The following is a 53,132-nucleotide window of genomic DNA, read 5'->3' on the forward strand; positions in this document are numbered from 1 at the left end:
GGTATCTGGAAACGACGACGCAAGCATCGGACCCGACGCGCGGCGGCGCGTGCGTCGGTTTTGCGCCTGTTCCCGTGGCTCATTCTTTCGCCACACTGACAACCGGACGTTCGCTCTGGACGCGCACATTAACGAAACGCTCCAATTGGATCAGCGCGCTTGCTTGCTGCGACTATTTGTCGGTAGACGTTGTCGAATATCAGGTCAAGTGTTTAACCATGAATACCCGCTTCAGGCCGTTTTCCTCGGCGCGGTGCGTCTCGGTGTAGCCGATGCGAGAATAGAGCGCGATATTTTCCGTCATGGTCTCGTGTGTGTAGAGCCTGAGGACGCCATAGCCTGCCGCACTGGCTGCGCGCTCAGCGTATTCGAGCAGGCTGCGGCCCATCCCTGTTCCCCTGGCCGCAGGTGCTACGGCCACGTTAGCCAATAACATCGCATCCTGTTCTGGGATGAGCACGAGAAGTCCGTGTATGACGCTTCCCAACTCGACAACCTATACCCGGCCCTCCGCAATCAAAGCTTCATAGTCATCCGACATCGGCCCTGGTTGCCGTCCGATACGTTGAATGTAAGGCGAGTAGGCATCCCGGACGATCTGTTCGATCGCGTGACGGTCGGCAAGCGTGGCACGCCGGGGATCGCGATGCATTGTGCGTTTCTCCAATTCTCGATTGAAGGCCGGTTGTGAAGGGTGACTTTTGTGCGAGGCCAGGTACTGGATGCGCTCTTTGTTTGCGGAATAGAAATCGTGACGACCTTAATCGCCAATTTCCAGCAAAACTTATGGCGGAAGGCAGCCGGAGTCGAACCGACCTGAGAACGACTGACGTCCTCAACTGGGTTTGAAGCCCTTAGGTACTGTTCGTAAACACAGGCTTTGGGTATGAAGCCTACAGTAGCATAAGGGTTTGAGGCCGGTCGTATACTGTATATACGAACAGTGGTTTGCGAGTTTACGGCAGAAAAACCCACACCCTATTCCGTCGAGCATGACTTACTGAAATGCTGGCAATCACCCGCGCGGCGTCAACAGATAAATGGCCGTCATGTGAAGGCGACCGTCGTCTCACGACCCTGAACTGCCCTTCGAACCAAAACCATCTCAACGACCGCTTTCAAACTCGAACAGCCACAGGAAAATCCGCGGCGAACGGCAGAGGATCGGCCAAACCGGTCCGCAAGAACTTGGGCAACAAAGGCCGCTTTGAACAGTCTTCCGAACAGACTCAGCTTCGTTCCCGGCCTCGGCCAATGCTGACGCTAAGAAGGCTGACCGGCGCTGCGCATCTTCTGCTGATGAAAGTGTTCAAGGAGTACATTTAAGGTCGAGTACGTCATGGGGATGGATAGCGTCTTCCTCACTTCGGTCAGCGATTGCACGCTCTCCAATAGAATGTCGAGTTGGGCCACGCTCGCGGAGCCGGCATTGAGCGGATGGGCGTTGATGTGTTGGCCTGCCGCCTCAAGCAGGCGTGTCTCTTTCTGAAACAAGCGTAGATGCGTGTTGAATTCCTGCACTTGCTTTTTTTTCGTATACCCAGGATCGCAGGTGAATTGGGCCGACAACAAAGCGTTATAGACGTTCCTAAGCATCCACCGATCCTGGAGCGCGCCGTGGTCCAACAGGGTCACGGTGAGGCGCGTGATGTGCCGGTCTCGAAACTCGAGACTCGTCCCGTCGCGGAAATGTATCGCGCCCACACTCCGCAAAATACGCTCATGCCTGAGAGCCTGAGCTTGAGAAGCAAACAAGCCACCCGCAAAATCAAGTAGCGCATCGCCCTGCATGCCAGTCATGGCGCCCCGCGTTAGCGCCTTCGCTTTGCACTCGACAAGGATGATATTTTCCTCATCCTCGAAAACGAGATCGCACTCGCCGGCACCTTGTTCACCCAGATCATAGATCGCGCTCTCGAAGCTCGGTTGAAAGTCGTGCTTGGCGAATATGTATTTCGTTAGCCTCTCTGCCGCATCGCCTCTCAGACGCGCGATTTCCTGATCGGTCTTGTTGGTTCTCCAGGCCGCGAATGTGGCTTCGAACAGGGCCGGCCCCAGTACCGAGGCCGCCGGCAAAACGACGCTGTTTCCCTTGAGCAGAATGAGCGGCTTGAAAATTACGTCAGGACCCGCGGCCCCGAAGGGGGAGCGATAGTGCTTGTTGGCCTCTCCCTCTTTATGCGCAAAGAACGGCAACATGGATTTAAGGATCCCCGGGTCGAAGCCGCTTTCAACCAACTTGGAGATCGGTACGACCTGAGTGCCAGGTGCGGCATGCGCTTTAAGAACCTGGGCCAGCTGTATCGCATTCGCAACGTTCCAGCCGAGCCGCTGCTTCATATCGGCATCGAAGCTTTCACCGAAAAAAATGGTGAGAAACTGAGGCGTGAAACTGAGGTGCCACTGACGAAGAGAGAAGCAGTGGTCGTAGTGAGCGACCTCTCGCAGTCCATCCTCCAAGGATTCGGCATTCAATCCTAAAAAAGCAAAATGTGAGTAGGGTTCGAGATCGAGCATCGCCACGAGATCGCGCGCTAGGCAGACGGCCTTGTCCCAGAACGACCTGGCATTGCGTTCGTTGGATCCCAGGGCCGGCAGCTTGACGGCAATGTTATAGAGCAGACCGATTGGCAATCCCGGGGAGCGATAGCCAAGGCCGCCGGCATATTTCCTGCCGAATAGAATTTGCTCGTAGGCGTAGTCTTGGGTCTCCAGGGCCACCCGCATGATATTCGAGAGCGCGTTGAAAGAGCCTACGCGCTGGAGGCATTTCCAAATTTGGCCGACGATATTTTCGATACCCTCAGGGCTGATCTGGTATCGGCCTGAGCGGATTGAAAAGGCGTAGCCGAACCGTTTGATCCGAGTCGCTGCGCCCGCAACCGCGTTCGTGCGAGCGTTCGAAAAAGGAAATCGCTTGAGGACCGTGAAGGCGCGGCCTATGAGCATGGCTTCGAGCCAAGCCGACTCATGGTCGAGTGCTTTCACGAAGGCAGTGACTTGCGGGGAAGGAGATGCGCCTGGTTGAACGGGCCCAAATGGAATCCTCGTTCCGTCGGGCTTAGCAATTCCGGGCACGCAAGCCGCAATGTTGTTGAGCGCCTCGGCGATCGGTTCGCTCACGTTATCTAGCACATTGGCCAAAAAGAAATGATTGGCTAGAGAGCGCACGGTGCCAACCGTTTGGCCAGTATTCTCCAAGACGATCAATAAATCGAAGAGTCGGTCCGTTGCGTGTTGTAGGCTCTGGTAGGCTTCCAAAGCCTTATTCGCAGCAGCTTCATCTTTCATCGGCACAGCTGTGGCGGAATCCAGATAAATCGCTCTTAGCTTTTGCACCTGATCGTCCAGGTCCTGCATCCGGGTCTCCTTAAGGCGAAATGTTTGATGAAGAGCAATGCCGTGAATTAAAACGCGCATCGCACACTGGCTATAGCAGGGCATATTCAACCAGCTACTCAACCAATTGGCTCTCCAGCGGCGTAATATATAGCAGTCATCCTGTCACGATCAGAAAATTTGATTGATTCGGCCGAAGAGGTGAGCTGTGCACTCACTCTGGGATGACCGCTATTTGAGGGGAACGGTCGTCCGAACGTCTACAGCGAGCTTTCGCATAATGACCGTAGATGGCCGCACGCAGCCCTCTCGAGCTAGCACAACATGCAAACCCTCACTGCAATTTCTTCGCGAGCTGCCCGCGTAGAGTATGTGCTATTTTTTCCAGCACGTCGGGCAGAAGCATTTGCGACTCTAACGATCCGGTCACTGAATAGCCTGAGCCTGCGACCCCGCCAATCACAATCACAACCGCGCATTGTGCCTCCGTCATAAGACGGACCTGCTGGCATGCCGCATCGAACTGGCCTGCCGATTCGCCGCCAGGAATCACACTCGTCGAAGCGCTCTCATCCATCACCGCCTCCTTCTATGTTCGGATTAAATGGCCTATCAACAGCTTCGCCTTGCAGATGCGCATCGCAGACATCATGCAGCCATCGGACAAGTGCAGAACGGTAGTCGAGACGCCACCCGTCGGTGAACAGCTTGGCGAGGGAATCGCAGTCACAGAGCGCCGAGACGTTCTGAAACGTCGGCGCGATCGACGCCGAAATCTGACCCAGTTCCGCGCGTGCCGCCCACGCGCCATCGGCACCGTTGGCGCCGGTCCAAATTCGAGCCGATTCGACTAAATGGTCCGTACGCAGCCACTCGCCCGTGCGAGCATGCGCAACGAGCTGAGCGACGACGAGATAGCACAGAAGCTCGGCGCGCGCGTCGCTATCAAGGGCCACTGAATCAAGCATCTCACGCTCCGGCAAACAGATCCGCTCCGCCGTCGTTCTGCGGCGCGCGGGGCGGCTTTGGCGCCGCGACGGCGACCATCTCGTCCGCCGGGTACAGGTTTAGGAAGGAGCGGGCTTCGTCGGTGCTTCGCGCGCCGAGCCAGTCGCCATACTCCTCCGGTCGCAGGATCACCACGGACCGTTTTTCATCACCGGGCCGGTGGAATCGCTTCATCAGCGGATGTTCATTAGCATTGACCGTCAGCATGGTGAACGACAGCAAGACGCCCTCGGCATCCTCCCAAGCGCGCCAGAGACCAGCGATCGCGAACGGCCGGCCGCCATCCACCCCGATCCGCCAGCGAACCGGCTTGCCGGTTTCGTAGTTCGGCTCGTAGAAGGACGCGCACGGAATCAGGCAGAGCTGGAGCTTCTTCCATGCGCCACTGTAGCTGCGCTTCTCGCCCACCGACTCGGCGCGCGCATTCATTGTGTCGAACACTTTGACGCCGGGCGGGATCCGCTTGCGCGGCACCATTGCGAACGTCGCCGGATCGGTACTGCGCTCGCCGTCGGTCAACCGCAGGATCGGCGCCACATAGTCCTTGTACGTCTCGCCGCGATATTCGAAATTCGGTCGCGGGAAATCGGTGAACGCCTCGAACAGATCCGTCTCGGGCGGCCGGTAGTTTGTGCACATGGCGTCTCCAGTGTGGGAGCAGCCATGATAGCGCCAAGCTGCGGCCCGTCTTGGCTATACTGTACATCCATACAGTATTCGGAGCATGCGGTGACACTTCCGCCTTTCCCCCCTCCGACACTCGCCGAACTACGCGAGTGGTATCGACTGCACAAGGAAAATGAAGTTGTCTGGCGGTTGATCCTTGAGGTTCAGCACGGCCGGGAGACGCTCGCCTGCCTAAACAAAATGCTTGAGCAAACGGCACGCGCCGCGCGACGCGCAGAGTTCGGGCGACTGACCGGGGAAGACGCGCCATTGCGCAAAGCTTGCGCGCTTGCAGCCGCGGAAATGTTCCGCATCGGACCAATCGGAGGAAAAGGTGTTGTCGGGCGCGCCGCGGCACCGCTAACAGGAGGTGCGGAAGGATTTGACTATGATCCCGACGATCCGGCCGATCGCGCGGCCTTCCGAGTCGCTCGAGCGCACCAGAAACGCCGCTAGCAATCGATGGCCGAGATGTAAAAACCTCGGCCGGTCGGAGTTATGCGAAGCGACGAGCCTTCATAACCGCAATAACCTGATCCGCAGTCATTTTTCCCATATGTATACCTGGTCGCATCGGAAGAAAGACTTCCAGCATGCGCTTATAACCTTGGACTGATTCGCTGTGAGAGTTGAGCTCCCGACCTCCGAAGTGCTGAAATCGTCGTAGGTCCTTGATCATGAACACCGCGACCGAGTAATGGTCTTCATTGTTGGCGTCGAACCCTGCGAATTCGATAGTGTCGCCGAACACACCGCCCTCGGTGATCACACGCTGCTTTTCGTCTTCGCCCAATTGTTTGAACGCAGACTCGAGAAAGCTCCACATGTCCAATATGTCGACTACTTCTTTGACCACGGCCGGGTTTTCATGTGGCAGGTTTATGTCGTTCAAAAAATTATAATTCCACTCGAATGCCCACAATTGATCACTATTTAGCGCAGACCTCACAAAATCGTGGTCGATCTCGCCCTCAATGCCGAGCTTCTCGTAGACGTCGCACAACATCATCAAAATCATTTTCTCGGCCGGAGACACTTTCATTTTCAATCCTCGCAGGTGTGGGATGTCCAGTTTATAGAAATCTTCACACGAATCGATACGCATGCGCCCCGGCCAAGGACAAGCGCGTCCACTGCTTGAGCCATTACTTTCCCGCCGTCGGCTTCCAGCCGCACTGTTTCGCGCCGGCGAGGTTGTGAGCGAGGATTGCCCTCGCGGTCTCGTCGGTGAGCACGTCGCCGTTACTCACATAGATCGGCTTCGTCCAGTCGCACGCAGTATCAACGAACCGGGTCTTGACCTGAACCAACGGTTCCGCGGCCAGCGGCTTCTCCTGGTCGGCTCCATTCATTGCGCAACTGGTCAGCAGCGGACCCAGCAGGCAAAGCAGCAACGTCGCTTTCAACATCGGTTCTCTCCTTTTGTGCGGCCGCGCCCTGTTGGGCAGCTGCCGCGTTCGCTTGGGCCTCGGCGTCGCGCACCTCGGCGGTTTGGGTTTGCGCCTGAGCGGCAGTCGTTTGGGCTTCGGCAACTTTCTGGTCGGCCGTGGCCACCTTCGCCTTCGAATTCCAATGTGTCAGCAGCGCGCCGGCGCCGGCGAGTGCCGCGAGAATCCACGGACCAAACTGGAGAAGCAGTGCGATCATTTCCCGTCCCTCATCATGTTGGCGAGCCGCAGCGCGCGGCCCGGTTGCGCGGCGGTGCCGATCCCTACCTGAGACGCCCACGCCGAGTTAAGCATCCCCTGCGCGGCGTCGGCGTACCGTCCTTGCCGCATCGCGGCGAGCGTGTTGACGAAACCGAGCAGCTTCGTGATGCCGAGGTTGAAGCACATGTTGCAGATCACGCGCTGGCGCGCGTAGTTGAAGTCGCGCCACCAAGCCAGATTGCGATCGAGATCCGCATAGACCGATTCGAGATCCCACTCGAGCAGTTGATCGACCTGCTCGTCGGATAGCGGATAGGCCCATGCGGCCGGCAGCGGCGACGCGCGCAGGTTGTGGCCAACACCAGTCGTCGGAATGCCCTTTGTGTCGAGGTACACGATGTAGCGCACGCCCTCGTCGCGCCGTAGTTCGCAAACGAGTTGAAGCTCGTTATTGGCCTCCATCACCACCCTCGCGCGGTACGCGGCGCACCGTCGTATAACGCAACGCCAGGAACGTCGCGCACAGGATCGTGTAGCTGATCGCCTGCTGCACGCTGTGCGGCAGGTACTGTTTCAGGTCGTCAGGCATACCGTTCCACGTCTCGCGCAGCACGGCGCCGAGCGGCGCAACAACGCCTACGGCCGTCGAGAAAATAACGGTGCCGCGCGTGTGCAATTTCTGCCAGCCGTCGGCCAGCGTGATCTTCAATGTCATTTCGTCCATCCCCGGGTTTCCGGACGCACGCCCGCGCGATCGTAGAGAAGCCGGTCCAGCTTCTCGTTGATCGCCTTGAGCTGCTCCTTGTTGTCGGACTTCTGCTCGCTCTGGTCTTTCTCGATGTGGTTGGTCCGATCCTCGAGGCTGCTGATTCGTCGATCGAAGCTCAGATACAGGCCAAAGCCCGAACCGAGACATCCGGCTAACAGCGCGACCAGTGTCAAAAGCGTCGGGATGTTCACCGACTTGTCGAACGACCATTGCCGCACTTCGTCTAGCGGCATTGCCCCCGCTTGCCGTTCTTGATTCACGCGCTCCCCCTTTGAAAACGGCGCGGCCATAAAAAAAGCCACCCGAAGGCGGCCAATAAAAAAAGCCAGCTCGAAGGCTGGCTTTCGTTCTCTCTTTAATTTGGTGCTACGTCCCCGCTGACGCGCCACTCGCGGCGCCGGCGTTATCCGCTGTCTCCTTGTAGAGAGCGGCTATCGTATCGGCGACGGACTGGATTTGCAGATTTTGCAAATAGGCGTCGGGGGTGCGGCAATCGGCGCCCAGATGACCCTGCGTGACAGTGTTGACTGTCGTGTACGCCCCGGTCACTGGATCCTGCGTAGTGACATACGCGTAGGAGATGCCGCCGGCCAACTGGCCCGTCGTCGCGGCAACCGCTTGCAAAATCGACCCTTGGAGAGCATCTCGAGCGGTGTACTGATCATTAAAATTCGAGCCGGCCGGATAGTCGCAGGTCTCGATCGGAAGAACAATCCATACCTGTTTGCCAGCAACGTGCATCCGCTGGATGAACACCTCCAGATCCTGCTCGAACTGAGTTGCAGCCGCGCGCTGGTCAGGGTCCGTCCAAGGCGTAACCATGTCATCGAGCTGGAAATTTGCTATCACTGCGCCGCTGAGGTCCGTCTTGAACTGGTCCTGCGTCGGGGGAAGACCGTTGTCTTCGCCCATTATCAACGCGTGAAGCGATGTACCGTCCATGACTTTCGGTGTCACGTCGGCAGTGACACCGCGCGCGGCCAGCGCGTCCTGAAGGGTTTGTACCGTCGTCTGAACGTCTGAGGACCCATCGGCATCGGATGCAGCCTTCGCGACCGCAGCCAATTGCGCATGCGCAGTAGCTGCCGTCAACGACACCAGCGGTTTTCCGTACATAGAAATCGTGTACGCCTTGGCAGCTGGCTGAGATGAAATACCGCCGTCTCCACCGCCGCCGCACGCCACAAGACTGAACGCCACCAATCCCACTGCCGAACACAACTTGAACATCGCCGCCCCCGAGGAAAATGCCTTGCTTTTGTCTGACAAATATTACATTGAATTACGACATCATGCGACGATCTCTGCCCCAGCGAAAACGAAACGGTTCGCATAGGTGGGCGCGGCGTTCTCGGGAGCGGCGGCAGATAACTGCTGCTCCGCATAAGCGAACGCGTCCTGCCCGTTGGCGGGTAAGCCGTCAACGACAATTTGCTGGGTATAAAGCGGAGCTTTACCAGCTGCGCGCATATCGGCATTCAGATAGGAAGCGATCTGAATCGATGTGCTCTTTCCGTCGTCGTCCAGCGTGACCAACGATGCGCGGTGATAGCTGGCGGTGGCGCCGGTCGACGGCGTCACATAGTCTTTCTGAAGAGGCATGTTCAATCCTGGTTAAATATTGCTTAGATCAATCGCCATGAATCGCCAATCAAATTGCGATCCAAAACAGATGTCGTTGTTAGGGTGAGCCGGACTGCCGTTCTGGTAATACCCGTACTTGAAATTGACGGTATTGCCCGCGGTCTGAAGCCCACTCATGTTGTACCAACTGTTGGGGCCGCCACCTTCCGTGCAGATGAAAGCCGTTCCGATCGCCGCGACGCCGATTTTGCTCACCGTCGGGTAGTTCCACGAGGATGTACGCGTGTCAACATGCGCCCATTGTCCCCACCCAGGCGATGTGTTGTTGATGTTCCCGGCTTGGTTGTCGATCACCCGAGCGATACGCTGGCGCGCATCGAACACCAGCACGCCATTCTGGTCAAACACTTGAAGCCCGTAGCCTGGCCCCGCAGGCGCGGCAGCAGACGACTGATCGAATACATACACGCTAACGATCGCGGCTGTATCGGTCCAGATTTTTACGGACCACGTGCCGTTGCTGTTGACGCATTGCAAGATGGTCGCGTATGCATTCGGGCTATACAAAGCGATCAGTGGCTTTACTGCGTTGATCGTGAAACTAGCCACATTCGCCGAGTAGGTGTACATGACACCGGCATTAGACTTAGCTCCGTTGATTGTGCCGCCCGCTGTCGTCACATCAAATTTCTGTCGCAACGCATAGTTCTGCGTGGTGCCGTCGATCTGGACTAGCCCGGTATCGGTAAATGCCTGAAATCCAACCGGCATCAGCTTGCTCCGTAAAACAAAGTACCCAGCTGGTAAGTGTCGTATTGGGTGTTGTGTTTAGGCGCATACGACCAGCTAAGAATGCCGGTGGACGGATCGATCGTGAAACGAGGCGTTATTACCCCTCCGGAAAGGTAGCCGTCGCCGCACGTGTTGTTTGGTTGGAATGACACAAAACCACCCTGCTTCAGGCGGTCGTCCTGCCGACTGTTATTGGTGCCGTCCATGATTACCGAGTCGATAATCCGCAAAACCCGGTACGTAGCATCGAAGATGAGGTTCCCGTTCTCATCCCAGCATTGAAGGCCACAAGACATTACCAACACCCCCAGCGAACGCGAAGCGTGTTGTTGTTGTCGTAGGCCCGGCCGCCGCTGTTGTCGCTCACGGCATAGCCACTGCCCGCGTTCGCGCCATTGAAGGTCAGGCCGGAGTTTTTATTTAGCACCCACAGCGGCTGGCCGTTCGCGCCGAGCGCGGTCGATTGAATGATGTCACCGATATTGGCGTTTTGAATCCACGCCACACCGATCAACGCTTGGCTGATGAAGACCTGCCCGCCCTGCACGACGAATGGCGCTGTAACGGCGCTGCCGTTCGGGTCAAGAATTGCGACGCGGCTCGCGGACAGAAGAACCTGCGACTCCACGACACCACTGGTGTTGTCGACACCAACGCCAATGCCGGCGATGTAGGTGCGGCCGTTTGCGGTGATCTGCGTCTTGATCTGGTACGACGCGGCCACGCGCCCATTCAAGTCCGCGTACGAACTCGCCACGGTCTGCACCGCAGCCGTGTTTGCGTTTGCCTGCGCCTGAATCGTGGTGATCTGCGTCGCCTGCGCGCTGTCGGCGTCAATGCGCGCCTGCGTCTCGGTTTGCACTGCCGCGAGCAGGGTCGTTTTCGTCGAGGTGATCTGAGCGGTGGTCGTCTCAAGGTTCTGCGCCAGCGCGAGATCGGCCTCCGCGCGCGCCGACTGCTCAGACCAGACACCTGCGTAGACCTGCGTTGAGCCGGCGTAGTCGCCAGTGCTGCCCGCCATTTCTGGAATGAGCACTTGGGCGCTTACCTGGTCAAGACGCGTCGACAACGCTGTGTCGCCGTCGACGCGCGCCTGCTGCTCATTCGAGATGGCCGCGGCGTTCTCTTGAACGTCCTGCTGTAAGTCCGGAATCAGTTCGATGGTCGCAAGCAGATCGGAACCGAGCGACGTCTGCGTAATGTGCCCCGCAAAGTAAGCCTCGTATTCCGTTTCGTCGCTGCTGCTCTGGCCGTTCACGCCCGCGCCGGCCGGATACCACGGCCCGATGTTGCCCGACGTGTCGACCAGACGCGCCCAGAAAAAGAACGATTGGCCTGCCGCGAGTCCCTGATATGAAGTGCCTGCCTGCGGAAACGCGAAATCGGAGAACTTGATCGCATCAGCGAGCACGTTCGTGCGGCTGTACCAGATCTCGGTGCGTTGCGTGTCGCCGGCCGAGCCATCCGCCGGGAACGACCAATTCAGGTTGATGCCGAACACGATCGATTCCGTTGTCAGCGAAACGACTTGAGGCGGCGGGCTGGTCTTGCCCGTCAGCGCGGTGTCGACGCTATACGCCGGGATGGACGTCACACCCATCGGATTGACCGCGCGCACGCGAGCGGTATAGGTGCCCTGATAGATACCGAAAACCTCGGCCTGCAAGCCGCCGGTCGAGTTGACGGTCACCCACTCGCCATTGTCCTTCCGCCACTCGGGCAAGTACGAGACAGCGCTGGCCGCCGCGTCCCACGCAATGACCATAACGGTTTTCGAGATGCCCTGATCGATGACCGAGTACGTCGAAAGCGTGACGTTCGCCGGCGGCGGCTGAACCGAGGGCGGCACGACCGTGATCGGCCGCACCTGAATCGCTGCGCCATTGTCGATCGCGGCGTACTTACCCGGTTCATACTGCGTTGCGTTGACGGTGTAGGTGATCTGACCGTTGTCGTCGCCTTCCTGCACGCTGATCACGCGAAACAACTGCGACGCGAGGTCTGCGCTCTCGAGCATCCACACCGCATTAGGCACCGGCTGGGTGCTAAAAATGTCCGACACGGTGATCGCATCGCCGTCGACCGATTGCACGGTGCGCTTTTCCGCAATGCCGGTCGGCAGGATGACCGTGAGTGAGTCACCCGCTGCGACAGCCGGTGCCTTGTCGAGCGTTATGGTTCGAACGTTGACAGCACGAATCCGGCCGCCTATACGTCGGCCAGCCTTGGCAGGGTCTGCGACCGCGATCACCTGACCGGGCGCGCAGAGCGTTCCGTCTAGCCCCACCTGAAACGACACCGTGTTCGTCTCGTAGCGGCTGGTCAGCAGCGTCCACAAACCAACGCGGTGCGCCTGCCCTTGAGACGTGACACCGAAGGCGGTGATCTGCGCCTTGACGATGCCGTAGCGGGCGATGCCGTCGTCATCTGGCACGTACTCCACCGCCTGTTGATAGCCGTTCGCCGGGTCGTTCCAGCTGATGAGCGCAGTGGTGTAGCGCGTCTTGCGCTCCGAACCGACATATTGAAACTTGCCGGCGATGACGTTCGCGGCCGTGTAGACGTAGACCGGATCCGACGGCATGTCGGCGCTCGCCACCATGGCGCCCGGACCCCAATAGGCGATGCCGCGAAACGTGGTGGCAAGATCCTGAAGTACCTTGTACGCGTCGGCCTGCGACTGGATGACGGCGTTGCACGTAAAGCGCGGCTCCTGACCGCCCTTACCGTCGGAGACCATCACGTCGCAATACTGCGCGATCTGGTACAGCCCCCACTTGTCCACCATCGAGTCGTCGACGCGATTACCGAGACCGTACCGCTTGTTCAGGACGAGGTCACGGAAAATCCACGGCGGGCTATTCGACCAGGCCAGCTTGAACGTACCGTCCCACACGCCGGAATAGGTTCGGGCGATAGGGTCGTAATTCGTCGGCACCTGGATCAGCAGACCGTTGATGTCGTACGCGCGCGTCGGCACCGAACTGAACGACTGCGCATCGAACGAGAGGCCAACCAGTGCGCTCATCGGATAGCGGAGCTTCCGGTCGATGATTTCCGTGATCGCCTCGATATTGACGGTGTCGGCGATCAACGAACTGTGAGCGTTTGCCGTGATCCGGCGCACGCGCACCAACCAGCCGGTGGCAGCCGCCGGCAATTCGACACGCACGCTGCGCTCATACAGCGTCGTCGTCTTGCCGTCGAACGCACCGGACACGACTTGCGCGTAGGAGCCGCCATCTGTCGCGAGGTCGATTGCATACTCGACGCGATAGCCGGTCACGTTGCCCGTTGTGGAATCCGACTTCTGTAGCGCCGGCACGCCGAACCGCACGCGCACCGCGGTGAGTTGCGTGTTCTCGACCTGGTGCACCCAAGGCGCATCCGACGTGAGCGGCACGCTAACCGCAACCTCATTCTCGACGGCTGGAAACCCAGACATATACGTCTGATCCTGCGTGCCCAGCCGGGTGTCGACACTGTAGTTCGTGAAGTTGACCGAGCCGTCCGAATTCTGGATCGGCGTGTCGTCCAGAAAGACGGATTGCAGGCCGTTCACCAAACCTTCAATCGGCCCTTCCGACACCAGATCAAGCACGCGCGCATAAGCGATCGAATGCAGGCTATCCGGTGACTCGGTCGGCGTGCTGCCGGAGCCCCCACCTTTTGAACCCTGGATGCGCATGCCTATGCCTGGTCTTGGGCGTAAATGCCGTCGCTGATGACTTTAGAGCCGACACGCATGCGACCGTAGACGAGCGGCACCGGCTCGCCCTGCGCGGCGCCGTTCACCGGCCCATTGAAGTAATAAGACGTGCCGTTATCCGGTCCGGTGCCAGCAAGACCCGCAGTCTGAGGACTCAACATCTGCATGACACCGCCCAGCGCGAGCGACGCGCCGAGCCCGATCAGCGAGCCGCCGCCGAATTCGCTGGTGACGACGCCGACGACGACCAGAGCCGCGCCAAGAATCGTCTGGAACAGACCGGCAGCCTTGCTGCCGACCAGCACCGGCGCGATGCGGATCTCATCGTCGCCGACCGGGTAGTCGAGCTGCTCTTCATTGAGACTTCGGCGTCCCATGAACACCGCGAACCTCAGGCCGTTGTCTTTCGCGTCCATCATGAATTTTTCGAATCCGCTGATCTGCGAGCACAGCGCGCGCATGGCCTCAGCCGTCGAGGAAACCGCGAAGCGATGCACGCGACCGAACCGCGCGCCAGCCACCCCATATAGCCGGATCGTTCGAACCTTTTCGGTCACGCCTGTTCCCTTTTGTATCGAAGCACGGTGCGCATGCTATGCGCCCACATACCGCCCCAGACCGTGCGGCCGGAAAGCTGCCCATGCATGTGATGCAGCAGCACGTTGTCGCCCAGATAGACGCCGGCGTGATTCGGCACTCCGTTTTTGCTGCGGATCTGCATCAGCAGAACGTCGCCCACCTCGAGCGCGGCACTCTGCCCCATATCGGCAAATCCGGCCTGTTCGAAGTTATCGAGATAGAGATTCGAAATGCCGTCGTCCCACCAGTTGTCAGGACGCTCGAAATCCGGCAGCGCGACGCCGCGTTCGAGTTGGTAATAGCTGCGGATCAGGTCATAGCAGTCGTGCACGCCGTGGACGAACTGCCGACCGATCAGCGGCGCAATGTAGCCAGCCGGCCCGAACTCGAACCAGTCGTCCAGTGCAATCGCACCGTCTCCCTGCACGCCAAGAGACACGATCACCCACTTATCGACGCCGCTTTGCTCGCACATCGCGCGATCGGCGCCGCTCGGCCGCGCCGGCGCGCCGGGATGGGAATGCACCACCGCGACGATCGAGCCAAGCTCCTCGGCATGCGCATAGTCTTCGGGCGCCATCACAAAATCGTCGCCTGCACGCGTGGCAGTGTTCCGGCACGGCACGTACAGTTCACGGCCCGCGCGAAGCACGACTAGCCCGCAGCACTCGCGCGGGTACTCCGCGAGCGCGTGATTCGCGATCGCGGTTCTGATCTGCTCGTTCATTCAGGAAAGGGTGTCGCTGAGGAAGCCGCCCCAAGGGAGCGGGTTGTTGACGCCAAAGCGGCATTCGCAGCCGCTTATTTTGTAGCTGCACCGATCAAGCGCGGGATCGCCCACAGGCTGGTCCGTCTTATCGAAATACGCGATGCCAACATAGCCGCATTCCGGGCCGCGGTATTTGAAACCGCAAACTCCCGCGATCTGTCGCGCTGGAACCTGCTGACCGCCGAAGTCCATCGGCGAAGAAAGCGTGAACTCGACCTGAATGCCGGGCTGCTCATTGCTCTTCTGCTCGATGTACCAGATCTCGGTCGCCATGCTTTCGTTCGGGTCGGCCGTCGGATTGCCGTCCGGAAAGTTGACCGCATCGAGATACTGCGCGAGCGTGCGCCGGCGCGTCACTTTTGCACCGACCATGTCGTCTAGATAGACACACAGCGCTGTGACAGTGCCGTTGATGTCGCCGACCGTGAGCGTCGGAGACGGCTGCTGAGCGTCGGACGTGTGTTCAAAGCCTGTTGCCTGGATTGGCCACGGCCTGTACTCGTTGCCCTGCCAGAAAATCGATGTGGACTGCAGATGCGCATGAAAGCGCAGCATGTCGCCGCCGATCGCCGTGCAGTCGACCTCAAACAACTCGATCTTGTTGCCGGGTTCTAGCTGCTGTACGTCGCCTGTGATCGTCATAAGGCTGCTTTAAAACTTGATACAGGCGAGCAATGCGACGTTAGCCGGACGCAATTCGCCAGTGATACTGTTCGCATCGGTCCGTGAGTACGCTTGGCGGATATTCGTGGTGCCTTGGTTGTTCCACAGACCAGCCATGTTTTGGATAACGCTACCACCGGACGCGGGGCCGCCGTTTTGCGCGATTAAATCTCCATAAGCTGGAGTGCCACCGTTACCCCAAAAGTTATTACCGTCCCAGCCGATAGGGATCAAGTGAGAGTGCGGTGGCAGGTTTTGCGCCTGCGCGCTACCCAGCGCGCGCCCTGAATCCACGCCCTTAGAGTCGTCCCATGACCGAACGAACGTGCCGCGCAGATCAGGTAGGCCAAACGACGTTGACCCATCCCCCGCGCCATAGGATGTCCCAATTGCAGCAAATAGAGCGGCGTACGTGGTACGGGACACGAGCGCCCCATTGGCTTTCAGGAAACCCGCCGGAGCTGCACTCATGGCGAAATACATCACCGCGCCGGTGATCGCCGCGTTACCACTGTCCAGCGGTGTATTTCCGTTGAATGTCGGACGCGCTGCAAAAGCAGCCGCTCCCGTTACCGAAAGGCCACCGCTCAAAAAGGCTGTTCCCCACGTAGTCAGTGTTCCGTTGACCACTTCATTATCGGAATTGGTGCGGCCTCTCGTAACCACAGTCCACGCGTGAACGCCGTCCGTGTCCATCAAAGCGGCTTCGCCGGGGTTTAGCTTCGACAACGCAACGGTGTCCCCCGCTCCAACAGCGGCCGGAAGAGAAACGGCCGTCGTGCCGATGTTCCGCACAAGTACGACGCTGTCGGCCGAACCGGAGTTGGCTGGCGGCATATTCACCGCGCCCGCCGCCGCTAACGCAATATTCACCCGCTTCCCGATATGCGCGGCGGTCAACGCCGACGGCGCCGTGATGCCCGCCGCGCTCGTCAAAGTCGCCTGCGCGTTCAACACGTCGACGTTTGCATTCGTCTTCGTGTTTGCCACGCGCACGGTATCGCCGTCGACCGCAGCGGGAGGTGTGCCGAGGACGACTTTCTGAAGTGAGGTCATAGTGCTCAGGAAGCGGAGGTTGTGTCGAACGTCTGATCGAACGTTGCCGTGATCGTGTAGATGTCACCGTCTTTCGTCGGCTCCGTGTATTTCTGGCAGGTGAACAGCGCCTGCGGCCGCAGCAACGGCGTCCAGAAAAACGACTCTGCGCCGGCGCGCGCGTCGAGGAACGCCATGATTGCGGAAATCTTCGATGCGTCGCCGATGAACGTCAGGTTGTACGACGATGACCGGTTATTGAGGCCATCAGCGGCGCGCTGCCCGTATCCGTCACTGAACCGTGCTTCATTCACCAACAGCGTGGTGTCGCCCGACAAACCATTGACCGTCGGCACCCAAATGAAAGTCTGAGTTGCCATGGTTATACCGAGCTCCACTTTTGCTTCCAGGCATACCCGCCCTGACCCTTCATCTTGGCGGCGATACGAGCATCGACGAGATTCTTAAGCTGCCCCTGCAACCACTTCGCATCGTCAGCGTTCAGGCCACTACCGCTATCGCTAGTCTGTACTGAAAGGCTAATGCTCGAGCCACCGGACATTGATGAAGAGTTGGCTGCGACATTGGCGCCCACCAATCCGCCACTTGCGAATCGGGACATGCTTTGAACCGATGCGCCGCTATTCAGTGCGTTCAGCCCCACAACGCCGAGGCGCTTCATAGCCGCCGCATTCAGCACTCCCTCGCCATTCGAAAGCCACGCTGGAATAGAATCGGACGTAGACGTGCCCGGCCCACTAACAGCGCCGCCGCCAGCAAGATGGAAGCCGTAGCTATTTACGCCGGTCGTGGTCCCCGCTGCACTGGCACTGCCGCCGAAGTAATCGCCGAGCGCACTCGACGCGTAGCTAAAAAGACCTGAGATTGCCGCGCGCGCTTCCATGCGGGCAATATCCGAAATGACGCTTGTTGCAAGGCTGGTGAAGCTGATTTTCCCAGTCGTGACGAAAGTTGCGAACGCATCTTCCATGCCCCGAAAAGCGTCTTGAAACGTCGACGCTACCGACGCGGCCACATTCGATGCGCTGTCGGCATAGTCTGCAATCGCGCGCTTGGCGCCGGTCGTCCAGTCGGCGTTTGCGGCACGGATGTCTGCCGACGACTTCTGCGCGATCGCCACAGACTTGTCGTAATAATCCTGCGTCGCCGCAAACTCAGAGGCATACTGATCAGGGCCTATCTTTTTCTCAGTCTGCTGCTTGGCCAAGTCCGCAACCTTGCGGTCATAGTCCTGCCGGATCGCAATTTGCTTGTCGAAATCGGCCCTGTCGTTGCCACCCAAACTTAAACCCGCTAGCTGCGTGTCGGCTGCCGACTGCTGCGTTGCCAACTGCTGTTGCAGTGCATCCGTGTACACCTTTAGATCAGAAGCGCGCTTGGCGGCCAGCTTGGCGGAGTCATCGGTATATTGCGAATCGTTCGCGGTGATTTTTTCCTGCGTCGCTTTGACCTCAGCGGCGTATTTCTCCATCGCCGACTTCTGCTTCTTGCCGGTTGCAATCGTCACTTCCTGCTGCTCTATCGCAAGCTGATCCGAGAGCGCTTTCGCGCGCAGATCATGAGCCTGTGACAGTGCAGACTCCTGCGTGATCAAACCTTGATCTTGCAGGCTCTTAATGTGGTCAAGCGAGGTCTTGAGACCGTCCTCAATGGCCTTCTGCTGAGCGTCGAGTGCGGTCAACTGCGCATTCAGGGCATTCTGCGCCGCCGCCGAAGCAGCGCTAGCCGCTGCCTTCGAACCGTTACGGCTGTCATATTGCTTGTCGATCTCCGCCAGATTGTCGGCGTGCCGCTTTTCGGCGGCCAAAAAGTCGGCCGACGTTTTATCGACATCCTTCGTCGCCTTTGCGTAGTCGGCATTTTCCTTTTGGATCGCCAATGTGCGCTGCTGTAGCGGCGTCGCATATTGCGGGTTGTTGATGTACGAATTGACCGCAACCGCCGCGTCGCCGCCTGCTGCGCGCTTCGCCTGATCCGAGGCCGCCGTCTTCTGGGCGGTCTGCACTTTCTGAATAGCCGCAACCTGCGCATTCGCAGCGTCGAGTTGCGCCTGCGCTGATCCGGTATTGCCGAACGGCATAGATTTGGCTTGCGCAAGGTTTCGCTGAGCATCTGCTTGATCCTTCAGCGCGGTGGTCAACTTCTCAGCGTTGGTCGCGGCCATACCAATCTGGTTGAGCTGGTTAAGCTCCCACGTCGCGTCATCCTTCAGGAAATTCCAGAGCCGCTGCACGTAGCCCAAATTCTCATCAGCGCTCGCCTTGAAGCGCTGATGAGCCTCGTCCATCCCCATGAGTATGGATTTGTAGGCCGACGCGCTATCACCTGTGCGAACATAGTTTTCGATGACGTCAACCTGCGCCGCCGAAAACGTATGGTACTGAGCCTGCAAATCCTCGAGAGCCTTCTGCGGATCTTCAGAGAACTTGATCATGGCTTCGGCTGCCTTTTCAGCCGAAACACCAGTATCAGAAGCGAATTCTTCCGTTACTTTTGTGGCAAGACTCAACTGATCAGCAGCAATCTTTCCGCTCGCGACCAGCGCCGTCATGGATGCCTGCACAGCAACAATCGACTCGGAGTCGCCTGCGATACTGGACGACATTTGCGCCAGTTGATCGGTGGTCAAGCCGAGATAGCCATTCGTAACCTGGGCCGCGTGCCCGAGGTCATTGAGGGAAATTGCGCCCTTCGCTACCTCATAGACAAAACCCACTGCCGCAGCCGCGGCAAGGCTCAAACCGATGCCAGCCGGAGAGAGTAATTTGCCCATCAGGTCAATTTTTTCACCGAACACCTGAACCGATCCAGCCAGATTTTTCCAGTTGCCCTGCGATGCTTCATGGGCCATCACGAGCAGTTCGCGGCGCGCGCCCGCGGTCTTGATGCCCATGCCTTCGACAGCTTCGCCGTTGGCGGACGAAGCGCTCTCGACCGCCTTCAGTTGTGCGATGGACGCTGCAGCCGCTTGCGACACTCCTAGCTGGGCGGCCTTCATCTCGAGAAGATCGGAACGGGTCTTCCCGGCCGTGTCGGACGCACGCGTCAGCGAAGAAATAAAAGAGTTAATGGCGCTCGCACTCGCTTTGCTGCCATTGGCAGCCGCTTCAGCGATTGCCCGCTGGGCGACCACGACACGCTGCGCAGCCTGGTCCTGCGTCTGCATAAACGCAGAAGCGGATTTCCGAGCGGAGTCAAGCTCCGACCGGTATCCACTGGCGTCGGCTGTGACGCGGGTTACGCTTTCATTTGCCACGAGTGCTCGCTTTTATCTCAGAATCAATAGCATCGGCGACCGCTTGGGCTGCCGCCGTCTTCTTCGCCTCGTATGCCGGCCGCTTGAATGGTTTCGCCGCCATTCCGGATCTGCCGTATTCGACATATCGCAGGTAATACGCCGCCTTTAGCCAAGTCACGATGTACGAGGCAAGCTTTCCGGTAACCGATTTCTCGGCATCGTATGCAACCACTAAGGCTTTCTCACCAGCGCCGGTGTCACGCGGAATTCGCAGCTTTTCTTCGGCGAGAAAAATATTCGCACCCGCCAATGCGGCCTTTCTCAATGTAGATTCGCTGACTGCCGCGTCAAGCGCATCAATCTGCTCTGTGAGTGCACCAGGATTGGTAACTTGGAACGCTTTAACCATCGGTCGACCTACCGAAAAGTGCGGCACGAATCATCTTCGACTGTGCTTTTGCGTCCCCCAGCAAGATTGGCTCAGCGACCACTTCCAGCTCCGCAGTTTTTAGCCACGGCACAACATCCGCAGGCCCAAACGGTTTGCGCGCCTTTTTGGTATCGCGATGCACGTTGTACGTCGCTGCCGTGATCAGCCCGCATCGTAGATCGTCCATTTCGGCGGTAAGACCGTCGATGCCCGAAAAAGCCATCCATTCGACGAATTCGGCGCTGTCAATCTCGTTCTGACAGCGCCTCACCGACATTTTTAACTCGCGGGCGAGTCGGAACCAGAAGAGCCGCTCGGGGCGGCTTCGGAGTTTTTTTCCGCAGTCTCCACCGCTTTGGCGCCGAACCCATTCAAGCGCTCCGCTACATTGGCAACGCGAGTCACAACGGCAGCAGACTTGGTACGCAGCGCCTCCATGTCCGCGACCGTGAACAGAGGCGCTCCGTCTTCGCCAACAGCGGTGGCGACGAGCAAACTATTATGGAAATAGCTGATCGACTTGTCACTGGCAGACATCTGTCCTTGAAATGCGTCGCGCGCGGCGCCACTCATTACCGTGATCCGCACGGAGCCGCCCCACTCCGGCACATCCACATCTTCGGCCGTCAGGTCATTCGCCGAGAGAATCTGTTCGCGTGTCAGCATATGGTTACGCTCCGCCGCCGACCGGCACGTCCGTGACCGGACCGGTAATCGTCATTGCGATCGTGGTTGAAAGGATCGCATCGACGCCGCCCGAGAGCGGGAACGTCTTCACGAAAGCCGAGAAGGTGGACGACGTCCCATCGGGCAGCGTCAATTTGTAGGTCTTCTTCGAACTGGCTTTTTGCGATGCCTTCATCGCAAGTTGACCGGGGTCGGCCATATTGACGTTCACGTCGATCGAAAACGATCCTTCGTCGATCAAGCCCAAAAGCTTTTCCTTCGCGGTCGAGTCGAGATCGGTCGCGTCGAGTTCGGTCGCAGAACCGTCGAACCCGGTGAACGATTTGACGTTGGATACTTTCGTCCACACCGGAACCTCGTCCGTGCCGGTGTCGTTGATCGAGAAGGCGCTGCCTTGAGCGCTAATTGCGGAGCTGGTCATGGTTGTCCTCAGACGTTGAACCAGATTGAGACATCCAGGCGACTGCCGTAGAGCTTGGTGTCGGACTCATAGTCGGGCACTGGCGCGCCGATTGGTGTGCCGAGCACAGGCGCAGCAGTCATCGCCTGACGGATTTCCTGCATGATCGTTGCCGCCTCGGCGCGTGTGGTCGACCACACCGCGATCTGCATGCGGCAATTTTGGAGAGTGTCGGGCCCGTCAAGAGTGGTTTCATCGACACCGCCGACACCCTGATAGACGATGTACGGCTTGACCGCTCCGGCCGGCGCGACGTCCGGATAGACGCGGCCGTCGGCGAGAGCGGCGAGCGCTGCGTCGACGATCGATTCAGCACTAGCCATCGTTGCTGCCCTCGACGCACGCCAGATCCGTGTATTCACGCCCGGCATAGTCCGGCAACGGCTTCTGGACGTTGAAAATCGCTTCGTCGACCGGTTGCCCGCCGATGAACATCAGCAACACCACGCGCATGCTGTTGTCGAGGTCTGTGCGGAACCGGATGCGGATGCTCGCCGTGGCCTCGCCAACATCGCTATCAGCGAGCAGTGTTTCCTTGCCAGTGAGCATCTTGACGTTCGCCCATACCGTCGCGAGTGGCGCCCAGCGGGTCGGATCGTTGAGCGTGCCCGCGCCGACGCGCTGGTCGATGCGCACGCGGCGGTTGAGATCACCCGCGCGCATCAGACACCCGGCACGATTCGGTGCGGCCGCAGCAGCGTCCGCGCGTTGAACGGCAATTCGACGACGTGTCCGAGAGCGGAGTCCTCGCGATTCGAATACAGTTCGGCCGTTGTCTTGAGAATCGCCGCCTTAATCGCGCCGTTGACGACCATCGGATAGTCGCCAGCAATCCCCGCGGTCACAGCGATATTTAACGAATCCTGATCCTCGAACACCTGGCGATTCAGATAATCGACTGCCGACTGCGTTGCGCCGTCGAGAAGCGCCTGCACGATCTCATCCTCGACGCCGGCGTCCTGCCGGAGAAACCCGAGCGCCAGAGTGACATCAACGAGCGCCATGGATTACTTGGTCGCCTTGGTCGCCGCGACCGGCTTCTCCGAACCTTCCAACGCACCCATTTCCTTCGCTCCGGCCTCGAGCTCGGACGGGCATTCGTCGCCAGTGTCGAACTGCTTCGGGTAGATCTCGCCTTCCGGCACGCCGCGGAACGGCTTGATGAACTTCGGCATATCTGCCTCCAAAAAATGGGGCGCCACTTGGGCGCCCCTAAGCCACACGCTACGGAGATTCGTTGTCGCTTACGCGCTCACCGCGACCTTCATCGCGCGCATCGGTTCCGGGTTCAGCAAGCCACCGCCGACGCGCTTCGTCGTGTAGAACAGCACGTACGGCTTCGCCGTGTACGGATCACGCAGCACGCGCACACCGATGCGGTCGATGATCAGGTACGACTGCTGGAAGTCGCCGAACATGATCGGCGTCGAGTTGGCTGCCACATCCGGCATGTCGGGCATTTCGGTGACCGGGTAACCAGCGAGCGTTGCCGGCTGGCCTCCGACATACGAGGGCTGCCACAGATAATTGCCTTGGCCGTCCTTCAGCTTGCGCACGGAGCGCTGCGTATTACGGTTCATCGTGAACCGCGCGTTGCCGGTAAATGCGCTCGGCAAGTCGTAGATCAGGTCGATGATGCCGTCCGACGTGATGTCGGCCGCCGCACCGCTGTTCACGACTTCGATCGCGCCGAACGGATGCACCGCAGCGTTTGCGCCGCCGGCAATGTAGGTCAGGATGCCGGCGGGCTTCTTCGAACCATCGCCCGAGACGAACGCGAGGCCTTCCTGCTTGGCGAACTCGGTCTGCACTTCGCCTGCCAGCCAGGTTTCGAGGTCGATCTCGCTGTCGTCGAGAATGCCTTGGGTTGCCGCAGGATTGGCATAAATTTCGCCTTGGCCGAACGCGAGCGACGCGAACGACGCCGTGTTCGTCTGCGGTCGGTTGTCGGTTTCGCCGACCCAGCCACTCGACGTACCGCGCATGTTGAACAGCTTCGAGAAGCCTGCCTTCGATACCGACTGCACCTGGCAGATTTGGCGCATCGGCGAGACGAGAACGAGCTTGCTCGTGATGGTGCGGTCCCACTCGACCGGCGTAAGATAGCCGCCCTGCTCGTCAGCACCCTTGTTGAGCGATGCATTGATGTCGCCGCGCTTCACGTGGGCCTTGAACGCGTCGGTGTATTCCGGATCGCGCAATTGCTTGCTGCCCGCGCCCATCTGCGCGGCGGCCATCTTCACGTTGGTTTCGTCGATGGCCTTCTGAAGCGAGTCCAGATCACCGCTGATTTTCTCGACTTTGGCCGTGATGTCCGATGTCGGCAAACCAGCCTTGACCGCGTCGAGCTGCTTCGTGTGTTCGGTCTTGTACTCGGCGAATGCCTTCTGAAGGTTTTCGATGAGCGCCTTGACTTCCGGAGCACCGGAGTCCGCGCGCACCGCGACGATGCCACGCGGCACGAAACCGAGCGATGAGCCCAAAGTAGCCGCGATGGCGGCGATCAACAGATTTTTGCTCATGATTTAGCCTTGGATTGCGTTGATGAGGTTTTGCAGCGACGCTGTAACGTCTTCGCCAGCGCTCGGCATGGCAGGGTCTCCGACAGCGCTCGGCATGCCAGATAAAAGGGATTTGATTGCTTCACGGCGGGTGGAGCGGGAGTAGCCAGCCTTCGCCATCGACGCCTCGACAATGGCAAGTGTCTTCCGCGTGGCCGACGACGATGTTTGCGTCTTGCTGACTTCGGTGCTTTCGATCAGGCCGGTGGCAAAGCCTTCGTTCACAGCCTGATCGGCGCCGATCCACGTTTCCTTGTCCATCAGATTCGCGGCGTCGTCCTGGGTGATGCCCGCGCGCTTCGCGTAGAGATTCGCCATTGCGGAGTCAAATGGTTCGAGCGTCTGCGCTGCTTGCGCGAGATCGTGCCGGTTGCCAATCGCCACGGTCCACGCGTTGTGGATCATGAAGAACGAGCCTTCGCCCATCAGAATCTCGTCGCCGGCCATCGCGATCACCGACGCGGCCGACGCCGCAAGGCCGAGCACCTGCACAGTGACCTTGGCCTGATGCTGACGCAGCAGGTTGTAAATCGCAACGCCTTCGAAGAAATCGCCACCCGGCGAATTCACATTCACCGTGACCGCCTGATTCGCGCCAATGCTACGAAGCGCGGCTGAGATGCGGGTCGCCGTCACGCCGGTGCCTTCCCAGTTGTCTCCGATCGTGTCGTAGATCGAGATGGAAGGTGAACCGTCGTTCGCGGCGCGCACCTCAGGCTCCCAACGTTCCAGCGCATCCGGACGCATATCGAACTGCGCGGCGCCCAACCGGAAATCAGCGCGAATCTCAGGCAGTTGCAGGAGGCTCATCGCCGTTCCCCTTCGGTTTCTGTGTCATTGGGTTGCGCAGCGCGTCGGTCTGCGGATCATCGGACTTCGGCAGGTCGGACAGTTCGCGAACCTCGTTCTGCGACATCCAAGGCGCCTGACCGCCCGAGCCAAGCGCTTTCGAGAAGAACGACGCCTGATCGTTAAGCGTGCCGCGAAGCAGCGCGCCCTCGTTAAATTTGAATTGCTGCATGCCGAGCTGGTTGTCGGGAATGAAGCTGCGCGCGGCAGCTTGCTCCCACGACACAAACCAGTGCGCGAGACCATACTGGATGAAGAAAATCGCGAGCTGCTCAATGCCGCTGCCCCAGCTCGTGTCGTCCATCATCAGCAGCGGCCGCGGCACGCCGTACATGCGCGCAACCTCTTCAATCTGGTGGTTGCGGGTTTCGATCTGTTGCGCTGATACCGCAGTAATCGAGAACTGCTTTGCCGTGCCGCCTTCTTCGATGAGCATCCAGCTACCAGCGTTTTCCGCGCCCGAGTAGTTATCGGCGAGCGATTCCTTCATGCGTTTATAGGCATTGTCGGAAAGCTCTTTCGGGATCTCGATCGCACCGCCGGCCATCACGCCGGTGCGAAACGTGCGCGACGCCGCGCGCTCGGCCTGCTCGGCGAGTTCCAGCGCTTCGCGTGAAAGCTTGATCCGCGAAACTCCGTTCACGCCGTCGAGCGACAGGTCACGCAGGTGGAACACGTCGCGCGCGCCGAGCGTAATCTCGTCGCCGCCAGGTGTTCCGTATTGATATGAGATCTGCCACGTGCTGGTGAGTGTCGGTTTCACAGAGCCGCGATCCATAGGAATCAGCCGGATGGGTCGATTACCGGACCAGATCACGCGCGCAAAGGACTGGCCATCCAACAACGCGCGCAACTGCATGAGGCTCTTGAATTCGATTGGCGTTTGCCAATCGTTCGGCTTGTATTTGAGCAATCGGTGCGCAGGGTTATTGGTCTGCACCTGCTTTTTTTCGTCGCTGCTCTGGAGGTTCAGCGGCAACATGCCGATCGCTTCGGAAATCAGGGTGACGCAGCGCAGGACCGCCATGTTGCGCAGCGCTCGCATGCCACGCGGGTCGTTTCCGTCGATCTCTCCGCGGCGAATGTATTCGAGCAGGCGAGGATCGTCCAACCCGGTGAATGTGTCACCGCCAGAAGACAGTTCAGCCCGCGGACCGGGTGGTTGCGGCAGACGAGTTTGGGCCTCCGGCTGATGTCCTCGCCGGAAGAAATCGAACAAACTCATTCACACCTCAAAGGAATCGAATACCGCGCGACTCGTAGACAGACGGCCCTTGAGCCGGCGGATTCAGTGCCATCAGCGATACCGCGTCGAAAATTGCCATGAGCGGGTCGATCTTGCCCGTCCCACTGGCCTGTTTGGTGATGTTTACGGCGTTGCCAACCGGAACGACGCGCGCATTGCCAACGCACCAGGCCATCATGCGTTGACCGCCGTGAATCAGCGTGCCGTCTGGCTTGTCGCCACCATCTTCTGCGCGCCGACCACTTGAGGCAGCAACGCGCCGCTCGGTCGTCTTGATCGCGCCTGACAGTTTCCAACCCTGCGAGATACCGATTACCTTGTCTTCCGGCACCTTCGCTGCGCCGAGCGCGTCGAGCACGCCACCGATGCCAGCCGGGTCCGCGCCGACCTTGTCGAGCAGTCCAGCCTGGTGAATCGTGGCGACAATCTGCGCAACGTCCTCGACGTCGTCACCGATCTGATCGACAACAGTCAGATCACCCTCTTTCTCGAAGTCGCGAAGTGTGTCCGCAATCTCCTTGCGGCGCTCGAACACGGACGGATGCGCCCATGCATGTGTCCAGGCGAGCCAGTTGCGCGTGCCACGCTCGCGACCGACGACGGCCAGACCTAGCAAGTCGTCAAGGCCGCCGCCGTCAATTCCGACGTCGATAACCTCGCAGCGCTCGATCAATTGCTCGAGCGTCAGGCTCGGCACCAATGCGGCGGCTTCCCAAAATTCGGCACCAGCCCATCGATCGCTGCGCAGCGCGAGCCCGATTTCAACGTTAGCGTGCTTCGCGAGGAAGCCGCGAAACGACTCTTCGCCGCCCTCCCGCGCCTTGCGAAACTCGCGCTCGAGATACGCCTGGTCCACCGAATAGCCGAAATTCGGATTGACCATCGATAGATTTTCGACCTTCAGATGCTCTTTGCTCTTCACCATTTCTGGTGGGTGCTCGAAGATCACCGGCACGAAGCACGGATCGTGGATCTTGCCGTCGCGGACATCGCGCGCATACCGCAGCTTCTGCAAGAACACGCCCGCAGGCGGATCATTCGATTGCGTCGTCAGGTAAATCACGAAGCCTTCGGGCCGTGACGCCAGACCGCCAGTCGCTTCGCGCAACATGTCTTCAGCGTTAGGCTGCTTTCCGAACAGCCAAAGTTCATCAATCAGCGTGCCGACGCTCTTCTTGCCGCTCACGGTGTTCGCGTCGGCAGCGACGACCTTAAGCGCCGCGCCGGTTACCCGGTGCGTGATCGTCTTGATATGCGTCTGCACCTGGAAGAGCTCGTCGAGTTCTTCCTCGTGCTTCACCATGTCGCGACTCGGCGCGAAGCTGTTGTTCGCGACTTCGATCGTCGGCGCCAGAATTGCGTACTCGGCAGACTGGCGCCAGTTGAGGATCATCGCGGTCATCATGATCCCGGCAGCCAGCGTCGACTTGCTGTTTTTTTTCGGGATACACACGAACCACTCGGTGATCAACCGACGACCGCTGTCCGGGTCGTATGCGCCAAAGATCGACGCGACCAGATCGAACACCCAATCGGCGCACGACTCGCCGAACGTGGGGCTACCCGGCGCATCGACGATCTTCAGTTGCTTGAAAACTTTGAGAGCCTGCTCGGCTTGCTCCGGAAAGATGGGCGGCGGAATGATCGAGCGGCCGGCACGGAGTCGCTCGGGCCAATCCGGACATGCAGTCGACCATTCCATGCGCTATTTCCGGTTGTTGACGACGAGCTTCGGTGTCGGCAGCCCTGCAAACTTGCTCGCCGCCTTCTTCGCGGCTTCGCCCTTCGCATCCTTCTTGCCTGTTTCGCCGACCTTCGCATGCACGAACGGCAGCAGCGCCTTTGCCGCGTCGACACGCAGTTTTGGCTCGGTGCGACCGTCATTCATGGCGGCGATCAGGAAAGCCTTCGGGTCGCTAAAGCTCGTCATCGCATACGGATCGAAATCCGGCGGCGGAGATCGGTCGGCAGCAGGTTTTGCCGCCGGCGCGGGCTTCGATTCCCGTTGAATCCGGTTCGCTGCAAGATACAGAGCGACATCCGGGTCTTTAACAAGCCGCGATCCGGCCGCCGACGCCGTCGCGGCGCTGTAACCTGCGGCGATTGCCGCGTCTTTATTGGCTTTGCCGGCCAAAACAGCGTCGGCGAAAAGCCTTTTTTTCGCTGTTAAAGCCATTAACAAAATCCTCAAAAGGGAATTTTTTCTGCGCGTGCGGGAACGGTCGGTCTATGCAATTTTTACCTATAGACTTTCGATACCCCCACCGATTTGAACGAATTACATCGCCCTCTCGGCGCGTGCCTTCTCGCTGTCGTGATGCGGCTTGCAAAGGGTCTGCACGTTGGTTAAATCGAGCCTCAGCCGATCATTGCCTCGGTGCGGCACGATGTGGTCGCCGATGTTGCCGAGCGGCTCGGCAACGCCGCGAGCCGCACACGCAAGCACGACATCAGCAGGTGGCATGCCGAGCATGCCGAGATCGCGCAGGCAGTAAGCGCAGTGCGGATGCTCGGCGAGATGCCGACCCCGCAGCTTCTGCCAAGCATAGTCATAACCGCGAGCAGTGCTGCTGGTCTTGCCAGAACGCCAAGACGGCGCCTCCACAATTGCGACTCGGCTTGGCATCGTCTGCAAGCGAGTCGGCAACGTGCGAAGACGCGGCATGTCGTTGGTTAGGCGGCGACCGGATACAGCGCAGCAAGCGCCGCGTTCGTGCCGACCTGCACTTGCTCGACCGACAGCGATGCATCGATCGACTTCAGCGCGAGCGCGATCTGCACTGCGGTGTTCACGTTGTTGCCGGTCGTTGCCGGCGCTGTTGCGGCTGCGGGAGTGCTCATGTTCGATCCTGAGAATTGTTGCGCCAGTTCGGCGGAAATGGTGTATTGCCCTGCGATGCTTTCAGCCCTCAGCACGTCCGCCTTGAACACGGCTTCGATTGCCTCGGCGCGCGGCTCGATCCCACTGATATAGGCAGCGGCTTCGGTCTCAACGGCTGACGTCTCGCTCTTGAACCACGAGGCGATCTTCTGGATGATGGCTTTGAGGTTCATGGCTCAGAGGTAGAATCGTTGAGCCGGAAGGGTTGGCACAACAAAAAGGGGAATCGATATGCGTCATCTCGCGGCAGCATTCTTGCTGCTCGTCAGCATTACCGCGCACGCGGAACTTACCGGAACAGCCTACCTAAATAAGAGCCACGAAGACCCGGCGCTACAAGCGTATGTTGCGGGCTTGTCACAGGCCTTCGGCTGGGCGAACGTCTCGTTGCACAGAGCAAATAAGGAAATGTTGTTTTGCGTTCCGCCGGCTTTGGCACTCAACAACGAAAACGTCTATTCGATTCTTGATCGATATATCGCCGAAGACCCAACGAGTCGAGACTACCCGCTTGGCATGATTCTTCTTGAGGCGCTCAAGAAAGCGTTTCCGTGCAAATGAAAAAGCCCGCGAGGCTTTCACCTGGCGGGCTTATTTGATTCGTTTGGGCGCGACTCTGCCCTCAGGCGAGATTCTAGGACAGTCTCGAAAAGTTTACAAGCGGTTTATCAGGCCTTTCGCAAAGAGCGCTGGCCGCATCGTTGCCTTTGCCGACGCATAGTCAGCATCCTGCGTCGCAGGGCTGCGCGGGTTCTTGAACACCTGCGAGCCAGCAATGAAGTTGCGCATCGCCGTCATCACCGCAACTCGGTGTTGGACATTTAGCGTGAGTACAATCGGCTCGACCGCTTCGCCGGCGGTGGTCAGTAATTGATAGTCGACGACCTCCGATAGATCGTCATAGTCCATCCATTGATTGCTGATTCTGAAATCACGGCACGTCGAGTCCGCCCCGCTGTAGCCGGCAACAGGACGAAATCCCTCACTCCACTGGTACCAATTGACAAGCACCGCATCGATGTCGTCCATCGGGAGATCGTCGGCGTCAATGGCATCTATCGTCATATTGGTTTGCCTCTTTCCGTATTGTTCGCAACGGTTGCCGTGCGTATTGCCTACTGCGCAGATGGTTTGCATGGAGCCATGGATACATAGGTTCGTTCGTGCGGACAGCCTGAGCGGGTCGGCTGTTCTGTGGCGACCATCACGGCAAGCGGGTCTCCGTACGCGACGCGGGGACACGCGATCAAGTGCCCTGCTCCGGCTTGATCAATCCACCGGCGATCGCTTCGGCGACACGCAAACGGCAGACGGCCACCAAAGGCAGCTCGTCGCGGTACAGGTCGTGAAAATCGGGATTCATCTGCGCTTCGGCGATCCACATGCGCCGCGTGCCGCCGCCCTTGCTGCTGATCTCGTCGAGCGGATAAAGTGTGTAGCGCTGGCGGTATTGAATCGGCGCGGTAATAACCGGGTTCTGTGTCGGCTGGTAGAACTGGTGGCCAATCGTCTCGACGTCGATGCGGCAGTACTCCATGCCATTGGCCTTCACAACCTCCGCTCGGAATCCTTCGGCACGCGCTACCCAGCAATCAAGATTCGCTCCGCTCAGTTCGCTCACTCTCATGCAACTTCCCTCACATCCCATTCCCGATCGCCGCTTTCGATAAAAGCTCGCAGCGAATTCCGGTTATCTTCGAAATAGACGTGTGTGCGATAGATCCCGTCACCGATCCACGAGAGGTCACCGGGAATAAAGCCGCCACGGTGGTGCTCCGGAACCCACACGTCGGCCAAAATGCGCAGCGGGCCGGTGTCATGATCAAGGCGCGCGATCCGATAAACCATCGTCGAAATCTTCTTCGTTTTCCCGAACCGATGAAACAAGCCTCGACCGTTCTTGCGCTTGTAGAACCCAACACCGTCCGGGATTGGCACCAACAAATTCATTCAGCCTCCAGTAATTTCAGTCCCATCTTTCGCGCTCGCTGCGGCTCCCAGCGCGCCAGCGCATCGTCGAATGCCGCGCATTTTTCTTCCCACAACCCATCCGACCGATCCAGCCATTCGTGGCACTTCGCGCAACCCGGCACCGTGAACCAATGCTTCGCCTTCAATCCGGCCGCCTTGCCGTGCTTCGACTGGTTCGAATGACAGTCGACTACTGTCGGGTCTGCCCAATCTGTCCACGGACACGTCACATTCAAGTAGCAGGGCTCGCCTCGGCATGCCGCCAGATACTTGGAGCCCTCCGCGATCGTGACGCGCTTCCGCTTCGGCTTAATTGCACGCATGCGCACCAGCGTCTGCGTGTTACGGTCGAGCTGCTTCTTGAACACACCTGGATCGGGCCGCCTAAACCCGGTGCGCTTCATCGGCGCTGAACGCTTCACGCCGAAGCCCAATCGATACCGACGCAAGCGACTGCCGCGCGCGAGAGCACCGGAAAGTCACCAGTCAGACCGACCAAATGGGCGGCGTCGTAGACACGCAGACCCAGATCGCGGGCAAGGTTGTGCTCGATCGCTGCACCGGGCGACTGCGCCCAGCCTGGGAGCACCGCTACACCGTCGCAATCGACCAACTGCTTGATGTCAGCGCGCATGCAGTCGAGCCACTCGGCATTCGTATCAGCGTTGATCTCCGCTGGATTCACAATCTCGAACCCCAGCGCGCGCAGCCGCGCGGTCTCGGCATGGAACAGCGGAAAATTTAGTTCCGGATAGCCCGTCATCGGACCAGCGATGTAAAGCTTCATGCGGTCGCCCTCCCGGCGTTGACCATTGCATTGAAAGAGCGCACTACCAATGCATCGGCACGCGGCCACCAGTCATCCCACACTGGCGGAACGAAGTTCGGCAACGGTGGTGGCAACGGAGGTACAGCCAAAGGCCGATCATTTACGCCCAGGCTTGACCGGGAGACGACACGCTTTACATTCGAGCCGCCGGCGCGACTCGGTTCATAGCGTGCGATGAGCCACCCTCCATTCACCAACGCATTGACCGCCACCAAGGCGTTTTTGTAGGTGAAGCCCAGCCCTTCGGCGATCTGCGAGTGGTCGAGCACGCCGCACTGCTCGACCAATTTGCAAATTCGGATCTTCGTCGCATGCATCACGCGGCCTCCCTGAATGCGTGGCCGGAGTCAATCCGGCGATGCACTTCGGCGAGCGCGGCGATGATCGTGGACTTAGGGACGATCGCCATTTGCGAGTCATGCGTCTCGAGTGCCATCTTTACGTCGAGCAGCGCATCACCATCGAAACCCCAGCGCCCAATCTGTCGAGCGCGGTCACGCGTGCGCACGGCTCCGTCGAGTGCATCCTTGATGATCATGATTTCCAGAGCCGCGAAGCCCATCTCGGCGAGAACAAGTGCGATGTTCAACGCACAGACGACAGTCGACCAATGCTCTTCCGTGCCGCGTCCGCGAATCATCTCGTCGAGCGCAACGTGGTATGCAATGCCCAGGTCGGTTGTCTGGTTGATGTCCATCGGCGTTCGGCGCTCGATCACGTCGAGACCAGCAGTTCGGCTGACGACACGTGGTCGGTACGCTTTGCGGGGTTTCTGGCTGCGGCTCATCAGATTTCCTTGACGGTGATGTCGTACTTTTCCAGCATCTGCTTACGCTTCTGGATGTACGTCCGGTTTTTACGCGTGGCGATCGACTTGACGTCCTCGACCACCGGTTTGCCGGTTGCCGCGACCTCGTAAACGAAGTCGGCGACATACTTCGACGCGCGCTCCCATGTGCCGTCGTCGCGCTGGCGGCGCTCGGTCAGCACGAACGAAACTTGCAATCGAAGGTCACGGATTTCGCCGGCCGCCTGCAACTGGATCAGGTGAAACCAGCGCGAGCGCTCTTTCTGGCTGTCAAACTTGATGCCGTTGTGCTCGCACTTCGTGTTCCGGTATTTCGCTGGTTTCTTCGCGGTGGCCGTCGCCGCATGCGGCTCGATAGCAAACGGGTCGTAGCCGTCAGCGATCTCGTCAAACTCGCTGTTTGGCTGCGCGCCGAATTTGCGAACCAACGCGCGATGATTCGAGTCGCGACCGACGCTGATGTCTTCGCGGATGCGAGCAGTGCCGACGATCGTCGCACCTGTTCGGACTACCATCGGCCAGGGTGCACGCTTGGTCACGCTGCCTCCGCTTGCGCCTTCTCGCGCGGAATATCGTTGAAGTAGGCGTACAGAGCCTCGTAGCGCTCTTCGCTCTCGCGGCCGACCGTGCGCAACAGGTCTTCCATCCATTCGCCTGGGCCTGCTGCGCGGCAGACCTTTGCCTTGAACTGCTCGAAGAATTGGAACTTCGCACGGTCGATACCGAGTCGCGCGCCGCGAGCCACATAGCCGCTCTCCGTCTTCCACCAGTCGGCCGGAGCACCAGCCTGCCCACCAGCCGATTGCGTTGCCGCCTTCACAGGGAACAGCCCCGTCCACCCGCGCAGCACGGCTTCATCAACGGTGACTTCGGGGCTTTGGCCAGCGGCAGCGAGCAATTCAAGCTTCTTGATCGACACGCGTGCCGCCGGTCGCGTCCAAGGCGCGTCTTTGCTTTTTGCCTCGCGGTGTTCGCACCATGCATCCCAGACGGCGAACGGGATGGCCGCAGGCAGTTCGATGTTCAGAAGTTCGGCATGCAACGCAACTCGCGGCGCACGCCGCGCAGGTTGACGGTTCAATGACGGTTCCTTTGATGGTTCTTTACGGTTAGGCGGCACCTGGTGCGGGGGTGTGCCGCATTTGCTGCGGAGGTCAGACGCATCTGCTGCGGGGGTGGGTGCATCTCCTGCGCCGGTGCATTCGGTGCGGGGGTGCATTTCCTGCGGGGGTGAATATGCTGCGGGGGTCAACAGATAGCTGGTGTGGCGACCGTTCGTCCGGTTCGCAGTGACGATCTTCGCCGATTCGAGCCACTTGATTGCGTTCTGGACCGCGCGTTCAGATGCGCAGATACGCTTCCCGATCGTTGCGATGGACGGCCAGCAAACGCCCTGGTCGTTTGCATTGTCGGCGAGCGAAATCAACACAGCCTTTTGCGCCAGCGACATACCTTGAAGCGGCCAGCACGCCGACATGATCATCGTGCTCACGCGGCCACCTCAACCGGCAAGCCAACTATGTCGTTGCTCTGGCCTGTCGCAACGCACTTGCGAGAGCCGCGCACGATAAGACGCTCCGCCTTCAGAAGCGAATTCACACGGCCGCAGACGCTGCCGAGACGCATGTTCGTGCGGTCTGCAATGTCCTGCCGCGTCAACGCCGTTTCCGGCAGCGCGAACAGGTCCATGATGACTTGCTTCTGGGTGCGCTTGGTGTCTTCGTCGAGCGCGTCGTGAGCAGCCAATTGAGAGAGCTTGGAACGCATTAGGACACCTTCCGCAGTTGGTCGTATTGAACGGCTTCCCCGGTTGCCGTGAGCGCAGACTCAACGACGCGCAGCGAGCGCTGCTTTACTCGAATGTCCTCGACCAGGCTACTGCGCAGGCGCGGAAGCTCACCCGGATCGACTCCATCCAGTAGGTCAGCGGCATCTGACTCGGTGCGGTGGTTGGCGCGCATGATCGTTTGCACGAGCTCGTGTGCATTGATCTCAGCGTCGGCGTCGTGGTGGCGCGCGCGGGCCGCGCAATCGATCTGCGCCAACACCTCGTTGAGCAGATCGACCCGGCGCTCGAGCGGCAACGCGGCAAGAATCGAGTTTTCGAAATTTGCCGGCATCAGGTTATTGTCTTTCGACTCGTCGTCGAGCCAACGCCAGATGCGATCAGCGTGGTTCTTCTGCGTCGTGTAGATGTCCGCGCCCTTGTCAAACACGATCACGCCCGACAGGTGGCCGCCGATACGCTCATGCGCCGCGACGATTTCCGCAGCAGCCGTCTCGCGGCTCCAAGCTTGCGACTTGCGCCATGCTGCGACGTGGTCGCGGATGATGTGGATTCGGGACTTGTGCGAACTGTCTCGCATGATCTGTCACTCGTTAGTGGCTAAAGTGCCAATGTGCGATAAGGACTACTAAAGCTACGCACGTGACACAGGGAGAAAAAAATGAAAACGCTACGGGAATCTTTCACTGGCGCCGCACCCGATGGACATGCGGCAGTTACTTCCTTGCTTCTGTTGGTTGCGCTGCAACCACTTTCAGCGCCTCAAACTGCTTTACCAGTTCCGCCCGCGCCTTCTCGTACTCTTCGGGGTAGCGCGCGTCGCGCACGGCGATCGCGCAAAGTGCCTCGCGAATCTGTTTCTGTTCAGTTGCGGTAAGCGCCATGTCATGCGGCCTTGGAAAAACCGTTACTGGCGCTGACAGCGAAGACGTCAGGCCGTCGCAGTCGGATGCTTGCGGGGATGCCGCGAACTTTCCAGTTGTGGACGCGCTGGGTACCACCCCTCTGAAAACCGAGGAGCTTCGCGACGCGCGCTGGGCCGCCGAGGCGCTCAATCAGGGCCCGGTCGGAATCGAGGGAGAAGGTAGCGGTGTTCATGAGACATCATTAAACACCATGTTTAGTTTTATCGCAAGCAGTTTAAACACGTCGTTGAACAACAAAACGTTTACTTCGGCGACTATTGCGCGCATGCACGCGACAATGGAACGGTTGTACGAAGCCGCCCGCCTCCTTCATCAAATAGAGGGGCCGGCGCAACTCGCCAAATTTTTGAACATCTCTGAACAATTGGTTAATAACTGGCAACGCCGCGGCATCTCGAAAGGCGGAATGCTGGACGCACAAAAGAAAATCGGTTGCAGTGCCACTTGGCTCGAGACCGGCGTTCCACCAATGATGGCCGCCAGCTCACCGCACGCAAGACACGACGCCGGAGCGGCTGATTCGTTGAAGATCGACCGAAAGAAAGGCGTAATCAAAACGCAATCCGACACGGACCGCGATACACTGCCTGCCGGGGAAACATCCGTACATCGGCTTCGCCGCGCCTTGAGTGATAAGCAGGTGTCACCGACGGAGTTGGCGTCCGTAGCAGCCGTAGGCGTCGAGACAGCCGCGCACTGGCTGGGTGGAATTGGCCCCGATATTTCGATGGTTCAAGCCGTCGCGATACAGAATACCTATGGCGTGAACTCGGTTTGGTTGCTCAAGGGCAAGGGAGAGCCCGGCGTGGCCGTACGATACGCGGATGCGTTCGACCCGATCACGGATCTTAAATGGCGCGGCGCGCCCGTCGTGGGGTTTGCTCAGTTGGGCGATAACGGACATTTTGTCGACATCGAATACCCGGTTGGCTACGGAGACGGATTTGTGGCTTCGCCGACCGAGGATAAAGATGCGTACGCACTTCGTTGCGTCGGGGACTCGATGCGTCCCCGAATCAAGGACAGAGAATTCGTCGTCGTGGAGCCGAACCACGTGATCGAGCCTGGCGACGAGGTATTGGTCAAGTCAAAAGACGGCCGGGTCATGGTGAAGGAGTTTCTGTACGAGCGCGCGGGTCGCGTCCACCTGATCTCGGTTAATGAATCGCATGCACCTATTGCGATCGACAAAGACAATATCGAAAAGATGCATTACGTAGGATGGATCGCGAAGCCGTCTGCCTGGCGTCCGGGCTGAACGACACGGTTGCAGCTTAAAAATAAAATCCGGGGGTAGCAATGTTTTTTGTTGTGGGGTGGCTCGTCATCATGCTCATTACGGCTTTGGTAGCCAATTCTAAAAACCGAAGCCCTCTCGCATGGGCATTGCTCGCGATCCCCTTGGGGTTAATCGCGACCGTCGTTCTCGCCTGCAGTTCGAAGCTGCCCGCCGGCGAACAAACAACCATGCCTACCCCGGCGAACTCGATTAAAACCTGCCCGCGTTGCGCCGAGACGGTGAAGGCGGCTGCTCAGGTCTGCCGGTTCTGCCAACATGAATTCTCCGCCCCATCCGCGATGGCCGCGACAAATCTCCCGTGGACCCTTCAAGAGGATTGGGGCGATGGGTTTGGCATCTATGGCTATAAGGGCCAACGGCTCGCCTATAACAAGTCAGGCGTCAAGTGGCAGACCCGTACATTTGATAGTCCGAAGGTTGCAGTAGCGTCCATTGATGCATATCTGCAGAATTAGCATGACCGAGTTTGCGACGATCGACGGTCTCCGAAGGCGTTGATTTGTCGCAGCGGCTTTGAATCGTCCCTGCAAGCCCCATATGATCAATGGACAGGTGATCCAAATTGAGGAAGTGCTGGAGCGCACCACACAGGGCGTTACAGAACCATTCCTCTGTCGCGGCACCAATGGCGTGCTGTATTACGTCAAGGGCCACGGTGCTGGGCGCAAAAGTTTGGTTGCGGAATGGATAAGCGGCTGCATGGCGCAAACATTCGGGATCCCGATCGCGCCGTTTTTCGTCGCTGAAGTGGATCCGGCGATCATTGAGTACGGGCCGCCGCACTATCGCGACCTAGGAAGCGGCTATGTTTTTGCGTCTCAAAGAATTGAGAACGTTATGGAGCTAGCGCGATCGAACATAAAAGATATACCGATGCAACTCCAGTCGGACGTTATTGTTTTTGACTATTGGGTACGCAATCAAGACCGCATCCTGACTGATATGGGCGGCAACCCGAACCTGCTGTGGAATCCGGCCACAAAAGACCTACTGGTTATCGATCATAACCAAGCGTTCGACCCAGATTTTGATTGCGACATCTTTTTTGAAGGTCACGCTTTTTCTCACGCGTGGGATATTGTGTTCGAGGATTTGTTCGAAAGGCAGCGTTACGAGGACCGAATGCGGCGCGCCCTCGGGCAGTTTGAGGACGCCTGCGATAGAATGCCAGACTCGTGGCTCTGGCTGGCCGACGATCTGCCTCTCAAGTTTACCTTTGAGGACGCGCGATCGGTCTTGGCTGAGAGCATTCCCCATTTTTGGAGACGCCGATGAAACATGCTTGCCGATATTCCATCGTGCGCTTCATGCCTTACCCTGAGACGGGCGAGTTCGCGAACGTTGGGATAGTCGTTTTGTCCCCTACCGCCAAGTATTTCGGCTATCGCATGATGGAACGCGTTGCGCGAATAACGGCGTTTTTTGATGAACTCGACGCCAACATATTTCGGAAGGCACGGAAGACGTACGCCGACGAACTGCTCCGCATCGGGCAGTCGATCGAACATGCGTTTGCCGAGTCGTCTCATGGTCCGACGCTTAGCTTTGCAAATTTCGCATTTGGGGAGCTGGTCAAGCCACGCGAAGGTCTCATTTACGCTGACACGGATCGCGTCGTTATGGCCAATGACCCGAGCGAAAAGCTTGTCGAGCTCTTCGATCACTATGTGGGTCGGGCATTTGCGACTAAAGCTTACCAAGAGCGGAGCGTAGAAAAGCGGGTGCACAAGATCTTGCGCGCTGCAGATCTTACCGGGCTATACCAAGAGCACACCCTCGGAGGCTCGGACGCGTACAAGGCGCGCCTGCCCTTCGTTCGCCTAGACCATAACGGTCGCGCGGTTAGGGCCATAAAGCCTTTGTTTTTAGGGCACGATGATCCAAGCCGTCTGTATGACCATGGTTGGGATTGGCTTGGCAAGGTCAAAAAATTGAGGCGCGACAAGACGTTGGTTGGGGATGTGATGTTTGCCGTACAGCCGCCGAATGAAAATTTCGGACCTCGTGCGTCCGCTTTCTCAGAAGTTACTCAGCAACTGCGGGAAGAGGACATCGTTGTCGTGCCGGAAATCGAAGACAGCAAGATCCTTGACTTTGCTACGCGCTGATTAGCAATAACCAGCAAGCCCCGCCTCTGCGGGGCTTTTTTTTCGTCTAAGCAACTCTCACTCGGCCGGCTCAAACGGGGATTGGCTCCCGAACTTCGTTCATTGCCCCCCAAGGTAGCCGCTCGCCCCCTCGATCGCCCCGACGGCCCACCGTATCTGCCAAGATTCGGCGCGAGCACCAGTGCAGAACTAAACATTTTGTTTGACTAGGTTATAAACATAGTGTTTAATTCGTTCATGCACTTACCGCCCTGCCGGGAGAACTTGAATGGGAACACTGCCCGCACCGACGCCGCGCCTCACTGAAGCAACGCGGACGACCAACGAGATCGACTACTTCGCGAACGGTGGCATGTCCGACGCGGAACTCGAACAGTATGCGCGCCGCACCACCAAGCGTCCGCTGCTCTGCTTCGCGATCCTCGCGACCGTACCATTCATCGTTGAAGGTATTTGCCGCCTGCTGGGTGCCTGGTAATGAGCGTGTTCGCTAAGTACGCGAAAGCTTGGGCAATCGCCCTTCTCGTTCTCGCCGTCTATTGCGCCCTCACAACGGCGATCGATGACCGCGAGGCCCGTATCGAACGCTGCAGCGTGGTTCGCTGCTCCTGATCCCGTAAAGACTCACCAATGGAATCAAAAATCGCAATCTGTCTAGCAGTCCTTTTGTTCTGTATTGCCATTGTGGCCTGGCGAGCAGGGCAGGCGGCAAAAAGGGCAGATGCATCAGATCCATATTTGCCGCGTCTGCCGACCGAGTTCGAACACGAATGCGATGCGCACTGCTTTCCGCGCATTGGCGACTAACCCGCAGTTTCTTCACAGCACGGAGTCAACAAATGAAGAAGGTCTTCACTCAAACCTTAATGGGACTGCGCGGCGGCACTGTCGTCAAGGTGGTCACACATGAATTGGACACGCTCGCTGCGATGGCGCGCGACACGGCGACGAAGATTTTGCTTGGATCGCGTAGGTAAGCGACGAACGGATCCCATCGTTCATGCTTTTGGCTGCAAAGCCATCCCTAGGCAGATCCTAATACTAAAGATGCGTGCGAAGCTTGTTTGTGAACTGCTCGGGGGCAACGGCATTCACGCAAGTCTGGAGCCTGATCGAGACTTGCTGACATTCAGTACGGTACGTGGCAAAGACCGCTCGGTGCCGCAGAACAAACGCATCACCCTTAATGTCGCGATCACGTTCGAAAATGAGCGCTGCTTTTATCGCAATACGTCGGAGATGAAGCACAGTCTCCATTTCGCCGAGCGCAACTACTGTGACGACAGGAAACTTCGAAAGCATATCTGCCACGTTGCGAAATTCCATCGCCGCATCGGGATAGATCGTTTGCTCGACATAGTTGGACTTCTCAAAGTTTGCGAGAACGCACATTTGCGCGAGCTCAGCCGCCAGGTGTTGAAGTGCCAAAAGATCTTTTCCATGAGAGATCTGCTCCAAGGCCGCGTTCTCGTGTTTGCCGGTAGCGATTTGGTATCGAGCCACCAAAAACGCACCGATTACAGCAGCAACGGTCCCGATCGCCTGCGCCCACGACGCCCAATCGGATTTGGTTAGATCCCACAGGTTTTGCACGACGACGATGCCGCCAATCGTCAGCATAGCGACAGCGTAACTCCATAGCCACTTTTGCATATTCACCCCGTTTTCTTGATCCTAGCATGCGACATCTATCGCTCAATACGGAACCAGCATTACTCGCAGTCACAGCGACCGTTACTGCTGCGTGCCTGTCCATCGTCGCAGGCTGGCAGCGCGGAGGCTGGGCAACTGAGCGCGCGCTGTGGATCGCCGTCGGCGTCGTGCTGGTGGTTGCCGCTCACCTGCTCCCTGCCCTGTGCCGCTCGCATGGCTGGCGTCTTCGGATTCTCGGTGTCGCGCTCTGGATCGGTTGCATGGCGGCTACCTGCTACGGCCACGCGGTGTTTTTCGTCATGGCTCAAAAGCATGCGGGCGAGATCCGCGCTGCGGCCGTGCCAGTGGTCGAGGCCACCGGCCGGAATCTGGCTGAGATCGCCAACGACCGCGCCGGTGTCGTGGCGCGACTGGCCCGCGTGACCGAGCGGCAATGTCGTGACCGCTGCGCAACCGTGCGGATTGAGCGCGTGTCGCTGACTGCTCGCCTTGATGCATTGAGCGTCGAAGCGGCGGAAGCGCAGCGTGCAGAGGCCGCGCAAGACCAAGCCGCGACCGCGCGCGCCGCGGCGATGGCTGACCCGGTAACGGGTGCGCTGACCGCGTTCGGTCTCCCGGCCGCGCATGCCGATCTGGCCGCGGGACTCGCGTTCGCCGCCGTGCTTGAGGGTGTCGCCTGCTTCGCCTGGCTGCTGGCGCTGAGCCCCGCTGTCGTGACTGAAACCGCGTCGACGCCCGTCCAGCAAGGCAGTAACGCGCAGTCAGTCACGCCAGTAACGGAAGCGAGTAACGCAGTCGCAGCGCCTGAGAACGGCGATACCGAGTCACAAGACGACGTTACCCGCGTGCTGGCAGCGATCGCCGCCGACGTACTGCGGCCGACCGTGAACGAGATTCGGAAATTTCTCGGCTGCTCCCAGACCCGCGCCGCGTCAGTGCGCAAGCAATTGGCCATAGCCAAGGAGCAGCTATGAATCGGCTATTTGAAATCGTTGCTCAGCAAGCCAATGCGGCTACCGTTGCCGATCCCGACTGCTGCACCAAGTTTGGCGACAGCCTTCGCGTAAATCTGGTCTTGGTTTCTGTAGAAGGTGGCAAGCGTGCCGCCGTTCAGACGGCCGGTCGCATCTCCAAAATGATCTTCGAGAGCCTCGTGCGAAATGCAATATTTCTGAACGACGTCGTCGATCGTCAGGGAAAAACGAACGCCGTCGTCTGCGGCTTGGGGTTCAGTTCCAGGCGTGGGGAAGTGGGTCATTTCCTATCTCCGTTTTGCTTCGACGGAATCCTAGCATGAGCGCCGCCTACTACAACGAGATCGACCCGTACTGCGCGCAATGGCTGCGCAACCTGATAGCCGCCGGTCACATTGCCGACGGCGTCGTAGACGAAAGGAGCATTGAGGATGTTCGACCAGACGACCTTCGTGGATTCACCCAGTGTCATTTCTTCGCCGGAATCGGTGGATGGCCGCTCGCGCTTCGACGTGCTCGATGGCCCGATGATCGATCTGTTTGGTCTGGTTCCGCACCGTGCCAACCTTTCTCCCAGGCAGGCGAAGGACTTGGGTTTGCTGACGAGCGGCACCTATGGCCGGCATTCTATTGGCTCATCGCCCAGTGCAGCCCTTCAGAGGTTGTTGGAGAGCAAGTTGCGAGCAAGGATGTCGACGACTGGATCGACCTTGTTCAATCTGACTTGGAAGCCTTGGGTTACGCCTTCGGAAGTGTCCCGTTTCCGTCTTCGGGCGTCGGTGCGCCGCACATCCGAGACAGAAACTACTGGATGGCCCACGCCAACAACTCGCGATCACAAAGACGGCGCCGAGTGCGCGAACGTGCCATTGAATGCGCTACTGGGTCGCGTGGCGTGGCAGGCATCGTGGCCGACTCCCACATCGGCTCTGGCCCACAAGGGCGTGCGCTCAACGGAGGGCGGTATTCGGGAGGCGATGCGATCGCACGGCCCGGATTTGGCGGCAATGGCTTGCTTGGCGAGCTGGGGCACTCCAACAGCAAAAACCTTCGAGGGGAATCCGGAGGCGGCGATTGCTCGAAAGGTGAAATTGGGGATCGGCAATCGGGCGACTCAACTGGGGCATCAGATCGACTACGTGAAGAACTCGCCGGCCCGACTAACGGCTTCTGGCGAGATGCTGATTGGCTCTTCTGCCGGGACGAGAAGTGGCGGCCAGTTGAGCCCGGAACATTCCCGCTGGCTGATGGGCTACCCAAAGGAATGGGCAAGCTCAGCACCGAACAGCGCCGACTGGCAGAACTGGCAGGGCTTGATTCTGCAAGCCTCAAGCGCGCCAAAGCCTACCGAGTTGGAACCCTTCGAGGTTATGGAAACGCAATCAACGTAGAAGCGGCAGCGGAATTCATCCGCGCGGCCGACGAAGCCCTAACCCAATCCTGAGAGAGACGACATGAGCGATACCCGAGAAGCATTCAGGCTTGTTTGCGCAGACATCGGCGCAGTATCGGCCCTGCTTGGATTCGATGAATACCCCGGCGTCGACGAGCTGCTGCGTGCGATAACTAACCTAATCATCCGCGAAACCGGGACTGTGGCGCTGACAGATGAACAGATCGATGCTGTATGGGAGAACACCGACTCGCGAGGAGCGACGTTACGCGAAACACGGATCCGATTTGCGCGGAATTTGCTTGCCGCCGCGCCTGCATACCCCGCCGACGATAGCCAGGCGGCAAGCGACCGGCGCGACGAGATCGAGTACGCGATTCAGGTGCTACGTCAGGTCGAGGCGGGAGACGGTACGTTTGTCGGCCAGTGCACCGAAGCTATCAGCGGCTTGGAAAGTCTGCTCGCCGCTCCCTTTCCGCGCGCCAGCGATGCAGCGCAAGACTTGACGCGCGAATTGCTCGAAACGCTGCAACTGATGGTGAAGCACTTCACCAAGACGCCGTCCACGTTGGCCGATTCACAGGCGCGCGGTAAAGCCCACGAGGTCATCGCGAAGGCATACGCTTCTATCGGCTATAGCACCGCCCAGCCATTCGCCGACGATACCGGGGCGACGCTGACTGCGCTCGATGCCTATATGGTCTGGCCGGATGACGACGGTGAGCAGTTTTTCCATTCTATCGACGATGCCGTAGAAAGCGAGGTCGATAGCGCGTGGCCGGTTGATGTCGAGCCGCCTGCCAACGACGAACTTGAATTGAAATTGCAGTTGGCCAAGCGAATTCAGACCGCGACGGTTCGGATCTTCAACATCACCGAGAACGGTCACGAGTGGGAGATTGTTCCAGCCACCGATACCGGCGTGGTTAAGACGGGAGAGGCGACGTGAAATCAGTCCTCGTTCAGCCATGCCTCGAGGTCAGGATTGAACCGGTGACCCTCGGCCCTCATTTGCAGAAACTCAGCCTTGTCGGCTGCTTCCTGCTCTTCAAAGGACAGCAGGCCTCGCGTCTTTCGAATGGCCGCCGATCGTTGCAGTGCGCTCTGAAGATCAGTGGCGATAGCCGCGACCTGGACGGCCTCCAGATAACCGACTTGGTCGGCGAGGTCTTTGCTGAAAAATTTGTTCATGCCTTCGGTATCGGCGCGAAGCGAAAAAACTTGAGGCTCGCATGACCAACACCAAACACCCAAGGCCACTAGACGCGCGCTTCAGGCGCAGGCTGCGGCGGAGCATCCGCCGGCGCGATTTTTATTGGACGCCGTCCTCCGAATACTTCCGCAGCACCATCGAGCATAGCGAGTTGCTTCTCTTCGATCATTCCGTGCGCCATCGGAGCGTATGCCCCTTTCTTGAGCTGGACGCGGTCGAACGCAAAGCGCCGCTCCTTAGCCAAAGCAACGAGCAGGTTAATGAAAAGCTCTTCTCTGCTTCCATAGAACGCTGCTTTCGACGCCTCTTGCTTAGGCTCTTCCGTCGACAGATGATCGAGATACTCTTTCCACGCGTCCAATACGGCCTGTTCCACCTTATTGCGGAGCGAGCGCCCGACCACAACCCGCCCGTAGTAGGTAAGGTCAATCATATTCAGAGCACCAACATGTTCGCGCGACAGTCGTGCGCCGCGAGTGGCCATCAGCGTACGGAAAAGCCCTTGCTTCCGGTTTTCCGTGTCCTTACTGAGCTCAATCCATTTTTGCGCCTGGACGGCGAAAATCGGCCCAGCGAAAGTCGCAAACGCTATTACCCATTCCCCGGTGGTCATTATCGGTGCCCCTCGATATTAGAGTCGTAAGTATGACCGAAGCAGCACACGAATGATTGAAACCACGCACAAACACTGGGGTGTGACATGGACATCGCGAAAGGCAAGCGAGTGAGCGCGACCGAGGCCGCCCGGATTCTAGGGGTTCCTCGATATGCGATCAGCCGGATCGACCGAGCCGGCGAGATCATCCAGCGTTATAAGCTCGGTCATAAAACGCACGTCTACGAACTCGAATCGCTTTATAAATTCCTCGCATCATGCCAATCGAAACCATTACAAAGGCCGGTCGTCGGCGCTTCCGCTGGACGTTCGAACGCGTCATCGAGGATGAACGCGTACGCAAAACCAAGCTCATCCCTGCGGGAGTTTCTGCGCGGGAAGCTGACGAGCTAGGCCGAAAGTGGGACGCTGAGACCTACGCGATTGCGACCGGAGCTAAGAAGCCGGTTGTAACGATCGGGGAGTGCGTTCGCATCCACGTGAACGACAAGAGCAATGGGTGGAAGGATAGAAAGACGCGCATCCAGGTTCTGGACAAATACTCGCCGGAGTACGAGGACCAGGACGCGCTCGATCTTTACGAATGGTCCGTGCAATTTGCAGGCTATATGCGAGCGGCCATCGATCGGCATGGCATTCCGAAAAAGCCCATGTCGAGCGGGACGATCCACAACACACTCGGGTATCTTCGCGCCGCGATCAAATACGCGCACAAGATCGGGAAAATAGAGCACGACGAGACAGCGAAAATGGTGATCCCGAAACCGAGTGACGAGCGCCACGTGTACAAAGGACGTCGGGAGATGCTACAGGTCGCGAAGGGTTGCGCGAATCGCGAAACGCGAGCGGCCATCCGGGTAGCCTTTTACTCAGGGATGCGTCTCAGCGAGATTCTAAGAGCCGTTCCTTCGCGAGACGGTTACTCGCTGGGCACCTCAAAGAACGGCCGACCGCGCATCGTGCCGATCCATCCGAGGGTTGCCGTCATAGCGCGCCGCGTGAAGTTCACCATCAAGGCGCAGAAGCTAAAGGACGAATGGAACAAGGCGCGCGCGCGAGCTGGGTATCCTGAATTGCGATTCCACGACCTACGCCACAGCGCCGCATCGGAGATGATTAATGCAGGCATCGACCTATACACCGTCGGCGGTGTGTTGGGTCACAAGACGCCAACGTCGACGAAGCGCTATGCGCACCTGGTAACAGAACGTCTGGCTGACGCCGTAGCGAAAATTGGCAACCGACGATAGAGCCCGTGCACGTTTAAGGCAGAAAAACCCACACCCCACCCGGAAACCGAGACTTTCAACGGAATTCAAAAAATCCCTGAAAGCCTTATGGCGGAAGGCAGCCGGAGTCGAACCGACCTGAGAACGACTGACGTCCTCAACTGGGTTTGAAGCCCAGCCGCACCACCGGATACGAATGCCTTCCTACGGTGATTCAAAAAAACGCGTTGCCGATCGGATCAAACCCGATCGAGCCAACGCGTATCCGTGCGCATCAAATGCAGGCCACGGTGGAAACGAGTATAACCAACCCGGTCGAAGAACTCCAAAAGCTGAATCGCCCGCTTTCTCCCCAAACCGGTCGCATCGCGAAACGGTGCGGCGGCCACCGTGCCGTCGTGCTCGAGCGCTTCGGCGGCTGCAATTGCGGCCAGTTCGCGAATCACGTCCTGGTGATAAAAAAGATCTCGCACGACCTGGAACAACTCGCCTTGCCGCGCGAGTTTGCGCAGCAGTAGCCGCATGCGCTCTTCGGGCACTGCATGCGCGGTGGCCAGATCACGCACCCACGGCGGATCGAAACGCCCCGCTTTCACTGCGGGCAGCAACAACGCAGCGAGTGCGCGGTCCGCGTCGTCGAGAGTGACGGCGTGCCCCGGCAAATGCAGCCATGGTCCGCGTTTGACGATCTCACCGCGCGCGGCCGCATCGTCGATTAACGCGCGCCACAACGCATCGTCCACCAGCGGCGCAGCGATGCGTCGCAAACGCGAGGTGTCCGGACCGAGTTCGTCGGGCGAGCGCTCGTGATACTGCGCAAGCGCTGTCGTCAGTCGATTCGCAAGCGTCTGCCACGATGCATCGGCAAGCAATAACGCGTCGTTGCCGGAAAGCGCGACCACGCGCGTGTCGGCGGGCAACGCGAGGGCGTCCGCCGGTCTACCCGTCAACTGTTCCAGCGACGAGCGCAGCACGCCATGCGGCGCTCGGGCGAAGAGCGCATCCAGCGTGCCCGTATCGAGCATGGACTGAACCGCTTCGAGCCAGCCCAGCCGCTCGGGCGAACGCCGCTTGCGCGACGGTCCGAACGGATCGAGCACGTAGCCGCCGCCAACCGTGCGATCGGCCTGTGCATTGCGCACCACCAGGCGATCGCCCGAAACGGCGCAGACGGGCCGCTCGAACACGAGTTGAACCCGAGCGCGCTGACCGGCGGCAAGCGTTTCGCCATCGAGCAAGGCAACATGTGCGACCTGATGCTGGGTGCCCAGATGCACATGCAGCGGCGCCCAATGTTCCAGCGTGAGCGGACAATCGGCGAGCAGCGTGAGCATCACGTCGATACGTTCCGACGCCTGCGATAAACGCGGATCGACGATCCAGTCGCCGCGATCGATCGCGCTCTTTTCAATTCCCGCGAGATTCAGTGCGCAGCGCTCGCCCGCCCTGCCGGTTTGCGCCGGGCGATTTTGCGCATGAATGCTGCGCACTCGCACGGGCTGATTCTCCGGCGCCAGCAACATCGTCTCGCCAACCGACACACTGCCCGACACCACGGTGCCGGTCACGATCGTGCCTTGCCCCGCCAGCGTGAAGACACGATCCACGGCCAATCTGAATAGCCCGTCGCTGCGCCGCTTACGCCAGGCCGTGGCCACCTCGTGCAGATGCGCCTTCAATTCGGCCACACCCGGATCGCCGTCGCGTGTCGCGCAGGTGTCGAAAACCGGCACATCCTGCAGGACGCTGCCGTTCAGCAATGCCGCGATCTCGTCCTTCGCTTCCTGCAGACGCTGCGCGTCTACCCGATCCACTTTGGTCAACGCGACTGCACCGCGCTGAATGCCAAGCAACTCGACAATCGAAAGATGTTCGCGGGTTTGCGGCATCACGCCATCGTCGGCGGCAATCACCAGCAGGGCGAAGTCGATGCCGCTCGCGCCAGCGGTCATCGTATGCACGAGCTTTTCGTGGCCGGGCACGTCGATCAGACCCAGCACGTCGCCGTTGTCGAGCGGCACGTATGCATAGCCGAGTTCGATCGATATGCCACGCGCCTTCTCTTCCTTGAGGCGATCCGTGTCGACGCCCGAGAGCGCCTTCACCAGACTCGTCTTGCCGTGGTCGATATGCCCAGCCGTACCGACGATCATGCGCGCGCGCCTTTCAATTGCCCGATGAGTTGCGCTTCGTCGGCGGCTTCGAGACAGCGCAGATCGAGACGCAAAGCGTCGTCCGCGATCCGGCCGATCACCGGCCGCGCCATCTCGCGCAGCAGTTTTTCAAGTGCGAGCAATTGCCGGCCACCGCGTTTGCCATCGGCCGTCCTGACGACGAGGCCGTAGCTCGGCAGCAGATCGACCGGTAGTGCGCCGCTGCCGATCTGGCTGAACATCGGCTCGACGACGACTGCGTAGCGCTCGCCCACCGCCTGCTGCATGGCGGCCTGCACACGTTCCGCGGCAAGCCGGATATCGTCCGCGGGACGGGTCAGCAGGCGCAGCGTGGTGAGCCGCTCTACCAGCCTCTCTGGTGCACGATAGAGCTGCAGCACGGGCTCGAGAGCCGCCAGCGTCAGTTTGCCGACACGCAACGCGCGCTTGAGCGGATGCTTCTTGATCTTCGCGATCAGATCGCGCCGGCCGACGATCAGGCCGGCCTGGGGTCCGCCCAGCAACTTGTCGCCGCTGAAGGTGACCAGATCGGCGCCGGCCTCGACCGTTTCGCGCACCGTGGTCTCGCGCGGCAAGCCCCATTGGCTCAAATCGACCAGCGTGCCGCTGCCGAGGTCGACGGCCACCGCCAGGCCGCGCGCCCGCGCAAGCGGCGCGATGTCCGTGAGACTGACCTCTTTGGTGAAGCCGCTGATCGCGTAGTTGCTTGCGTGCACTTTCATGAGCAGCGCGGTCTGCGGGTTGATGGCTTCGTCGTAATCCTTCAGATGCGTGCGGTTGGTGGTGCCCACCTCGCGCAGCTTCGCGCCCGCGCGGCTCATGATGTCGGGAATCCGGAAGGCCCCGCCAATCTCCACCAGCTCGCCGCGCGACACGATGACTTCTTTCTTCGACGCCAACGCGGACAGCGTCAGCAACACGGCCGCCGCGTTGTTGTTGACCACCGTCGCCGCTTCGGCGCCGGTCAACTCGCAGATCAGTTCGTCGATCAGATCGTCGCGATCGCCGCGTTTGCCCGTGGCCAGATCGAACTCGAGGTTGGCGGGTTGGGTGAGCGCCCTCATCACTGCCTGCACGGCTTCGTCGGGCAGCAAGGCGCGGCCCAGGTTCGTGTGCAGCACCGTGCCCGTCAGATTGAACACGCTACGCAAGCGCGACTGGTTGCGGCGGCGCAGCACGGCTTCGACTGCGCTTTGAAGCCGCGCGACGTCGAGTGCGCTCACGCTCGCGTCGCCCGACTGTGCGCTGGAACGCCAGTTGTCGAGCGCCTCGCGCACGGCCGCCAGCACCTGCGTGCGGCCGAATTCGCCCAGCAGCGGCGCGAATTCGGCCGACGCCATGACTTTCTCCACCGACGGCACGCGCGCCATCAGCGCACGCAATTCCGAGCCGCTCACATCACTCACGAAACCATCCTTTCCGTCGACTGGGTTAGTCCGTTTCGCCGGACGGTTCGGGCGCATCGTCGGCCCGCTCCGGCCATAGCCATGGATGCGGCGACGCGCGCCGGTAGCCTTCCGCGCCCATCAGCAGGTCCAACGTCAGACTGGCGAGATCGTCCGCGAACGGCTCGAAATCGTAGCCCTTCGACTGGATGCCGATCTTCCGGTAAGTATGGCATTCGTCGCACGATTCCGCCTTCAGCATGGCGTTTTTCGATTCAGCCTCGCGCGTGGCCTCGTCGGCCTCCGGCGAGCCGACAGTGTGATACGCGATCCCTTTGGTGGAATCGCAGTTCGAGCATTTCGAGCGGACCATGTGCCATTCGGTCGAACACAGGCCGCATTGCAGATAGCGGTAATTGTCATATGAACCGCCCACGCGCACGATGCTCGCGACCGGATGCGAACCGCACACCGGACACAGGCCGAGGGTCTCGATGTAAGGCACTGCGCGTTTGTCGATATCGGCGGCGAGGTCGGTCCAGACGACTTGCAGCGCGGCCGCGATGAACGGCGCGCTGGCGGGATCGACTTCGTCGAAACGCTGCGCAAAGATCGCGTCGGCCTGGACGTCGAGCGTTGCCCGGTCAAGGGTTCGCAACTTGTCGAGCAGCGCGGCGAGCGGCGGCGTGAGCGGGCCGGCGGCTTCCACCTTGTCGAGCAACTGACGCAGCACATCGTGCCAGGCGGGGTCGCGCACGCCCGATAGCGCCGGTATCAGCGGCATGGAATGTTGTTGCGCGCTCGCGATCAACTCGGGGCTGGGCGGCTGGGCCTTGAATCCCGCCATGACGGCTTGCTGCGCGTCCGCCACCACGGCCATCAGGCGCAGGTAACCGGCAATCGGATTGTTCAGCGCCGCCAATTGCCGCAGACGCGCGGCGCGCGGCGCGAACACGGCCAGCCGTTCCGGCGTACGAATGCGGGGAATAGCCGTGTGATCGAGCGACTCGATGTCGCCGGCTTCAAGAATGCGTTGAACCACAGTATCGACCTCCAGAAACTAAAGAGCCGCCGCCGGTCATCGAACACGGGCGGCGGCTCGGAGCGCAGTGCGCTTCTTTTTACCGGCTTACTTGCCGATGATTTCCTTGAACCAGTTCGGATGATGCTTTCTGGCCCAACCGTAAGTCACCGTGCCGCGCGTCATCGCGCCAATCGAGCCTTTGATCCATAGCGCCGCATAAATATGCACGACGATGCCCACGATCAGTACGAACGCCGCAGCAGCATGCACCAATGCCGCCAAACGGATCACCTCGATCGGGAAATAGAACGAGAAGTAGCGCCGCCAGATCACGATGCCGCTCGCCAGCAGCGCGAGCAGGCACATCACCATCGTGAAAAATAACAGCTTTTGGCCCGCGTTGTATTTACCGATCGCTGGGAGCCGGTCTTCGCGGTTGTTGAGCACGTCGCCGATCTGCTTCATCCACTGAATGTCCGCGCGGTCCAGATAGTTGTGATGCCAGAAGCGCAACGCAAGAATCAGGAACGACAGGAACATCACGCAGCCGACAAAAGGATGCAGAATCCGCGTCCATTGGCCGCCGCCGAAGATCGCGTAGAGCCAGGACATCGCCGGATGAAACATGGCGAGGCCCGACAACGCCAGCAAGACAAACGTGATCGCGGTGATCCAGTGATTGGTCCGCTCATTCGGCGTATAGCGCTCGATCAGCCGATGGCCCTTCACGTCTCTCAGGTCATCGTGTTCAGGGTGCTTCATGGCTTGCCTCCCGGGAACGCTCTACATCATCAGCTTCATGCTCGGCTTCCAGCTCGTCCGCTTCCGACACTTCGTTCGGGCCGATCCGCGTGTAGTGGAAGAACCCGGCCAGCGCCGCGAACGCGATACCCGCGAGCGCCAGCGGCTTCGCCAAACCCTTCCATATCTGCACCATCACACTGATCTTCGGATTCAGCGGCAAGCCGTGATAGAGCGTCGGCTTGTCCGCATGGTGCAGCACGTACATGACGTGCGTGCCGCCCACACCCGCAGGATCGTACAACCCGGCGTTCTGAAAACCGCGTTCCTTCAGATCTTCGATGCGGTCCGAGGCCTGCTGCTTCATGTCCTCTTTCGTGCCGAACATGATCGCGCCAGTCGGGCAGGTCTTCACGCACGCCGGTTCCTGGCCGACGGCCACGCGGTCCGAACACAGTGTGCACTTGTACGCGCGGTTGTCCTGCTTCGAAATGCGCGGCACGTTGAACGGGCAGCCGGTCACGCAATAGCCGCAACCGATGCAGTTTTCCTCGTGGAAATCCACGATGCCATTCGTGTATTGCACGATCGCACCCGGCGACGGACACGCCTTCAGACAGCCAGGGTCCTCGCAATGCATGCAGCCGTCCTTGCGGATCAGCCACTCGAGATCGCCTTCGGGGTTCTCGTATTCGGAGAACCGCATGACGGTCCACGAATGCTCGCTGAGATCGCGCGGGTTGTCGTAAATGCCGGTGGTCGTGCCGATCTCGTCGCGCAGATCGTTCCATTCCATGCAGGCGGTCTGACATGCCTTGCAGCCAATGCACTTCGACACGTCGATGAGCTTGGCGACGGTGCCCGTTACCGGCACACGCACTTGCGGTTCGGGCAAGGTCGTGGCCGAGAGGCGTTTTATATCCAGTGATTGCAGTGCCATCTCTTTCCCTTATGCCTTTTCGACCTTGACGAGGAACGACTTGAATTCCGGTGTCTGCGAATTCCCGTCGCCCACGGAAGGCGTCAGCGTATTGACGAGATAGCCCGGCTTAGCGAGCCCCTTGAAGCCCCAATGCAAGGGCAAGCCGACGGTCTGAACTTTCTTGCCTTCGATCATCAGCGGTTTGATGCGCTTGGTGACCAGCGCAACCGCGATGATGTGGCCGCGATTGGACGACACCTTGATGCGGTCGCCCGCCACCACGCCCACTTCCTTCGCGAGGTCCTCGCCGATCTCCACGAACTGCTGCGGCTGCACGATCGCATTCAAACGCGCGTGCTTGGTCCAGTAGTGGAAATGTTCGGTCAGACGATAGGTAGTGGCCGTATGCGGGAAATTCTCGTGCGTGCCGAACGCGGCCCGATCGTCCGGGAACACGCGTGCCGCCGGACTGCTGACGACCGCCTTGTTATCCGGGTGCAGCGGGTTGTAGCCAAGCGGCGTTTCGAACGGCTCGTAGTGCTCGGGGAACGGCCCTTCGACCAGACCGTCACGCGAGAAGAAACGCGCGACGCCCTCCGGATTCATGATGAACGGGTTCATGCCGTTTTCCGGCGGCTCGTCCAACTTGAAATCGGGAACGTCCGGTCCCGACCACGTCTTGCCGTTCCACGCGATCAGCTTGCGCGTGGGATCGAACGGCTTGCCGCTGACGTCGCAGGAAGCGCGGTTGTACAGAATCCGCCGGTTCGCCGGCCACGCCCACGCCCAGTTCAGCGTGTTGCCGATGCCGGTCGGATCGGAGTTGTCGCGGCGGCCCATCTGATTGCCGGCCTGCGTCCACGCGCCGCAGAAAATCCAGCATCCGCTCGCCGTGCTGCCGTCGTCGCGCAGCTGCGCGAAGCTCGCCAGCTGCTCGCCCTTTTTGGCGAGCACCTTGGTTTTGTCGGTTGGATCGGTGACGTCGGCGAGCGCCTTGCCGTTGAACTCCATGGCGAGTTCGTCGGGTGTCGGGCTTGCCGGATCGGCGTACGGCCAGCTCATTTTCAGAATCGGATCGGGATACTTGCCGCCGTCCTTTCTATAAGCCTCGCGAATCCGCAGCCACAGCCCCGACATGATCTCGA

70 protein-coding genes and 1 tRNA gene (1 of these 71 running past the window's edge) are annotated in these 53,132 nt (G+C 59.4%); 12 read left to right on the forward strand and 59 right to left on the reverse strand.

What is annotated here, in order from left to right; genetic code table 11:
• Positions 1-199: 199 nt before the first annotated feature.
• Complete coding sequence (locus FQ705_RS34750) at positions 200-460, reverse strand: GNAT family N-acetyltransferase (protein ID WP_260854710.1); 261 nt, start codon at positions 458-460, stop codon at positions 200-202.
• Positions 461-469: 9 nt separating this feature from the next.
• Here FQ705_RS34750 and FQ705_RS34755 point away from each other — a divergent pair, with 9 nt between their 5' ends.
• Positions 470-691, forward strand: a complete 222-nt coding sequence (locus tag FQ705_RS34755) for a hypothetical protein (protein ID WP_260854711.1) — start codon at positions 470-472, stop codon at positions 689-691.
• A gap of 572 nt (positions 692-1,263) precedes the next feature.
• Here the strand turns inward: FQ705_RS34755 and FQ705_RS33525 are convergent.
• From FQ705_RS33525 to FQ705_RS33695, 35 genes are all read right to left on the reverse strand, one after another.
• Positions 1,264-3,360 (reverse strand): hypothetical protein, encoded by a 2,097-nt coding sequence (locus tag FQ705_RS33525; RefSeq protein ID WP_144149305.1) that lies wholly within the window; start codon positions 3,358-3,360, stop codon positions 1,264-1,266.
• Between the two features lie 313 nt (positions 3,361-3,673).
• Positions 3,674-3,916, reverse strand: coding sequence for a hypothetical protein (locus tag FQ705_RS33530; protein ID WP_144149307.1), 243 nt, complete (start codon positions 3,914-3,916; stop codon positions 3,674-3,676).
• Positions 3,909-4,307 (reverse strand): hypothetical protein, encoded by a 399-nt coding sequence (locus FQ705_RS33535; RefSeq protein WP_144149309.1) that lies wholly within the window; start codon positions 4,305-4,307, stop codon positions 3,909-3,911. The genes FQ705_RS33530 and FQ705_RS33535 overlap by 8 nt, the downstream gene beginning before the upstream one ends.
• Before the next feature lies 1 nt (position 4,308).
• Positions 4,309-4,986 carry an SOS response-associated peptidase gene (locus FQ705_RS33540; protein WP_144149311.1) on the reverse strand — a complete coding sequence of 226 codons (678 nt, stop codon included), beginning with the start codon at positions 4,984-4,986 and terminating at the stop codon, positions 4,309-4,311.
• A 523-nt stretch (positions 4,987-5,509) separates the two neighbouring features.
• Positions 5,510-6,118, reverse strand: a complete 609-nt coding sequence (locus tag FQ705_RS33545) for a YfbU family protein (protein ID WP_144149313.1) — start codon at positions 6,116-6,118, stop codon at positions 5,510-5,512.
• Positions 6,119-6,158: 40 nt separating this feature from the next.
• Positions 6,159-6,422, reverse strand: a complete 264-nt coding sequence (locus FQ705_RS33550; RefSeq protein ID WP_144149315.1) for a hypothetical protein — start codon at positions 6,420-6,422, stop codon at positions 6,159-6,161.
• A gap of 234 nt (positions 6,423-6,656) precedes the next feature.
• Complete coding sequence (locus tag FQ705_RS33560) at positions 6,657-7,124, reverse strand: glycoside hydrolase family protein (protein ID WP_144149317.1); 468 nt, start codon at positions 7,122-7,124, stop codon at positions 6,657-6,659.
• Complete coding sequence (locus FQ705_RS33565; protein WP_144149458.1) at positions 7,111-7,377, reverse strand: hypothetical protein; 267 nt, start codon at positions 7,375-7,377, stop codon at positions 7,111-7,113. The genes FQ705_RS33560 and FQ705_RS33565 overlap by 14 nt, the downstream gene beginning before the upstream one ends.
• The gene (locus tag FQ705_RS33570; protein ID WP_144149319.1) at positions 7,374-7,721 is read right to left on the reverse strand and encodes a hypothetical protein; all 348 of its coding nucleotides are present in this window, start codon (positions 7,719-7,721) and stop codon (positions 7,374-7,376) included. Before FQ705_RS33570 ends, FQ705_RS33565 begins: the two co-directional genes overlap by 4 nt.
• A 76-nt stretch (positions 7,722-7,797) precedes the next feature.
• A complete protein-coding gene (locus FQ705_RS33575; protein WP_144149321.1) occupies positions 7,798-8,661 on the reverse strand; it encodes a hypothetical protein in 864 nt (287 codons plus the stop codon).
• Between the two features lie 60 nt (positions 8,662-8,721).
• Positions 8,722-9,033, reverse strand: a complete 312-nt coding sequence (locus tag FQ705_RS33580; RefSeq protein WP_144149323.1) for a hypothetical protein — start codon at positions 9,031-9,033, stop codon at positions 8,722-8,724.
• Positions 9,034-9,045: 12 nt separating this feature from the next.
• Positions 9,046-9,786 (reverse strand): hypothetical protein, encoded by a 741-nt coding sequence (locus FQ705_RS33585; protein ID WP_144149325.1) that lies wholly within the window; start codon positions 9,784-9,786, stop codon positions 9,046-9,048.
• Positions 9,786-10,013, reverse strand: coding sequence for a hypothetical protein (locus FQ705_RS33590; RefSeq protein WP_144149327.1), 228 nt, complete (start codon positions 10,011-10,013; stop codon positions 9,786-9,788). Before FQ705_RS33590 ends, FQ705_RS33585 begins: the two co-directional genes overlap by 1 nt.
• Positions 10,014-10,102: 89 nt before the next feature.
• Positions 10,103-13,495 carry a host specificity protein J gene (locus tag FQ705_RS33595; protein WP_144149329.1) on the reverse strand — a complete coding sequence of 1,131 codons (3,393 nt, stop codon included), beginning with the start codon at positions 13,493-13,495 and terminating at the stop codon, positions 10,103-10,105.
• 2 nt (positions 13,496-13,497) lie between these two features.
• The gene (locus tag FQ705_RS33600; protein ID WP_144149331.1) at positions 13,498-14,073 is read right to left on the reverse strand and encodes a tail assembly protein; all 576 of its coding nucleotides are present in this window, start codon (positions 14,071-14,073) and stop codon (positions 13,498-13,500) included.
• On the reverse strand, positions 14,070-14,822 hold the full coding sequence (locus FQ705_RS33605; RefSeq protein WP_144149333.1) for a C40 family peptidase: 753 nt from the start codon (positions 14,820-14,822) through the stop codon (positions 14,070-14,072). Before FQ705_RS33605 ends, FQ705_RS33600 begins: the two co-directional genes overlap by 4 nt.
• Positions 14,823-15,506, reverse strand: coding sequence for a phage minor tail protein L (locus tag FQ705_RS33610; protein WP_144149335.1), 684 nt, complete (start codon positions 15,504-15,506; stop codon positions 14,823-14,825).
• Positions 15,507-15,515: 9 nt separating this feature from the next.
• A complete protein-coding gene (locus tag FQ705_RS33615; RefSeq protein ID WP_144149337.1) occupies positions 15,516-16,583 on the reverse strand; it encodes a phage tail protein in 1,068 nt (355 codons plus the stop codon).
• Between the two features lie 5 nt (positions 16,584-16,588).
• Positions 16,589-16,942 (reverse strand): phage tail protein, encoded by a 354-nt coding sequence (locus FQ705_RS33620; protein ID WP_144149340.1) that lies wholly within the window; start codon positions 16,940-16,942, stop codon positions 16,589-16,591.
• Positions 16,943-16,944: 2 nt separating this feature from the next.
• Complete coding sequence (locus FQ705_RS33625; RefSeq protein ID WP_144149342.1) at positions 16,945-19,839, reverse strand: phage tail tape measure protein; 2,895 nt, start codon at positions 19,837-19,839, stop codon at positions 16,945-16,947.
• Positions 19,829-20,230: an HK97-gp10 family putative phage morphogenesis protein gene (locus FQ705_RS33630; RefSeq protein ID WP_144149344.1), complete on the reverse strand. Its 402-nt coding sequence runs from the start codon at positions 20,228-20,230 to the stop codon at positions 19,829-19,831. The genes FQ705_RS33625 and FQ705_RS33630 overlap by 11 nt, the downstream gene beginning before the upstream one ends.
• A complete protein-coding gene (locus tag FQ705_RS33635; RefSeq protein ID WP_144149346.1) occupies positions 20,223-20,528 on the reverse strand; it encodes a hypothetical protein in 306 nt (101 codons plus the stop codon). Before FQ705_RS33635 ends, FQ705_RS33630 begins: the two co-directional genes overlap by 8 nt.
• A gap of 2 nt (positions 20,529-20,530) precedes the next feature.
• Complete coding sequence (locus FQ705_RS33640; protein ID WP_144149348.1) at positions 20,531-20,917, reverse strand: hypothetical protein; 387 nt, start codon at positions 20,915-20,917, stop codon at positions 20,531-20,533.
• A 4-nt stretch (positions 20,918-20,921) separates the two neighbouring features.
• Positions 20,922-21,359 carry a phage tail tube protein gene (locus tag FQ705_RS33645; RefSeq protein ID WP_144149350.1) on the reverse strand — a complete coding sequence of 146 codons (438 nt, stop codon included), beginning with the start codon at positions 21,357-21,359 and terminating at the stop codon, positions 20,922-20,924.
• Positions 21,360-21,367: 8 nt separating this feature from the next.
• Entirely contained in the window at positions 21,368-21,721 is a 354-nt protein-coding gene (locus FQ705_RS33650; protein WP_144149352.1) for a DUF3168 domain-containing protein, read from the reverse strand.
• Positions 21,714-22,061 (reverse strand): phage head closure protein, encoded by a 348-nt coding sequence (locus FQ705_RS33655; RefSeq protein WP_144149354.1) that lies wholly within the window; start codon positions 22,059-22,061, stop codon positions 21,714-21,716. Before FQ705_RS33655 ends, FQ705_RS33650 begins: the two co-directional genes overlap by 8 nt.
• On the reverse strand, positions 22,061-22,402 hold the full coding sequence (locus tag FQ705_RS33660) for a head-tail connector protein (protein ID WP_144149356.1): 342 nt from the start codon (positions 22,400-22,402) through the stop codon (positions 22,061-22,063). Before FQ705_RS33660 ends, FQ705_RS33655 begins: the two co-directional genes overlap by 1 nt.
• A gap of 3 nt (positions 22,403-22,405) precedes the next feature.
• Positions 22,406-22,573, reverse strand: a complete 168-nt coding sequence (locus tag FQ705_RS34290) for a hypothetical protein (protein ID WP_186308115.1) — start codon at positions 22,571-22,573, stop codon at positions 22,406-22,408.
• A 69-nt stretch (positions 22,574-22,642) separates the two neighbouring features.
• Complete coding sequence (locus tag FQ705_RS33665; protein WP_144149358.1) at positions 22,643-23,920, reverse strand: phage major capsid protein; 1,278 nt, start codon at positions 23,918-23,920, stop codon at positions 22,643-22,645.
• A gap of 3 nt (positions 23,921-23,923) precedes the next feature.
• The gene (locus tag FQ705_RS33670) at positions 23,924-24,769 is read right to left on the reverse strand and encodes a head maturation protease, ClpP-related (RefSeq protein ID WP_144149360.1); all 846 of its coding nucleotides are present in this window, start codon (positions 24,767-24,769) and stop codon (positions 23,924-23,926) included.
• Complete coding sequence (locus FQ705_RS33675; protein ID WP_144149362.1) at positions 24,747-26,033, reverse strand: phage portal protein; 1,287 nt, start codon at positions 26,031-26,033, stop codon at positions 24,747-24,749. Before FQ705_RS33675 ends, FQ705_RS33670 begins: the two co-directional genes overlap by 23 nt.
• A gap of 7 nt (positions 26,034-26,040) precedes the next feature.
• Complete coding sequence (locus FQ705_RS33680; protein WP_144149364.1) at positions 26,041-27,756, reverse strand: terminase large subunit; 1,716 nt, start codon at positions 27,754-27,756, stop codon at positions 26,041-26,043.
• Between the two features lie 3 nt (positions 27,757-27,759).
• Positions 27,760-28,230, reverse strand: coding sequence for a terminase small subunit (locus FQ705_RS33685; protein ID WP_144149366.1), 471 nt, complete (start codon positions 28,228-28,230; stop codon positions 27,760-27,762).
• A gap of 102 nt (positions 28,231-28,332) precedes the next feature.
• Positions 28,333-28,719 (reverse strand): HNH endonuclease, encoded by a 387-nt coding sequence (locus tag FQ705_RS33690; RefSeq protein ID WP_144149368.1) that lies wholly within the window; start codon positions 28,717-28,719, stop codon positions 28,333-28,335.
• 8 nt (positions 28,720-28,727) lie between these two features.
• Complete coding sequence (locus tag FQ705_RS33695; RefSeq protein ID WP_144149370.1) at positions 28,728-29,108, reverse strand: hypothetical protein; 381 nt, start codon at positions 29,106-29,108, stop codon at positions 28,728-28,730.
• Positions 29,109-29,166: 58 nt separating this feature from the next.
• Here FQ705_RS33695 and FQ705_RS33700 point away from each other — a divergent pair, with 58 nt between their 5' ends.
• Entirely contained in the window at positions 29,167-29,496 is a 330-nt protein-coding gene (locus FQ705_RS33700; RefSeq protein ID WP_144149372.1) for a Rap1a/Tai family immunity protein, read from the forward strand.
• 93 nt (positions 29,497-29,589) lie between these two features.
• On the opposite strand, the gene FQ705_RS33705 is transcribed toward FQ705_RS33700, so the two are convergent.
• The 12 genes from FQ705_RS33705 to FQ705_RS34295 all read right to left on the reverse strand — a co-directional run bounded on the left by FQ705_RS33705 (position 29,590) and on the right by FQ705_RS34295 (position 35,213).
• A complete protein-coding gene (locus FQ705_RS33705; RefSeq protein ID WP_260854712.1) occupies positions 29,590-29,964 on the reverse strand; it encodes a hypothetical protein in 375 nt (124 codons plus the stop codon).
• Positions 29,965-30,181: 217 nt separating this feature from the next.
• Positions 30,182-30,562: a phage protein NinX family protein gene (locus tag FQ705_RS33710; RefSeq protein ID WP_186308117.1), complete on the reverse strand. Its 381-nt coding sequence runs from the start codon at positions 30,560-30,562 to the stop codon at positions 30,182-30,184.
• Complete coding sequence (locus FQ705_RS33715) at positions 30,559-30,885, reverse strand: hypothetical protein (RefSeq protein WP_144149376.1); 327 nt, start codon at positions 30,883-30,885, stop codon at positions 30,559-30,561. The genes FQ705_RS33710 and FQ705_RS33715 overlap by 4 nt, the downstream gene beginning before the upstream one ends.
• Entirely contained in the window at positions 30,882-31,310 is a 429-nt protein-coding gene (locus FQ705_RS33720; protein ID WP_144149462.1) for a DUF1364 family protein, read from the reverse strand. The genes FQ705_RS33715 and FQ705_RS33720 overlap by 4 nt, the downstream gene beginning before the upstream one ends.
• A 14-nt stretch (positions 31,311-31,324) precedes the next feature.
• Positions 31,325-31,693: a DUF4406 domain-containing protein gene (locus FQ705_RS33725; protein WP_144149378.1), complete on the reverse strand. Its 369-nt coding sequence runs from the start codon at positions 31,691-31,693 to the stop codon at positions 31,325-31,327.
• Complete coding sequence (locus FQ705_RS33730; protein WP_144149380.1) at positions 31,690-32,052, reverse strand: hypothetical protein; 363 nt, start codon at positions 32,050-32,052, stop codon at positions 31,690-31,692. Before FQ705_RS33730 ends, FQ705_RS33725 begins: the two co-directional genes overlap by 4 nt.
• A complete protein-coding gene (locus FQ705_RS33735; RefSeq protein WP_144149382.1) occupies positions 32,052-32,522 on the reverse strand; it encodes a hypothetical protein in 471 nt (156 codons plus the stop codon). Before FQ705_RS33735 ends, FQ705_RS33730 begins: the two co-directional genes overlap by 1 nt.
• On the reverse strand, positions 32,522-33,082 hold the full coding sequence (locus FQ705_RS33740; protein WP_186308119.1) for a DUF1064 domain-containing protein: 561 nt from the start codon (positions 33,080-33,082) through the stop codon (positions 32,522-32,524). Before FQ705_RS33740 ends, FQ705_RS33735 begins: the two co-directional genes overlap by 1 nt.
• Positions 33,079-34,026 carry a helix-turn-helix domain-containing protein gene (locus FQ705_RS33745; protein WP_222105693.1) on the reverse strand — a complete coding sequence of 316 codons (948 nt, stop codon included), beginning with the start codon at positions 34,024-34,026 and terminating at the stop codon, positions 33,079-33,081. Before FQ705_RS33745 ends, FQ705_RS33740 begins: the two co-directional genes overlap by 4 nt.
• A 5-nt stretch (positions 34,027-34,031) precedes the next feature.
• On the reverse strand, positions 34,032-34,310 hold the full coding sequence (locus FQ705_RS33750) for a hypothetical protein (protein ID WP_144149387.1): 279 nt from the start codon (positions 34,308-34,310) through the stop codon (positions 34,032-34,034).
• Positions 34,310-34,909 (reverse strand): toxin YdaT family protein, encoded by a 600-nt coding sequence (locus FQ705_RS33755; protein WP_144149389.1) that lies wholly within the window; start codon positions 34,907-34,909, stop codon positions 34,310-34,312. Before FQ705_RS33755 ends, FQ705_RS33750 begins: the two co-directional genes overlap by 1 nt.
• A 136-nt stretch (positions 34,910-35,045) precedes the next feature.
• Entirely contained in the window at positions 35,046-35,213 is a 168-nt protein-coding gene (locus FQ705_RS34295) for a hypothetical protein (RefSeq protein WP_186308121.1), read from the reverse strand.
• Between FQ705_RS34295 and FQ705_RS34365 the strand changes: the two genes are divergently transcribed.
• The 6 genes from FQ705_RS34365 (at position 35,212) to FQ705_RS34300 (ending at position 39,640) form a co-directional block, all read left to right on the forward strand.
• On the forward strand, positions 35,212-36,513 hold the full coding sequence (locus FQ705_RS34365; protein WP_222105691.1) for a helix-turn-helix transcriptional regulator: 1,302 nt from the start codon (positions 35,212-35,214) through the stop codon (positions 36,511-36,513). The two genes, FQ705_RS34295 and FQ705_RS34365, sit on opposite strands and share 2 nt — an antisense overlap.
• Positions 36,514-36,554: 41 nt before the next feature.
• Positions 36,555-37,010: a zinc ribbon domain-containing protein gene (locus FQ705_RS33770; RefSeq protein ID WP_144149393.1), complete on the forward strand. Its 456-nt coding sequence runs from the start codon at positions 36,555-36,557 to the stop codon at positions 37,008-37,010.
• Between the two features lie 82 nt (positions 37,011-37,092).
• Positions 37,093-37,830 (forward strand): HipA family kinase, encoded by a 738-nt coding sequence (locus FQ705_RS33775; protein WP_144149395.1) that lies wholly within the window; start codon positions 37,093-37,095, stop codon positions 37,828-37,830.
• Positions 37,827-38,663, forward strand: coding sequence for a DUF3037 domain-containing protein (locus tag FQ705_RS33780; protein WP_144149397.1), 837 nt, complete (start codon positions 37,827-37,829; stop codon positions 38,661-38,663). Before FQ705_RS33775 ends, FQ705_RS33780 begins: the two co-directional genes overlap by 4 nt.
• A 268-nt stretch (positions 38,664-38,931) precedes the next feature.
• Positions 38,932-39,141 (forward strand): hypothetical protein, encoded by a 210-nt coding sequence (locus FQ705_RS33785; protein ID WP_144149398.1) that lies wholly within the window; start codon positions 38,932-38,934, stop codon positions 39,139-39,141.
• A 361-nt stretch (positions 39,142-39,502) separates the two neighbouring features.
• Positions 39,503-39,640, forward strand: a complete 138-nt coding sequence (locus FQ705_RS34300) for a hypothetical protein (protein WP_186308123.1) — start codon at positions 39,503-39,505, stop codon at positions 39,638-39,640.
• Between the two features lie 64 nt (positions 39,641-39,704).
• Here FQ705_RS34300 and FQ705_RS33790 read toward each other — a convergent pair whose 3' ends face one another.
• The gene (locus tag FQ705_RS33790; RefSeq protein WP_144149400.1) at positions 39,705-40,283 is read right to left on the reverse strand and encodes a hypothetical protein; all 579 of its coding nucleotides are present in this window, start codon (positions 40,281-40,283) and stop codon (positions 39,705-39,707) included.
• A 59-nt stretch (positions 40,284-40,342) separates the two neighbouring features.
• Here FQ705_RS33790 and FQ705_RS33795 point away from each other — a divergent pair, with 59 nt between their 5' ends.
• On the forward strand, positions 40,343-41,290 hold the full coding sequence (locus FQ705_RS33795; protein ID WP_260854714.1) for a hypothetical protein: 948 nt from the start codon (positions 40,343-40,345) through the stop codon (positions 41,288-41,290).
• 5 nt (positions 41,291-41,295) lie between these two features.
• On the opposite strand, the gene FQ705_RS33800 is transcribed toward FQ705_RS33795, so the two are convergent.
• Entirely contained in the window at positions 41,296-41,574 is a 279-nt protein-coding gene (locus tag FQ705_RS33800) for a DUF1488 family protein (protein ID WP_144149402.1), read from the reverse strand.
• A 35-nt stretch (positions 41,575-41,609) separates the two neighbouring features.
• Here FQ705_RS33800 and FQ705_RS33805 point away from each other — a divergent pair, with 35 nt between their 5' ends.
• Both FQ705_RS33805 and FQ705_RS34305 read left to right on the forward strand, forming a co-directional pair.
• Positions 41,610-42,734, forward strand: a complete 1,125-nt coding sequence (locus tag FQ705_RS33805) for a DNA cytosine methyltransferase (protein WP_144149404.1) — start codon at positions 41,610-41,612, stop codon at positions 42,732-42,734.
• Positions 42,735-42,744: 10 nt separating this feature from the next.
• Positions 42,745-43,632, forward strand: a complete 888-nt coding sequence (locus tag FQ705_RS34305; protein WP_186308125.1) for a hypothetical protein — start codon at positions 42,745-42,747, stop codon at positions 43,630-43,632.
• Between the two features lie 2 nt (positions 43,633-43,634).
• Here FQ705_RS34305 and FQ705_RS33815 read toward each other — a convergent pair whose 3' ends face one another.
• Positions 43,635-43,874 (reverse strand): hypothetical protein, encoded by a 240-nt coding sequence (locus FQ705_RS33815; RefSeq protein ID WP_144149406.1) that lies wholly within the window; start codon positions 43,872-43,874, stop codon positions 43,635-43,637.
• A 68-nt stretch (positions 43,875-43,942) separates the two neighbouring features.
• Positions 43,943-44,509: a DUF6680 family protein gene (locus FQ705_RS33820; protein WP_144149408.1), complete on the reverse strand. Its 567-nt coding sequence runs from the start codon at positions 44,507-44,509 to the stop codon at positions 43,943-43,945.
• 260 nt (positions 44,510-44,769) lie between these two features.
• Here FQ705_RS33820 and FQ705_RS33825 point away from each other — a divergent pair, with 260 nt between their 5' ends.
• Positions 44,770-45,762, forward strand: coding sequence for a tyrosine-type recombinase/integrase (locus FQ705_RS33825; RefSeq protein WP_144149410.1), 993 nt, complete (start codon positions 44,770-44,772; stop codon positions 45,760-45,762).
• 88 nt (positions 45,763-45,850) lie between these two features.
• Here FQ705_RS33825 and FQ705_RS34310 read toward each other — a convergent pair.
• The 7 genes from FQ705_RS34310 to fdnG all read right to left on the reverse strand — a co-directional run.
• Positions 45,851-45,946 (reverse strand) — tRNA-Sec (locus FQ705_RS34310).
• A gap of 34 nt (positions 45,947-45,980) precedes the next feature.
• Positions 45,981-47,894 carry a selenocysteine-specific translation elongation factor gene (gene selB, locus FQ705_RS33830; RefSeq protein WP_144149412.1) on the reverse strand — a complete coding sequence of 638 codons (1,914 nt, stop codon included), beginning with the start codon at positions 47,892-47,894 and terminating at the stop codon, positions 45,981-45,983.
• Positions 47,891-49,321, reverse strand: coding sequence for an L-seryl-tRNA(Sec) selenium transferase (gene selA / locus FQ705_RS33835; RefSeq protein ID WP_186308127.1), 1,431 nt, complete (start codon positions 49,319-49,321; stop codon positions 47,891-47,893). Before selA ends, selB begins: the two co-directional genes overlap by 4 nt.
• A 25-nt stretch (positions 49,322-49,346) precedes the next feature.
• Positions 49,347-50,342: a formate dehydrogenase accessory protein FdhE gene (fdhE, locus tag FQ705_RS33840; protein ID WP_144149415.1), complete on the reverse strand. Its 996-nt coding sequence runs from the start codon at positions 50,340-50,342 to the stop codon at positions 49,347-49,349.
• A gap of 87 nt (positions 50,343-50,429) precedes the next feature.
• Positions 50,430-51,086, reverse strand: a complete 657-nt coding sequence (locus FQ705_RS33845) for a formate dehydrogenase subunit gamma (protein ID WP_144149417.1) — start codon at positions 51,084-51,086, stop codon at positions 50,430-50,432.
• On the reverse strand, positions 51,073-52,005 hold the full coding sequence (fdxH, locus tag FQ705_RS33850) for a formate dehydrogenase subunit beta (protein WP_144149419.1): 933 nt from the start codon (positions 52,003-52,005) through the stop codon (positions 51,073-51,075). Before fdxH ends, FQ705_RS33845 begins: the two co-directional genes overlap by 14 nt.
• Positions 52,006-52,014: 9 nt before the next feature.
• Positions 52,015-53,132 carry the 3' end of a formate dehydrogenase-N subunit alpha gene (gene fdnG / locus FQ705_RS33855; RefSeq protein ID WP_144149421.1) on the reverse strand. Its footprint extends 1,951 nt past the window's final position, so 1,118 of the gene's 3,069 nt are visible here — the last part of the coding sequence; its start codon lies off the right edge, out of view; it ends in the stop codon at positions 52,015-52,017.

This window comes from Paraburkholderia sp. BCC1884, from assembly GCF_900996225.1.
Lineage (GTDB): Bacteria > Pseudomonadota > Gammaproteobacteria > Burkholderiales > Burkholderiaceae > Paraburkholderia.

What these genes read in the sequence shown, in the direction of transcription:
- FQ705_RS33770 (WP_144149393.1), top strand. Translation starts at nt 36,555, where the DNA reads ATGTTTTTTGTTGTGGGGTGGCTCGTCATCATGCTCATTACGGCTTTG.
- FQ705_RS33595 (WP_144149329.1), bottom strand. Translation starts at nt 13,495, where the DNA reads ATGCGCATCCAGGGTTCAAAAGGTGGGGGCTCCGGCAGCACGCCGACC.
- FQ705_RS33750 (WP_144149387.1), bottom strand. Translation starts at nt 34,310, where the DNA reads ATGCGTTCCAAGCTCTCTCAATTGGCTGCTCACGACGCGCTCGACGAA.
- FQ705_RS33560 (WP_144149317.1), bottom strand. Translation starts at nt 7,124, where the DNA reads ATGGAGGCCAATAACGAGCTTCAACTCGTTTGCGAACTACGGCGCGAC.
- FQ705_RS33550 (WP_144149315.1), bottom strand. Translation starts at nt 6,422, where the DNA reads ATGTTGAAAGCGACGTTGCTGCTTTGCCTGCTGGGTCCGCTGCTGACC.
- FQ705_RS33565 (WP_144149458.1), bottom strand. Translation starts at nt 7,377, where the DNA reads ATGACATTGAAGATCACGCTGGCCGACGGCTGGCAGAAATTGCACACG.
- FQ705_RS33620 (WP_144149340.1), bottom strand. Translation starts at nt 16,942, where the DNA reads ATGGCAACTCAGACTTTCATTTGGGTGCCGACGGTCAATGGTTTGTCG.
- FQ705_RS33815 (WP_144149406.1), bottom strand. Translation starts at nt 43,874, where the DNA reads ATGAACAAATTTTTCAGCAAAGACCTCGCCGACCAAGTCGGTTATCTG.
- FQ705_RS34365 (WP_222105691.1), top strand. Translation starts at nt 35,212, where the DNA reads ATGTCATGCGGCCTTGGAAAAACCGTTACTGGCGCTGACAGCGAAGAC.
- FQ705_RS33585 (WP_144149325.1), bottom strand. Translation starts at nt 9,786, where the DNA reads ATGCCGGTTGGATTTCAGGCATTTACCGATACCGGGCTAGTCCAGATC.
- FQ705_RS33530 (WP_144149307.1), bottom strand. Translation starts at nt 3,916, where the DNA reads ATGGATGAGAGCGCTTCGACGAGTGTGATTCCTGGCGGCGAATCGGCA.
- FQ705_RS33545 (WP_144149313.1), bottom strand. Translation starts at nt 6,118, where the DNA reads ATGCGTATCGATTCGTGTGAAGATTTCTATAAACTGGACATCCCACAC.
- FQ705_RS34300 (WP_186308123.1), top strand. Translation starts at nt 39,503, where the DNA reads ATGAAGAAGGTCTTCACTCAAACCTTAATGGGACTGCGCGGCGGCACT.
- FQ705_RS33825 (WP_144149410.1), top strand. Translation starts at nt 44,770, where the DNA reads ATGCCAATCGAAACCATTACAAAGGCCGGTCGTCGGCGCTTCCGCTGG.
- FQ705_RS33685 (WP_144149366.1), bottom strand. Translation starts at nt 28,230, where the DNA reads ATGGCTTTAACAGCGAAAAAAAGGCTTTTCGCCGACGCTGTTTTGGCC.
- FQ705_RS33705 (WP_260854712.1), bottom strand. Translation starts at nt 29,964, where the DNA reads ATGGACGACATCGATGCGGTGCTTGTCAATTGGTACCAGTGGAGTGAG.
- FQ705_RS33590 (WP_144149327.1), bottom strand. Translation starts at nt 10,013, where the DNA reads ATGGACGGCACCAATAACAGTCGGCAGGACGACCGCCTGAAGCAGGGT.
- FQ705_RS33695 (WP_144149370.1), bottom strand. Translation starts at nt 29,108, where the DNA reads ATGAACCTCAAAGCCATCATCCAGAAGATCGCCTCGTGGTTCAAGAGC.
- FQ705_RS33785 (WP_144149398.1), top strand. Translation starts at nt 38,932, where the DNA reads ATGGGAACACTGCCCGCACCGACGCCGCGCCTCACTGAAGCAACGCGG.
- FQ705_RS33675 (WP_144149362.1), bottom strand. Translation starts at nt 26,033, where the DNA reads ATGAGTTTGTTCGATTTCTTCCGGCGAGGACATCAGCCGGAGGCCCAA.
- FQ705_RS33630 (WP_144149344.1), bottom strand. Translation starts at nt 20,230, where the DNA reads ATGGTTAAAGCGTTCCAAGTTACCAATCCTGGTGCACTCACAGAGCAG.
- FQ705_RS33615 (WP_144149337.1), bottom strand. Translation starts at nt 16,583, where the DNA reads ATGACCTCACTTCAGAAAGTCGTCCTCGGCACACCTCCCGCTGCGGTC.
- FQ705_RS33710 (WP_186308117.1), bottom strand. Translation starts at nt 30,562, where the DNA reads ATGAGAGTGAGCGAACTGAGCGGAGCGAATCTTGATTGCTGGGTAGCG.
- FQ705_RS33655 (WP_144149354.1), bottom strand. Translation starts at nt 22,061, where the DNA reads ATGCGCGCGGGTGATCTCAACCGCCGCGTGCGCATCGACCAGCGCGTC.
- FQ705_RS33535 (WP_144149309.1), bottom strand. Translation starts at nt 4,307, where the DNA reads ATGCTTGATTCAGTGGCCCTTGATAGCGACGCGCGCGCCGAGCTTCTG.
- FQ705_RS33670 (WP_144149360.1), bottom strand. Translation starts at nt 24,769, where the DNA reads ATGAGCCTCCTGCAACTGCCTGAGATTCGCGCTGATTTCCGGTTGGGC.
- FQ705_RS33540 (WP_144149311.1), bottom strand. Translation starts at nt 4,986, where the DNA reads ATGTGCACAAACTACCGGCCGCCCGAGACGGATCTGTTCGAGGCGTTC.
- FQ705_RS33755 (WP_144149389.1), bottom strand. Translation starts at nt 34,909, where the DNA reads ATGCGAGACAGTTCGCACAAGTCCCGAATCCACATCATCCGCGACCAC.
- FQ705_RS33690 (WP_144149368.1), bottom strand. Translation starts at nt 28,719, where the DNA reads ATGCCGCGTCTTCGCACGTTGCCGACTCGCTTGCAGACGATGCCAAGC.
- FQ705_RS33650 (WP_144149352.1), bottom strand. Translation starts at nt 21,721, where the DNA reads ATGGCTAGTGCTGAATCGATCGTCGACGCAGCGCTCGCCGCTCTCGCC.
- FQ705_RS33610 (WP_144149335.1), bottom strand. Translation starts at nt 15,506, where the DNA reads ATGACGATCACAGGCGACGTACAGCAGCTAGAACCCGGCAACAAGATC.
- FQ705_RS33720 (WP_144149462.1), bottom strand. Translation starts at nt 31,310, where the DNA reads ATGAAGCGCACCGGGTTTAGGCGGCCCGATCCAGGTGTGTTCAAGAAG.
- FQ705_RS33700 (WP_144149372.1), top strand. Translation starts at nt 29,167, where the DNA reads ATGCGTCATCTCGCGGCAGCATTCTTGCTGCTCGTCAGCATTACCGCG.
- FQ705_RS33665 (WP_144149358.1), bottom strand. Translation starts at nt 23,920, where the DNA reads ATGAGCAAAAATCTGTTGATCGCCGCCATCGCGGCTACTTTGGGCTCA.
- FQ705_RS33640 (WP_144149348.1), bottom strand. Translation starts at nt 20,917, where the DNA reads ATGCTGACACGCGAACAGATTCTCTCGGCGAATGACCTGACGGCCGAA.
- FQ705_RS33660 (WP_144149356.1), bottom strand. Translation starts at nt 22,402, where the DNA reads ATGGCGCTCGTTGATGTCACTCTGGCGCTCGGGTTTCTCCGGCAGGAC.
- FQ705_RS33745 (WP_222105693.1), bottom strand. Translation starts at nt 34,026, where the DNA reads ATGATCATGTCGGCGTGCTGGCCGCTTCAAGGTATGTCGCTGGCGCAA.
- FQ705_RS33605 (WP_144149333.1), bottom strand. Translation starts at nt 14,822, where the DNA reads ATGAACGAGCAGATCAGAACCGCGATCGCGAATCACGCGCTCGCGGAG.
- FQ705_RS33575 (WP_144149321.1), bottom strand. Translation starts at nt 8,661, where the DNA reads ATGTTCAAGTTGTGTTCGGCAGTGGGATTGGTGGCGTTCAGTCTTGTG.
- FQ705_RS33845 (WP_144149417.1), bottom strand. Translation starts at nt 51,086, where the DNA reads ATGAAGCACCCTGAACACGATGACCTGAGAGACGTGAAGGGCCATCGG.
- FQ705_RS33730 (WP_144149380.1), bottom strand. Translation starts at nt 32,052, where the DNA reads ATGCATGCGACGAAGATCCGAATTTGCAAATTGGTCGAGCAGTGCGGC.
- FQ705_RS33780 (WP_144149397.1), top strand. Translation starts at nt 37,827, where the DNA reads ATGAAACATGCTTGCCGATATTCCATCGTGCGCTTCATGCCTTACCCT.
- FQ705_RS33570 (WP_144149319.1), bottom strand. Translation starts at nt 7,721, where the DNA reads ATGGCCGCGCCGTTTTCAAAGGGGGAGCGCGTGAATCAAGAACGGCAA.
- FQ705_RS33580 (WP_144149323.1), bottom strand. Translation starts at nt 9,033, where the DNA reads ATGCCTCTTCAGAAAGACTATGTGACGCCGTCGACCGGCGCCACCGCC.
- FQ705_RS33795 (WP_260854714.1), top strand. Translation starts at nt 40,343, where the DNA reads ATGCGACATCTATCGCTCAATACGGAACCAGCATTACTCGCAGTCACA.
- FQ705_RS33735 (WP_144149382.1), bottom strand. Translation starts at nt 32,522, where the DNA reads ATGAGCCGCAGCCAGAAACCCCGCAAAGCGTACCGACCACGTGTCGTC.
- FQ705_RS34290 (WP_186308115.1), bottom strand. Translation starts at nt 22,573, where the DNA reads ATGCCGAAGTTCATCAAGCCGTTCCGCGGCGTGCCGGAAGGCGAGATC.
- FQ705_RS33715 (WP_144149376.1), bottom strand. Translation starts at nt 30,885, where the DNA reads ATGAATTTGTTGGTGCCAATCCCGGACGGTGTTGGGTTCTACAAGCGC.
- FQ705_RS33645 (WP_144149350.1), bottom strand. Translation starts at nt 21,359, where the DNA reads ATGACCAGCTCCGCAATTAGCGCTCAAGGCAGCGCCTTCTCGATCAAC.
- FQ705_RS33635 (WP_144149346.1), bottom strand. Translation starts at nt 20,528, where the DNA reads ATGTCGGTGAGGCGCTGTCAGAACGAGATTGACAGCGCCGAATTCGTC.
- FQ705_RS34305 (WP_186308125.1), top strand. Translation starts at nt 42,745, where the DNA reads ATGAGCGATACCCGAGAAGCATTCAGGCTTGTTTGCGCAGACATCGGC.
- FQ705_RS33820 (WP_144149408.1), bottom strand. Translation starts at nt 44,509, where the DNA reads ATGACCACCGGGGAATGGGTAATAGCGTTTGCGACTTTCGCTGGGCCG.
- FQ705_RS33800 (WP_144149402.1), bottom strand. Translation starts at nt 41,574, where the DNA reads ATGACCCACTTCCCCACGCCTGGAACTGAACCCCAAGCCGCAGACGAC.
- FQ705_RS33725 (WP_144149378.1), bottom strand. Translation starts at nt 31,693, where the DNA reads ATGAAGCTTTACATCGCTGGTCCGATGACGGGCTATCCGGAACTAAAT.
- FQ705_RS33805 (WP_144149404.1), top strand. Translation starts at nt 41,610, where the DNA reads ATGAGCGCCGCCTACTACAACGAGATCGACCCGTACTGCGCGCAATGG.
- FQ705_RS33775 (WP_144149395.1), top strand. Translation starts at nt 37,093, where the DNA reads ATGATCAATGGACAGGTGATCCAAATTGAGGAAGTGCTGGAGCGCACC.
- fdxH (WP_144149419.1), bottom strand. Translation starts at nt 52,005, where the DNA reads ATGGCACTGCAATCACTGGATATAAAACGCCTCTCGGCCACGACCTTG.
- FQ705_RS34295 (WP_186308121.1), bottom strand. Translation starts at nt 35,213, where the DNA reads ATGGCGCTTACCGCAACTGAACAGAAACAGATTCGCGAGGCACTTTGC.
- FQ705_RS33525 (WP_144149305.1), bottom strand. Translation starts at nt 3,360, where the DNA reads ATGCAGGACCTGGACGATCAGGTGCAAAAGCTAAGAGCGATTTATCTG.
- FQ705_RS33790 (WP_144149400.1), bottom strand. Translation starts at nt 40,283, where the DNA reads ATGCTGACGATTGGCGGCATCGTCGTCGTGCAAAACCTGTGGGATCTA.
- FQ705_RS33680 (WP_144149364.1), bottom strand. Translation starts at nt 27,756, where the DNA reads ATGGAATGGTCGACTGCATGTCCGGATTGGCCCGAGCGACTCCGTGCC.
- selB (WP_144149412.1), bottom strand. Translation starts at nt 47,894, where the DNA reads ATGATCGTCGGTACGGCTGGGCATATCGACCACGGCAAGACGAGTCTG.